Source organism: Pseudomonas sp. FYR_5, from assembly GCF_043106315.1.
Taxonomy (GTDB): Bacteria; Pseudomonadota; Gammaproteobacteria; order Pseudomonadales; family Pseudomonadaceae; genus Aquipseudomonas; species Aquipseudomonas putida_Y.
Genome location: NZ_JBICMK010000072.1, coordinates 1 through 57,671 on the forward strand (window position 1 = coordinate 1; position 57,671 = coordinate 57,671).

General features: G+C 61.7%; 37 protein-coding genes and 1 pseudogene (1 of these 38 running past the window's edge). 27 read left to right on the top strand and 11 right to left on the bottom strand.

Features of this window, described 5'->3' with window-relative positions; all coding sequences use genetic code 11:
- The 4 genes and pseudogenes from ACF8RA_RS12040 to ACF8RA_RS12055 all read left to right on the top strand — a co-directional run.
- A pseudogene (locus ACF8RA_RS12040) lies at positions 1 to 152 on the top strand (phosphopantetheine-binding protein); the annotation flags it as partial.
- 75 nt (positions 153 to 227) lie between these two features.
- Entirely contained in the window at positions 228 to 4,865 is a 4,638-nt protein-coding gene (locus ACF8RA_RS12045; RefSeq protein WP_392519212.1) for an amino acid adenylation domain-containing protein, read from the top strand.
- The gene (locus ACF8RA_RS12050) at positions 4,862 to 17,191 is read left to right on the top strand and encodes a non-ribosomal peptide synthase/polyketide synthase (protein ID WP_392519191.1); all 12,330 of its coding nucleotides are present in this window, start codon (positions 4,862 to 4,864) and stop codon (positions 17,189 to 17,191) included. Before ACF8RA_RS12045 ends, ACF8RA_RS12050 begins: the two co-directional genes overlap by 4 nt.
- A gap of 32 nt (positions 17,192 to 17,223) precedes the next feature.
- Entirely contained in the window at positions 17,224 to 18,177 is a 954-nt protein-coding gene (locus tag ACF8RA_RS12055; protein WP_392519213.1) for an alpha/beta hydrolase fold domain-containing protein, read from the top strand.
- Between the two features lie 85 nt (positions 18,178 to 18,262).
- Here ACF8RA_RS12055 and ACF8RA_RS12060 read toward each other — a convergent pair whose 3' ends face one another.
- From ACF8RA_RS12060 to ACF8RA_RS12080, 5 genes are all read right to left on the bottom strand, one after another.
- Complete coding sequence (locus tag ACF8RA_RS12060) at positions 18,263 to 20,689, bottom strand: TonB-dependent siderophore receptor (protein ID WP_392488188.1); 2,427 nt, start codon at positions 20,687 to 20,689, stop codon at positions 18,263 to 18,265.
- A gap of 118 nt (positions 20,690 to 20,807) precedes the next feature.
- On the bottom strand, positions 20,808 to 22,457 hold the full coding sequence (locus ACF8RA_RS12065; protein WP_392519192.1) for a cyclic peptide export ABC transporter: 1,650 nt from the start codon (positions 22,455 to 22,457) through the stop codon (positions 20,808 to 20,810).
- 113 nt (positions 22,458 to 22,570) lie between these two features.
- The gene (locus ACF8RA_RS12070) at positions 22,571 to 23,665 is read right to left on the bottom strand and encodes an aminotransferase class I/II-fold pyridoxal phosphate-dependent enzyme (protein WP_392488190.1); all 1,095 of its coding nucleotides are present in this window, start codon (positions 23,663 to 23,665) and stop codon (positions 22,571 to 22,573) included.
- A gap of 21 nt (positions 23,666 to 23,686) precedes the next feature.
- Positions 23,687 to 24,562 carry a formylglycine-generating enzyme family protein gene (locus ACF8RA_RS12075; protein WP_392488191.1) on the bottom strand — a complete coding sequence of 292 codons (876 nt, stop codon included), beginning with the start codon at positions 24,560 to 24,562 and terminating at the stop codon, positions 23,687 to 23,689.
- Positions 24,559 to 25,935, bottom strand: coding sequence for a dipeptidase (locus ACF8RA_RS12080; RefSeq protein ID WP_392488192.1), 1,377 nt, complete (start codon positions 25,933 to 25,935; stop codon positions 24,559 to 24,561). The genes ACF8RA_RS12075 and ACF8RA_RS12080 overlap by 4 nt, the downstream gene beginning before the upstream one ends.
- A gap of 146 nt (positions 25,936 to 26,081) precedes the next feature.
- Here ACF8RA_RS12080 and ACF8RA_RS12085 point away from each other — a divergent pair, with 146 nt between their 5' ends.
- Positions 26,082 to 27,692, top strand: a complete 1,611-nt coding sequence (locus ACF8RA_RS12085; protein WP_392519193.1) for a PvdJ/PvdD/PvdP-like protein — start codon at positions 26,082 to 26,084, stop codon at positions 27,690 to 27,692.
- A gap of 56 nt (positions 27,693 to 27,748) precedes the next feature.
- Here the strand turns inward: ACF8RA_RS12085 and ACF8RA_RS12090 are convergent, their stop codons facing one another.
- Genes ACF8RA_RS12090 through ACF8RA_RS12100 form a run of 3 tightly spaced genes read right to left on the bottom strand, consistent with a single transcriptional unit; the run spans position 27,749 to position 32,314 of the window.
- Positions 27,749 to 29,167 carry an efflux transporter outer membrane subunit gene (locus ACF8RA_RS12090; RefSeq protein ID WP_392519194.1) on the bottom strand — a complete coding sequence of 473 codons (1,419 nt, stop codon included), beginning with the start codon at positions 29,165 to 29,167 and terminating at the stop codon, positions 27,749 to 27,751.
- Complete coding sequence (locus ACF8RA_RS12095; RefSeq protein ID WP_392519195.1) at positions 29,164 to 31,131, bottom strand: MacB family efflux pump subunit; 1,968 nt, start codon at positions 31,129 to 31,131, stop codon at positions 29,164 to 29,166. Before ACF8RA_RS12095 ends, ACF8RA_RS12090 begins: the two co-directional genes overlap by 4 nt.
- A gap of 1 nt (position 31,132) precedes the next feature.
- A complete protein-coding gene (locus tag ACF8RA_RS12100; protein WP_392519196.1) occupies positions 31,133 to 32,314 on the bottom strand; it encodes an efflux RND transporter periplasmic adaptor subunit in 1,182 nt (393 codons plus the stop codon).
- Between the two features lie 230 nt (positions 32,315 to 32,544).
- Between ACF8RA_RS12100 and ACF8RA_RS12105 the strand changes: the two genes are divergently transcribed.
- A complete protein-coding gene (locus ACF8RA_RS12105; protein ID WP_209967223.1) occupies positions 32,545 to 33,045 on the top strand; it encodes a sigma-70 family RNA polymerase sigma factor in 501 nt (166 codons plus the stop codon).
- A gap of 37 nt (positions 33,046 to 33,082) precedes the next feature.
- On the opposite strand, the gene azu is transcribed toward ACF8RA_RS12105, so the two are convergent.
- On the bottom strand, positions 33,083 to 33,544 hold the full coding sequence (gene azu / locus ACF8RA_RS12110) for an azurin (protein WP_392488195.1): 462 nt from the start codon (positions 33,542 to 33,544) through the stop codon (positions 33,083 to 33,085).
- Positions 33,545 to 33,843: 299 nt separating this feature from the next.
- Between azu and ACF8RA_RS12115 the strand changes: the two genes are divergently transcribed.
- The 4 genes from ACF8RA_RS12115 to ACF8RA_RS12130 all read left to right on the top strand — a co-directional run bounded on the left by ACF8RA_RS12115 (position 33,844) and on the right by ACF8RA_RS12130 (position 36,516).
- The gene (locus tag ACF8RA_RS12115) at positions 33,844 to 34,323 is read left to right on the top strand and encodes a histidine kinase (RefSeq protein WP_392519198.1); all 480 of its coding nucleotides are present in this window, start codon (positions 33,844 to 33,846) and stop codon (positions 34,321 to 34,323) included.
- 72 nt (positions 34,324 to 34,395) lie between these two features.
- Entirely contained in the window at positions 34,396 to 35,721 is a 1,326-nt protein-coding gene (locus tag ACF8RA_RS12120) for an MFS transporter (protein WP_392460627.1), read from the top strand.
- Positions 35,722 to 35,815: 94 nt separating this feature from the next.
- Positions 35,816 to 36,112: a type II toxin-antitoxin system MqsR family toxin gene (locus ACF8RA_RS12125; RefSeq protein ID WP_010954960.1), complete on the top strand. Its 297-nt coding sequence runs from the start codon at positions 35,816 to 35,818 to the stop codon at positions 36,110 to 36,112.
- Between the two features lie 2 nt (positions 36,113 to 36,114).
- Entirely contained in the window at positions 36,115 to 36,516 is a 402-nt protein-coding gene (locus ACF8RA_RS12130) for a type II TA system antitoxin MqsA family protein (RefSeq protein ID WP_003254235.1), read from the top strand.
- A gap of 71 nt (positions 36,517 to 36,587) precedes the next feature.
- On the opposite strand, the gene ACF8RA_RS12135 is transcribed toward ACF8RA_RS12130, so the two are convergent.
- On the bottom strand, positions 36,588 to 38,270 hold the full coding sequence (locus ACF8RA_RS12135) for an electron transfer flavoprotein-ubiquinone oxidoreductase (RefSeq protein ID WP_209967214.1): 1,683 nt from the start codon (positions 38,268 to 38,270) through the stop codon (positions 36,588 to 36,590).
- Between the two features lie 535 nt (positions 38,271 to 38,805).
- Here ACF8RA_RS12135 and ACF8RA_RS12140 point away from each other — a divergent pair.
- The 9 genes from ACF8RA_RS12140 to ACF8RA_RS12180 all read left to right on the top strand — a co-directional run bounded on the left by ACF8RA_RS12140 (position 38,806) and on the right by ACF8RA_RS12180 (position 45,691).
- Positions 38,806 to 39,555 carry an electron transfer flavoprotein subunit beta/FixA family protein gene (locus ACF8RA_RS12140; protein WP_003254232.1) on the top strand — a complete coding sequence of 250 codons (750 nt, stop codon included), beginning with the start codon at positions 38,806 to 38,808 and terminating at the stop codon, positions 39,553 to 39,555.
- On the top strand, positions 39,556 to 40,485 hold the full coding sequence (locus ACF8RA_RS12145; RefSeq protein WP_021784840.1) for an electron transfer flavoprotein subunit alpha/FixB family protein: 930 nt from the start codon (positions 39,556 to 39,558) through the stop codon (positions 40,483 to 40,485).
- A gap of 75 nt (positions 40,486 to 40,560) precedes the next feature.
- Complete coding sequence (locus tag ACF8RA_RS12150) at positions 40,561 to 41,382, top strand: ABC transporter substrate-binding protein (protein WP_176682166.1); 822 nt, start codon at positions 40,561 to 40,563, stop codon at positions 41,380 to 41,382.
- A gap of 9 nt (positions 41,383 to 41,391) precedes the next feature.
- The gene (locus ACF8RA_RS12155) at positions 41,392 to 41,745 is read left to right on the top strand and encodes a DUF4398 domain-containing protein (protein WP_003254227.1); all 354 of its coding nucleotides are present in this window, start codon (positions 41,392 to 41,394) and stop codon (positions 41,743 to 41,745) included.
- Positions 41,742 to 42,554: an OmpA family protein gene (locus ACF8RA_RS12160; RefSeq protein ID WP_176682168.1), complete on the top strand. Its 813-nt coding sequence runs from the start codon at positions 41,742 to 41,744 to the stop codon at positions 42,552 to 42,554. Before ACF8RA_RS12155 ends, ACF8RA_RS12160 begins: the two co-directional genes overlap by 4 nt.
- Before the next feature lie 172 nt (positions 42,555 to 42,726).
- Positions 42,727 to 44,169, top strand: coding sequence for a PLP-dependent aminotransferase family protein (locus ACF8RA_RS12165; protein WP_176682169.1), 1,443 nt, complete (start codon positions 42,727 to 42,729; stop codon positions 44,167 to 44,169).
- Between the two features lie 64 nt (positions 44,170 to 44,233).
- The gene (locus tag ACF8RA_RS12170; protein WP_209967210.1) at positions 44,234 to 44,668 is read left to right on the top strand and encodes a hypothetical protein; all 435 of its coding nucleotides are present in this window, start codon (positions 44,234 to 44,236) and stop codon (positions 44,666 to 44,668) included.
- A gap of 129 nt (positions 44,669 to 44,797) precedes the next feature.
- A complete protein-coding gene (locus ACF8RA_RS12175; protein WP_176682171.1) occupies positions 44,798 to 45,052 on the top strand; it encodes a YkgJ family cysteine cluster protein in 255 nt (84 codons plus the stop codon).
- 33 nt (positions 45,053 to 45,085) lie between these two features.
- Positions 45,086 to 45,691, top strand: a complete 606-nt coding sequence (locus ACF8RA_RS12180; RefSeq protein WP_043195569.1) for an START domain-containing protein — start codon at positions 45,086 to 45,088, stop codon at positions 45,689 to 45,691.
- 113 nt (positions 45,692 to 45,804) lie between these two features.
- Here ACF8RA_RS12180 and gltA read toward each other — a convergent pair whose 3' ends face one another.
- Positions 45,805 to 47,094 (bottom strand): citrate synthase, encoded by a 1,290-nt coding sequence (gltA, locus tag ACF8RA_RS12185; protein ID WP_021784847.1) that lies wholly within the window; start codon positions 47,092 to 47,094, stop codon positions 45,805 to 45,807.
- A gap of 352 nt (positions 47,095 to 47,446) precedes the next feature.
- Here gltA and sdhC point away from each other — a divergent pair, with 352 nt between their 5' ends.
- The 8 genes from sdhC to sucC all read left to right on the top strand — a co-directional run.
- Positions 47,447 to 47,833, top strand: a complete 387-nt coding sequence (sdhC, locus tag ACF8RA_RS12190; RefSeq protein WP_008091902.1) for a succinate dehydrogenase, cytochrome b556 subunit — start codon at positions 47,447 to 47,449, stop codon at positions 47,831 to 47,833.
- Complete coding sequence (gene sdhD / locus ACF8RA_RS12195; protein ID WP_003254214.1) at positions 47,827 to 48,195, top strand: succinate dehydrogenase, hydrophobic membrane anchor protein; 369 nt, start codon at positions 47,827 to 47,829, stop codon at positions 48,193 to 48,195. Before sdhC ends, sdhD begins: the two co-directional genes overlap by 7 nt.
- Positions 48,196 to 48,198: 3 nt before the next feature.
- Complete coding sequence (sdhA, locus tag ACF8RA_RS12200) at positions 48,199 to 49,971, top strand: succinate dehydrogenase flavoprotein subunit (protein ID WP_003254213.1); 1,773 nt, start codon at positions 48,199 to 48,201, stop codon at positions 49,969 to 49,971.
- An 11-nt stretch (positions 49,972 to 49,982) separates the two neighbouring features.
- On the top strand, positions 49,983 to 50,687 hold the full coding sequence (locus tag ACF8RA_RS12205; RefSeq protein ID WP_003254212.1) for a succinate dehydrogenase iron-sulfur subunit: 705 nt from the start codon (positions 49,983 to 49,985) through the stop codon (positions 50,685 to 50,687).
- 246 nt (positions 50,688 to 50,933) lie between these two features.
- A complete protein-coding gene (locus ACF8RA_RS12210; RefSeq protein ID WP_021784848.1) occupies positions 50,934 to 53,765 on the top strand; it encodes a 2-oxoglutarate dehydrogenase E1 component in 2,832 nt (943 codons plus the stop codon).
- A 42-nt stretch (positions 53,766 to 53,807) separates the two neighbouring features.
- A complete protein-coding gene (odhB, locus tag ACF8RA_RS12215; protein WP_021784849.1) occupies positions 53,808 to 55,031 on the top strand; it encodes a 2-oxoglutarate dehydrogenase complex dihydrolipoyllysine-residue succinyltransferase in 1,224 nt (407 codons plus the stop codon).
- Positions 55,032 to 55,127: 96 nt separating this feature from the next.
- Positions 55,128 to 56,564, top strand: coding sequence for a dihydrolipoyl dehydrogenase (lpdA, locus tag ACF8RA_RS12220; RefSeq protein ID WP_021784850.1), 1,437 nt, complete (start codon positions 55,128 to 55,130; stop codon positions 56,562 to 56,564).
- Between the two features lie 171 nt (positions 56,565 to 56,735).
- Positions 56,736 to 57,671, top strand: the 5' portion of a protein-coding gene (gene sucC / locus ACF8RA_RS12225) for an ADP-forming succinate--CoA ligase subunit beta (protein WP_003254205.1). Its footprint extends 231 nt past the window's final position; the window shows 936 of its 1,167 coding nt (coding positions 1-936); it begins with the start codon at positions 56,736 to 56,738; the stop codon falls past the right edge of the window.

Here is a 57,671-nt window from a genome sequence, read left to right on the forward strand (position 1 = left end):
GCTACGTGGCCCCGCGCAACGCGCTGGAGCAACAGATCGCGACGATCTGGGCCGAGGTGCTGAAGCTCGATCAGGTCGGTGTGACGGACAACTTCTTCGAACTGGGAGGGGACTCGATCATCTCGATCCAGGTCGTCAGCCGGGCAAGGCAGGCCGGTATCCGCTTCACGCCCAAGGCGCTGTTCCAGCATCAGACCGTACAAGACCTGGCCTCGGTGGCCACGCGCATGGAAGGCAACGGCCCGCAGATCGACCAGGCGCCGGTGATCGGCGAGACACGCTTGCTGCCGATCCAGCAGGCGTTCCTCGAACAGTCGATCGCCGAGCCACATCACTGGAACCAGGCGGTCCTGCTGACCTCGACCAAGGTCATCGATAGCGCCGCGCTGGAGAAGGCCTTGCACGCGCTGCTTGAGCATCACGATGCGTTGCGCCTGCGCTTCACGCCACCCCAGGACGCGGGCGCTTGGCACGCCGCTTATTGTGCGCCGGGCGACGTCGAGGCCGGGTTGCTGTGGGCCGAGACCCTGACCGATCCTGACGCGCTACACGACCTGTGCGAGCGCGCGCAGCGCAGCCTGAACCTGCAGCAGGGGCCGCTGTTGCGCGGTGTATTGGCGACCCTGCCCGATGGCAGCCAGCGCCTGCTTCTGGTGATTCATCACCTGGCGGTGGATGGCGTGTCCTGGCGCATTCTCCTGGAAGACCTGCAAAGCGCCTATGACCGTCACGTGGCAGGTCAGCCTGCCGTGTTGCCTGCCAAGACCACCTCGACCAAAGCCTGGGCCGAACGGCTGCAGGCCTACGCGCAAAGCGAAGCGCTGCAGGCAGAGCTCGGCTATTGGCAGTCGCAGTTGCAAGGGGTTGACCCGCAACTGCCTCTGGACAGGGCGGATGGGTCGTTGCATGGCCGCCACGGCGCGACGGTGCATGCACGCCTGGACCGGCAGCAGACCTCACGGCTGTTGCAACAGGCGCCGACGGCATACCGCACCCAGGTCAACGACTTGCTGCTGACCGCACTGGCCCGGGTGGTTGCCCGTTGGACCCAACGCGAAGACGTGCTGGTGCAACTGGAAGGACACGGCCGTGAGGACCTGTTCGATGCGGTCGACCTGACGCGGACGGTCGGCTGGCTGACCAGCCTCTTCCCCGTGAAGCTGACCGCTGCGTCGGACCTCGGCGCCTCCATCAAGCAGATCAAGGAGCAACTTCGCGCCATCCCAGACAAGGGCATCGGCTATGGCGCGCTGCGCTACCTGGGGGATTCGCACGCGCACAATGTGCTGACTGGCCTGCCAGTGCCCCCCATCACCTTCAATTACCTGGGGCAGCTTGACAGTACCTTTGCCGAAGGCGCGGGCCCGGGCACCCAGCGATTCCTGCAGCCAGCCAGCGAAAGCAGCGGCGCCAGCCAGTCTGCCGAGGCCCTGCTGGAAAACCTGCTGTCGATCAACGGGCAGGTCTATGCCGGCGAGTTGAGCCTCGCCTGGACGTTCAGCCAGGCCATGTTCGACCGCACCACGGTCCAGGCCCTGGCCGACGACTACATGACCGAACTCCAGGCGTTGATCGACCATTGCGTCAGCCAGGGCGCGGTCGGCCTGACACCGTCCGATGTGCCGCTGGCAGCGCTGGACCAGGCCCAGCTGGATGCGTTGCCGATCCCGGCGGCTGCCATCGATGACATCTATCCGCTCTCGCCCATGCAGCAGGGCATGCTGTTTCACACGGTCTTCGAGCAGGGCCAGGGTGAGTACGTCAATCAGATGCGAGTCAACGTCTCGGGGCTGGATATCGAGCGTTTCAAGCGTGCCTGGCAGGCAATGCTGGATCGACACGACGTATTGCGCGCCGCATTCGTCGCCCATCTGGAACGCCCGGTGCAGGTGATTCGCAAGCACGTCGAGCTGCCGTTCGACGTGCTGGACTGGGCCGACCAGGATGACCTCGAGGGGCGTCTGGATGCCTGGGCCGAGGCGGATCGTCGGCGTGGCTTCGACTTGCAGGCCGCACCGTTGCTGCGACTGACGGGCATCCGGACAGGCAGCGGCCGGCATCACCTGATTTTTACCAGCCACCATATCCTGATGGATGGCTGGAGCAATGCGCAGCTGCTGGGCGAGGTGTTGCAACACTACGCCGGCGTTGCCCTGGAGCACCCGGCAGGCCGCTACCGCGACTATATCGAGTGGCTGCAGCGCCAGGACGCGGGGCAGAGCGAGACGTTCTGGCGTCAGCAATTGCTGCACCTCACCGAGCCCACGCGGCTGGCTCAGGCGCTGCGTCAGGATCGCAGCCGCGCGGACACTGGCCATGGCGAACATCATCAGACGCTCGACCCGGCGTGCTTCCAGGCGTTGAGCGCGTTTGCCAGGCAACGGCGGGTGACGGTCAATACCTTGCTGCAGGCTGCCTGGCTACTGCTGTTGCACCGCTATACCGGCCAGGAAGGCGTTGCATTTGGTGCCACGGTTGCCGGGCGGCCGACAGACCTGCGCGGTGTCGAGCAGCAGCTGGGCCTGTTCATCAACACCTTGCCGGTGGCTGGCAGGCTGCAGCCTGACCTGCGGGTGGGGGAGTGGGTCGAACGTCTGCAGGCGCAGAACCTGAGCATGCGCGAACATGAGCACACGCCGCTCTATGACATTCAGCGTTGGGCGGGCTCGGCCGGTGAGCAGTTGTTCGACACGCTGCTGGTGTTCGAGAACTACCCGGTTGGTGAAGTCCTGCAGCAGGGTTCCAGCGCAGGCCTGGTGTTTTCGGGCACGCAGAATCGTGAGCGGACCAACTATCCGTTGACGCTGATGATCGAGTCGGGCAATGCGCTGACGATCCATTACCACTACGACCGTAGCCACCTCGGCGACACCGGCGTCGAACAGATCGCCCGGCACTTTGCCAATCTGCTGCACGCGCTGGTGCAACACGCCGATACTCCTGTCGGTGAACTGCAGATGCTCGATGACCAGGAACAACAGCGCATCGTCCACGACTGGAACCGTACCCAGATGCAGTACCCGCAGGCGCACTGCCTGCCCGAGTTGTTCGAAATGCAGGTCGCGCGTACCCCTGAGGCCCCGGCTCTGCGGTTTGCCGAGCAGACCTTGAACTACCGCGAGCTCAACCAGCGTGCCAACCGGCTGGCGAGCAAGCTGCGCACGTTGGGCGTCGGGCCAGATGTGCTGGTCGCGATTGTCGTCGAACGGTCGGTGGAAATGGTCGTGGGCCTGCTGGCGATTCTCAAGGCCGGCGGCGCCTATGTGCCACTGGACCCGGAATACCCCCGCGAGCGCCTGGCGTACATGATGGAGCAGAGTGGGGCGCACTTGTTGCTGACCCTCAGTCATCTGCTGCCGCAACTGCCCACGCACGGCGCGCAGGCCTGGTGCCTGGACAGCGACTGGCATCAGGTCGAAGGCTTCGATGGCGAGAATCTCGGCATCGTGCAGCACCCCGAGCATCTCGCCTATTGCATCTACACCTCCGGTTCCACCGGTCGTCCCAAGGGGGTCGAGGTACGCCACCAGGCACTGGTCAACTTCCTCGCCAGCATGGCTGTCGAGCCTGGGATCGACGCCAGCGACCGGGTCCTGGCGCTGACTTCGCTGTCGTTCGACATCGCCGGCCTGGAGCTTTACCTGCCGCTGTTGGCCGGGGCTTCGGTGGTACTGCTCGGCGAGCGCCAGAACAAAGACCCGTCGGCGCTGCAGGCGGTGATCGAGCGCCACGCCATCACCACCATCCAGGCCACACCGTCGACCTGGCGCATGCTGCTGCAGGCGCTGCCGGCGCAGACCTTGCGTGGCTGTAAGGTCATCAGTGGCGGTGAGGCGCTGCCTGTCGACCTGGCCGAGCAGCTCCTGCCGTTGTGCGGGCGCATCTGGAACCTTTACGGGCCAACCGAAACGACGATCTGGTCGGCGGCGTACTGCCTGGACAACGAACACCCTTTGCCGTTGCTGGGCAATCCGATCGCCAACACCACCTTACAGGTCATGGCGCACGATCTCTCGACAGCCGCGGCCGGCCTGGCCGGGGAACTGATGATCGGTGGCGATGGCCTGGCCCGGGGGTATCAGCGCCGTGCCGCACTGACCGCCGAGCGCTTCGTCCCGGACCCCTACGATCGTAGCGGGCAGGGCGGTGGCAGGCTCTACCGTACGGGTGACCTGGCCAGCTATCGCAACGATGGCCTGCTCGAGTACGTGGGCCGCATCGACCACCAGGTGAAGGTGCGGGGCTATCGCATCGAACTGGGCGAGATCGAGGCAAGGCTGATTGATGATCCTGCGGTGCGCGAGGCGGTGGTCATCGACATCGATGGGCCTGGCGGCAAGCAACTGGCCGGCTACCTGGTCTCGAACGGCGAAGTGGTCGCGACGGAGGAACAGCGCAGCGCCTTGCGTCGGCACCTGCGCGAGCAGCTGCGCGCGTCCTTGCCGGATTACATGGTCCCCGCGTACCTGACCTGGCTCGATGCGCTGCCGCTGACGCCCAACGGCAAGCTGGACCGCAAAGCCTTGCCCCAGCCCGACCTTGGCGTATCGCAGCAAGGCCATGTCGCGCCGCAGAGCGAGGTCGAGCAGCAGGTCGCTGCCGTCTGGGCACAGCTGCTGAATGTCGAGAAGGTCGGTCTCAATGACAACTTCTTCGACCTGGGAGGGCATTCGCTGCTGGCGCTGTCGGTGCTCTCGCGCTTGCAACTTTCCCTGGGATTGACCGTGGAACCGGCCGTGCTGTTCCAGTACCCGGTCCTGGGCGATTTCGCCAGATACATCGAATCCATCGGCGACGCGTCGGCTTTCGACGAAAAACTGCAGCGTCTGGATATGCTTTTTGAAGAGTTCGAGGTGAATGAATGAGTAATGATGCCGCGCTGAATATCGCCAAGCGTTTTGTCACGCTGCCGTTGGCCAAGCGCAAGCTGTATCTGCAGAAGATGCACGCCGAGAACATTTCTCCGGCCAACTTGCCAGTGCCTTGTACCCAGTCGCTGTTCGACCGCGTCCCGGTATCGTTCGCCCAACAGCGTCAATGGTTCCTGTGGCAGATGGACCCGCAGAGCACGGCCTACAACCTGCCTATCGCTCTGAGACTGCAGGGAGACCTGAATATCGATGCCCTGCGTGGGGCCTTCCAGGCCTTGATTGTGCGGCATCAAACCTTGCGCACCACGTTCGCGTTCGACGACGAGCAGCTTGTGCAGGTCATTCACCCGTCGGAGTCGTTCGAACTCGAAGCGCAGCCAGTCGACATCGGGCCTGCTTCTGCAAGCGATCCTCAGCTCAAGGCATGGGTCGAATCCGAGGCACAGACGCCTTTCGATCTGGAGCGGCAGTGGCCGATCAGGGTCAAGTTGCTGCGTCTGCATGAACATGATCATGTGGTGATCGTCACCCTGCACCACATTGCTACCGATGGCTGGTCAATGCAGGTGCTGGTCGACGAGCTCATCGAGCATTACGCCCATGCCAGTACTGGCGATGCTGTGGAACTGGCACCACTACCTATCCAGTATGCCGACTATGCCATCTGGCAGAGGCACTGGATGGAGGCCGGCGAGCAGGAGCGCCAGCTGGCGTACTGGCAGGCGCACCTGGGGGATGAGCATCCAGTGCTGGAGCTGCCCAGCGACCGTCCACGCCCGGCGACTCAGCGCTTTGAAGGCGCTAGCCTGAAGTTCGAGCTCGAAGCAGGGCTTTGCGGCGTGCTCAAGCAGCAGGCGCAGCAGCAGGGCGTGACGCTTTTCACACTGCTGCTGGCCAGCTTCCAGACCTTGCTGCATCGCTACTCGGGTCAGGATGAAGTGCGTGTCGGGGTTCCTGTCGCCAATCGCAATCGGGTTGAAACCGAGCGTCTGATCGGCTTCTTCGTCAACACTCAGGTACTCAAGGCCGAGTTCAATGACTCCCTGACGTTCACGGGCCTGCTTGGCCAGATGCACAAGACCACGTTGGCGGCCCAGGCTCATCAGGACCTTCCCTTCGAACAACTGGTCGAAGCACTGCACCCGGAACGAAGCCTGAGTCACAGCCCATTGTTCCAGGTCATGTACAACCACCAGACGCAGTCCAGGGGTGATGCTCGGCGTCTCCAGGGGCTGCATGTAGAAGGCATCGCCTGGGAGCGACAGACCGCGCAATTCGACCTGACGCTGAATACTGTCGAGCATGAGCATGGGATTGCGGTAGAGCTCAACTACGCTACCGCGCTGTTCGAAGGTTCGTCGATCGCCCGCATGGCTTCGCATTGGACCCACTTGTTGGAGGCGATCGCCGAGCGGCCTTGGCAACGTGTCGCCGAGTTGCCGATGCTGGGGGCGCAGGAACATCGCGAGATCGTGGAGCAGTGGAACAGCACTCAAGCATCCTACCCTGCCGACCAGGGCATGCATCAGTTGATCGAAGCGCAAGCCCGCGCGACGCCGCAGGCCCCTGCGGTCGTGTTCGGCGAGGATGTCTTGACCTACCGTCAACTGAACCAACGCGCCAACCGGCTCGCCCACGCATTGCGCGACCAAGGGGTAGGCCCGGACGTGCTGGTAGGTATCGCGGTGGAGCGTTCGCTCGAGATGGTGGTCGGGCTGCTCGCCGTTCTCAAGGCCGGGGGCGCGTATGTACCGTTCGATCCGGAGTACCCAGCTGAACGCCTGACTTACATGATGGAAGACAGTGGCATCCGTCTGCTGCTGACTCAAACTGCTCTGCTCCACCAATTGCCGATCGGGCCTGGCGTGGCCTGCATCGTGCTCGATGGCGCAGATGACTGGCTGGCTGCTTACAGCGATGCAGACCCTGTCAACCTCAACTTGCCGGCCGACCTGGCCTACGTGATCTATACCTCCGGCTCCACCGGCAAGCCAAAGGGCGCGGGTAACTCCCATCAGGCACTGGTCAACCGGCTCTGGTGGATGCAGAAGGCCTACGGTCTGGATTACGGCGACACCGTGCTGCAGAAGACCCCCTTCAGTTTCGACGTATCAGTGTGGGAATTCTTCTGGCCACTGTTCACCGGAGCGCGGCTGGCGGTGGCTCGACCTGGCGATCATCGGGATCCCGAACGTCTGGTCGAGGCGATCAGGCAGCACAAGGTCACGACCTTGCATTTCGTTCCGTCGATGCTCCAGGCCTTCATGACCAGCGAGCATGTGGAGCTGTGCGAAACCCTGAAGCGGGTGGTGTGCAGCGGCGAGGCATTGCCTGCTGATCTTTCGGAGCAGGTCCTGGCCAGGCTCCCGCAAGCGGGGCTCTTCAACCTTTATGGCCCGACGGAAGCGGCGATCGACGTTACCCACTGGACCTGTCAGACCCAAGCCAATGGCAGCGTGCCGATCGGCACACCGATCGACAACCTTAAGACCCATATCCTCAGCAGCGCCTTGCTGCCGGTACCTCAAGGTACGGCAGGCGAGCTCTACCTGGGGGGAGTGGGGCTGGCGCGAGGGTATCATCGTCGACCGGGGCTTACGGCCGAGCGGTTCGTGCCCGACCCATATGATCGGAGCGAGCAGGGCGGTGCACGGCTGTATCGCACCGGGGACCTGGCGCGGTACCGTTCGGGTGGAGTGATCGAATACGCAGGCCGCCTCGACCATCAGGTGAAGATACGCGGTCTGCGCATCGAGCTTGGCGAGATCGAGTCCAGGCTCCTGGAGCACGAGAGCGTGCGCGAGGCCGTGGTGATCGACATCGATGGGCCAGGTGGCAAGCAGCTGGCCGCCTACCTGGTTGTCGATGTGCATGCTCGAGAACTGGAAGAACATCTGCGTCGGCACCTCAAGGCCACACTGCCGGACTACATGGTTCCCAGCCATCTGCTGCTTGTTGATGCCCTCCCGCTGACCCCGAACGGTAAGCTGGATCGCAAGGCACTGCCACGGCCTGATGCGCGTCAGCGGCAGAAAAACCATGTGGCGCCGCGTAACGATATCGAGCAGCGAATCGCCGCGATCTGGGCCGACGTGCTCAAACTTGAGCGGGTAGGGGCTACCGACAACTTCTTCGAACTGGGCGGCGATTCGATCATCTCGATCCAGGTGGTCAGCAGAGCCCGGCGCGAGGGCATGACGTTCACCCCCAAGCAGCTGTTCCAGCTCCAGACCGTCGAAGGGCTGGCGGCAGTGGTCGGCAACGGTCAGACCCAGGCCATGCAGATCGATCAGGGCGCTGTGCAGGGAGAGATGCAGCTCCTGCCGATCCACCAGGCATTCTTCGATGATGCCATCGCCGACCGTCACCACTGGAACCAGGCCCTTCTGCTCAAGCCCGGGCAGACCATGGATCTCGACGTGCTCGACCGTGCATTGCAAGCACTTTTGGTCCATCACGATGCGTTGCGTTTGAGCTTTTTGCAGCAGGACAGCGGCGGTTGGTCCGCCTGGTATCGCGAGATTGGCGAACCAGCCCAGGCGGCCAGTCTGTGGCAAGCACAACTTCAGCACCCGTCCGAACTGCCTGGCTTGTGCGAAGAGGCGCAGCGCAGCCTCGATCTGGGGCAAGGGCCACTGCTGCGGGCCGTCCTGGCCGACCTGCCCGACGGTACCCAGCGGTTGTTGCTGGTGATCCACCATCTGGTCGTGGATGGTGTTTCATGGCGAATTCTGCTCGAAGATCTGCAGACTGCCTACCGTCAGACGGAGCGCGGTCAAACCATTGTTCTGCCGGCCAAGACCAGTTCCGTCAAGGCATGGGCCGAGGCGCTGCAGACGTATGCCAACACCGAGGTATTGCGTAATGAACTGCCGTATTGGCAGGCGCTGTCGGCGGGTGTCGATACCACGCTCCCTTGCGACAATGCTGACGGCTCGCTGCAGGCCAGGCATGCAGCCGTCGCCCGGACACGGCTCGATCAGCGCTACACCCGCCAGCTCCTGCAGCACGCCCCCGGGGCTTATCGCACCCAGGTCAACGACTTGTTACTGACGGCGTTGGCCAGGGTGATCGCCCGCTGGACGAAGCAGGATGATGTGCTCGTGCAACTGGAAGGGCACGGTCGTGAAGAGCTGTGCGATACTGTCGACCTCAGCCGTACCGTGGGTTGGTTCACTAGCATGTTCCCGGTCAACCTCACCACCGCCGAATCGATGGAGACCTCAATCAAGACCATCAAGGAGCAACTGCGTGCGGTCCCCAACAAGGGGCTTGGGTTTGGTGCGCTGCGCTATCTGGGCGATCGGGAGACCCGCCAGGCCTTGGCGGAGCTGGCACCGCCCAGGATCACCTTCAACTACCTTGGACAGTTCGATGCCAGCTTCGACGAGCCTGCCGACGAACTCCGCGCCGCAGCCTTCCTGGTGCCAGCTGCCGAGCACAGTGGCGCAAGCCGTGCCGAGACAGCGCCACTGGGCAACTGGTTATCGATCGATGGGCAGATATTCAAAGGCGAGCTGAGCCTGAACTGGACCTTCAGCCAAGCCATGTTCGAGATCACGACGGTTGAACGACTGGCAGCCGAATACGCTCGGGAATTGCAGAGCCTGATCGACCACTGCGTGTCCGAAGGTGCATTTGGCAGGACGCCTTCGGATTTCCCGCTGTGCAACTTGAGCCAGTCGCAACTTGACGCGCTGCCTGTCGCCGTCTCCGGAATCGAAGACATCTACCCCCTGTCGCCGATGCAGCAGGGGATGCTGTTCCACAGCGCCTATGAGCAGACCGGAGATTACATCAACCAGATGCGCGTCGACGTCCAGGGCCTGGACGTGGCGCGGTTCGATCAGGCCTGGCAAGCGATGGCGGCGCAGCATGATGTCCTGCGGGCCAGTTTCATCACGCTGTACGAGCAGCCATTTCAGATCATTCGCCAGCAGGTGCAGATACCCTGCATCGAGCTGGACTGGTCGGCGCACGAAGACCTGCAGCAGGAGCTTTCCGTCTGGGCCGAAAATGATCGGCGCAGGGGGTTCGACCTGCTGAGTGATCCACTGCTCAGGATCACCGCGATCCGTACTGGCCCCGACAGCCATCACCTGATCTATACCAGCCACCATATCCTCATGGATGGCTGGAGCAACTCGCAGTTGTTTGGCGAGGTCCTGCAGCACTACGCGGGGCAGCCGGCCGAGCGTAAGCCAGGACGTTACCGTGACTACATCCAGTGGCTGCAGGCCCAGAGCAGGGATCGCAGCGAGGTCTTCTGGCGGGAGCAATTGCAGGATCTGCAGGAGCCGACACATCTGGCGCTAGTATTCCGACAAGGCAAGTCGAACCAGGACAGCGGTTATGCCGATCATTATCAGGTGCTGGACTGGCAGCCCTCCCTGAGTGAGTTCGCCCGTGAGCGACGGGTCACCGTCAATACGCTGGTGCAAGCAGCCTGGTTGTTGCTTCTGCAACGCCATACTGGCCAGGAATGCGTCGCCGTGGGCGCCACGGTCGCTGGCCGGCCGGCGGAAGTGGCTGGCGCTGAACATCAGCTGGGCCTGTTCATCAATACCTTGCCGGTGATCAACCGGCTACAGCCGACGATGACCGTGGCGCAATGGGTCACCGAGTTGCAGGGCCGGAACCTGGCATTGCGTGAGCACGAACACACAGCGCTGTATGACGTCCAGCGTCTGGCGGGCGTGGCTGCGGATGGGCTGTTCGATACCTTGCTGGTGTTCGAGAACTACCCTGTTTCCGAGGCGTTGCGCGAAGGTGCTCCCGCAGGCTTGACGTTCACTGATACGCACATTCACGAGCAGACCAACTACCCGTTGACCTTGGCCATAGGCTTGGGTGCGCAACTGTCCGTTCACTACAGCTATGACCGTTCCAGCTTCAGCGACCGTGACATCGAGCAGATCGCCGGGCACTTTGCCAATTTGCTGCATGCCATCATCCAGAAACCGCAACGCCTCATCGCCGAGCTGCCGATGTTGGGTGTGGATGAATACCGTCGCATCGTGGAGGAGTGGAACCACACGACGGTCAGCTATCCGGGTTCGCACTGCGTGCATCAGCTATTCGAGACACAGGCTCTGCAAAGGCCCGATGCCATTGCACTGGTTTTTGCGGGGCAGCAGCTCACTTACCGACAGCTCAATGCCCGCGCCAATGCCCTGGCGCACAGCTTGCGGGATCGCGGGGTGGGCCCGGACGTATTGGTCGGCATTGCCCTGGAACGTTCGGTGGACATGGTTGTGGGGTTGCTGGCGATCCTGAAAGCAGGAGGGGCCTATGTGCCCCTCGACCCTGAGTATCCACAGGACCGTCTGGCGTACATGATCGAAGACAGCCGTATCCAACTGCTGTTGACCCATCGAGATGTTCAGTTGCCGGCTTGTCCGCATATCCAGGCCATTATGCTAGACGGGCCGGACGACGATCTGCCGCGCGAAGCTGACAACCTGACGTTTGCGGGGCACCCCGGGAACCTGGCCTATGTGATCTATACCTCGGGCTCGACGGGTAAGCCAAAAGGTGCGGCCAATACCCATGAAGCGCTTCTGAACAGGCTCTTCTGGATGCAGGAAGCCTACGCATTGGGCGCCGATGACAAGGTGCTGCAGAAAACCCCTTTCAGCTTCGATGTTTCGGTGTGGGAGTTCTTCTGGCCTTTGATGACGGGAGCCCGGCTGGTGCTTGCCCAGCCGGGCGAGCATCGCGATCCGGCGATGCTGATGCGTCTGATCGAGTCCGAAGCGATCACCACCTTGCACTTCGTGCCATCAATGCTGCACGCCTTCATCAGCGGCGACAGCCCGCAGGCGGCTTGCACGTCGCTACGGCGGGTGATGTGTTCTGGCGAGGCGCTGCCTCTGGAGTTGCAGCGCAGCGCGATGGCATTGTTGCCGGGTGCCCAGTTCTACAACCTGTACGGGCCTACCGAAGCGGCCATCGATGTCACCCATTGGCATTGTGTGGACGAACAGAGCCACAGCGTTCCGATCGGCAAGCCTATTGCCAACCTGCGTACCTACATTCTTGACGATGAGCTCAATCCGGTGCCGCCGCCCGTCACGGGCGAGCTGTATCTGGGCGGTATTGGCCTGGCGCGCGGCTACCATGAACGAGCGATGCTGACGGCCGAGCGTTTCTGTGTCAGCCCTTTCGGTGACGGGGAGCGTCTGTACCGTACGGGCGACCTGGCACGACAGCGTGAAGACGGGGTGATCGAGTACGCTGGGCGGATCGACCACCAGGTGAAGATCCGCGGCCTGCGTATCGAGCTTGGCGAAATCGAGGCGAGCCTGCTGGAGCACCCGGCCGTGCAGGAGGCTGCAGTTCTGGCAATTGATCTCGCGACCGGCAAGCAGCTCGTGGCCTTTGTCGTTATCGACCAGGAAGACCACCTGAGCGATGTGAAGGCTGTGCTGACCCGACGACTGCCGGATTACATGGTGCCTTACCATTATGTCCTGCTCGACAGCATGCCGCTGTCTCCCAACGGCAAGCTGGACCGCAAGCGTCTGCCGATGCCCGAGCTCAAAGCTACCGTGCAGCAATACACCGCCCCAGGTAACGAAGTCGAAGGCGCCCTGGCGCAGATCTGGCAAGAAGTCCTGCAGCGGGAAAAGGTAGGTATCCACGACAATTTCTTCGAACTCGGTGGCGACTCGATCGTGTCGATCCGGATCGCCAGCAAGGCGCGACTCGCTGGTTACGAGGTCTCTCCGAAACGGGTATTCGAGCACCAGACCATCGCTCAACTGGCCGCGACGCTGGAGCACCAGGCGCCAGCTTCCGAAGCGCCGGTCATTGCACGTGTCGTCGTCAGTGAAGCACAACGAGCGCTGTTGCCGCTGCCCGCCGACGTCATCGAAGATGTCTACCCGCTCTCGCCGATGCAACAAGGCATGCTGTTCCATTCCATCGAGGAGAAGGGGGAAGGGCTGTACATCCATCAGGTCAGCTTGCCGGTGACCGGCCTGAAGACGGAGCGCTTCATTCGGGCATGGGCTGCGGTGACAGCCCGTCACGAAGTACTGCGCACCAGTTTCCACTGGGCCGGGCTGTCTGAGCCGCTGCAGGTTGTCCATGCACATGCACAGATGCCCGTGCGGGAAGTCGATCTGCAGGGCAGCGAGGCGCCTGAGGCCATTTTGCAGGCGCTTGCCCATGAAGAGTGGCTGAACGGTTTCGACCTGACGCAGGCGCCTCTGCATCGGCTGTTGCTGGTGAAGCTGGACTCGAACACCTATCACATGATCTGGACCAGCCACCACATCCTGATGGATGGCTGGAGCACTTCCCGGCTGTTTGCCGAGGTCATGCAGCACTACGCCGACAAACCGGTGTCCGGTACTGTCGGCCGCTATGGTGATTTTATCGCGTGGCTGAAGTCTCAGGACAAGGGGCGGCAGGAGGCGTTCTGGCGTGAAAGTCTGACCGGTGTCGAGCCCACCTTGCTGGCCCAGACGATTCACCCGCGGCACAGCTCTACCGAAACCGGGCACAACGCACTTTATTCGCGCTGGGACAACGCGTGGACGACGCGTCTGCAGGATTACTGCCGAAGCCTGAGGATCACGCCCAACACCGTGATCCAGGGCGCCTGGTTGCTGTTGCTGCAACGTTACACGGGCAAATCTGCAGTTACCTTCGGGGCGACCGTCGCCGGTCGGCCGGAGTCGCTGCCGGACGCCGACAGCACCTTGGGTCTGTTCATTAATACGTTGCCGGTATCGCAGGAACTTGATCCGACCGCGTGCCTGGAAGACTGGCTCCGTGACCTGCAGGCATACAACCTGGAGCTGCGCAACTGGTCGCATACCCCACTAAACGATGTCCAGAGGTGGTCAGGTACCCCAGGACAGACGCTGTTCGACAGCATCATCGTGTTCGAGAATTACCCGATCGACGAGAGCATGCGTGAGTCATCCGATACCGAAGTAGGCTTTGGCGAATCCAGTGGCGTGGGTGTCACAAACGTCCCCATGGACTTGGCTGTACACCTCAACGACACGTTGTCGATCGAATACTTGTACCTGCGCAACAGTTTCAGTGAGGCGTCGGTACACGGCATCCGCCAGACCATGGAAGCCACGCTCGACGCCATGCTGGGCCAGCCTCGGGCTCGAATCGGCAATCTCCAGTGCCTGCCGCCTGCACAACTGGAGCAGGCAGCGCGATGGGGCGCTGAACCTGCGACGGTTTACGGTGGGCAGACATTGGCTCAGTCGATCGCAGCGCAAGCGCTGCGCCAACCTGATGCCATCGCGCTGGTGTGTGCCGAGCGCAGCCTCTCTTATGCGGAGCTGGAGCAGCAGGCCGAGCGCCTTTGCACCGTGCTGCGGCTCAAGGGGGCAGCGCCCGAAGTGATCGTCGGCGTCGCCCTGGAACGGTCGCTGGAGTTGGTCGTGACATTGCTGGCGATCATGAAGACGGGTGCCGCCTACGTACCTCTGGATCTTGAGTATCCTGCCGATCGTCTGGCCTGGATGATCGAAGATTCTGGCATGGAGCTGCTGGTGACACGCCGCTCGCTGCTCCAGTGCCTTCCGTCACTGGAACGCGTGCAAGTGGTCGAGCCTGACGACGATTATCCTGTCCAGCAGCCCGCGCTGCCTCCGGCGACCATCGAAGATAGCAACCTGGCCTACCTGATCTACACATCAGGTTCGACCGGCAAGCCCAAGGGCGTGGCCGTTGCTCAGGGACCACTGAGTCGGCATTGCCAGGCTATCGTGGAACGATATGAAATGGGGCCGTCGACGCGAGAGCTGCATTTCATGTCGTTCGCTTTCGATGGTGCTCAGGAGCGCTGGCTGAGTACCTTGCTCAGCGGTGGCACGCTGGTGATTCGCGACGGTGACTTGTGGACCGTGGAGCAGACCCTGGAGGCCTTGTGGCGCCAGCGCATCACCATCGCCTGCTTCCCTCCGGCCTACCTGAAACAGTTGGCAGAGGCGGTGCAGGCCAGTGGCGATCAGCCGCCACCGGTGCTGATCTACTGCTTCGGTGGTGATGCGGTACCCGAACAGACATTCGAGCAGGTCAGGATTGCGCTCAAGCCTTCCTGGCTGACCAATGGCTATGGCCCGACCGAAACGGTTGTGACGCCGCTTCTGTGGAAGGTGCCAGCTGACGGTCATTGTGCGGCTGCCTATGCGCCTATTGGACATGCTGTAGGTCTGCGCTCCCTTCGCGTACTCGATGACGAGCTCAATTCTCTGCCTCCAGGATTCGCGGGCGAATTGATGATTGGCGGTGACGGGGTGGCTCGCGGCTATCACGGCCGTGCAGCCCTGACGGCGGAGCGCTTCGTGCCCGACCCTCTGGGTAAGGACGGAGCGCGTATCTACCGCAGTGGTGACCTGGTACGTCGACGGGATGATGGCGTGGTCGACTACGTGGGCCGTATCGACAATCAGGTCAAAATCAGGGGGTTCCGGATCGAGCTCGGTGAAGTCGAAGCGGTGCTGCGCACCCGGGACGGTGTGCGGGACGCCGTAGTGGTGGTGCACGAAACGCCGGTGGGCAAGCAACTGATCGGGTATGTGGTAGGCGAAGACACGCGCATGGCGAAGGCATTGAAAGCTGCATTGGCCGCTGAATTGCCGGAGTACATGGTGCCGTCGCAGATCATCGTGTTGTCCGCGTTCCCGGTTACGCCAAACGGCAAACTCGATCGCAAGCGCCTCCCGGCGCCGATCTTCGAATCGACAGGGTATGTCGCGCCTCGTAACGAACAGGAGCGGTTGCTGGCACAGATCTGGGAAGAGGTGTTGCAGGTCGATTCCGTCGGCATAACGGACAACTTTTTCGAAATGGGCGGCGACTCCATCCTCAGTCTGCAGGTTGTGTCTCGAGTGAGAAACCACCCGACCTTGGACATGGATCTTAAACTGCGTGATGTGCTTCGTTATCAGACCATCGAGGCGATTATCGGCAAGCAGGATCTGGCCGATCGCGTGCCCGAGCAGGTCGCCGAGACCGGAGCGGTCGACGGCCTGTTCAATCTGCTGCCCATCCAGGAATGGATGTTCGCCGAGGATCTTCCGGACCCGTCGCACTTCAACCAGGCCCTGATGCTCAAGCCGCGCATCGCTCTAGACTTGGAGGCGCTCGAGCAAGCGCTTGCATGCATCGAAGAGCACCATGACGCCTTGCGGCTGCGCTTCGTCCAGGAGAACGGTCGTTGGATGCAACGCTACCTGACGCCCGGTGAGGTCAGGCAACCGCTGCTGCAACGTGAACAGGCTGGTGATGAGCAGGCGCTGATGACGCTGGCCAATCAGGCGCAACGCAGTCTGGGGCTTGTCGATGGACCTGTCTGGCGAGCACTGCACGTTCAGCTTGCCGACGGGCAGGCGCGACTGTTGTTGGTTATTCATCACCTGGTCATGGACGGTGTTTCATGGCGGGTATTGCTCGAAGACCTGCAGCAGGCCTACCAAGCCTGTACCCAAGGTGACAGGCCAGTATTGCCTGCTCGCACCACGAGCTACAGGGCTTGGGCAGAGCGGCTGCGAACAGAGGCGGAAACGATTGCCGCGCAACAGGGTGAGTGGTGGCTCGCTCAACTCGAGCCGCTGTCGAACGAGTTTCCTTGCGACAACCCGCGGGGGCGCAACGAGGTGAGCGAGCAGGCGGCCGCCCATCTGTACCTGACACGGGAAAAGACCGCGCAGTTGCTCAAACAGGCGCCTGCAGCCTATCGCACCCAGGTGAACGACATTCTGCTGGCGGCTCTGGCACGTGTGTTGTGCCGTTGGAGCCGCGAAGATGCCGCATTGATTCAACTCGAAGGGCATGGTCGCGAAGACCTTTACGAAGGCGTGGATCTGTCCCGGACCGTGGGCTGGTTCACCAGCATGTTCCCGGTACGTCTTGCGCCTGGGGATGCGGCGGCGGTCGGTGAGTCGATCCAGGCGACGCAACGACAACTGGCGGCGGTACCTGACAAAGGTGTCGGCTATGGCGTGTTGCGTTATCTGGGCGAGCCAAGGATGCGTGAGCGCCTTGCCGCTGCCGCTCAACCACGTGTGACGTTCAACTATTTCGGTCAGTTCGACCAAAGCTTCGACAAACACGCCTTGCTTGAGCCCGCGCCGGAAGGTTCGGGCGACTGCTACAGCCCGAGGGCGCGCCTGGCCAACTGGTTGGAAATCGTCGGTCAAGTCTACGATGGCTCACTTTCATTGCGGTGCGTGTACAGCAAGCGCCGCTATCGGGCGCAGACCATCGACGCCTTGATGGACAGCTACCGCGAAGAACTTGAACTGCTGATCGACCACTGTCTCTCCGTGACTGGCGCTGCTTGAATGCAAGCGCCAGGCGGTTTTTTTCAAGGAATATCAAGTTGAACAACGATCTGGAAGCGTTTCTCGATCTGGTTGCCATGAACCCACAGGACCAGGCCTTGCATCAGCTTGGCCCGGTTCAGGCTCGCACGAGTTTCGAACTGGCCACGCAGCGTCTGCGCTGGCAGGCGCCGGAGGACCTGGAGATCGGTACGCTGACCTGTACCGCGCGCGATGGTGTGGCCTTGCCGCTGCGTGTGTACAAACCTGCGCAGGCCGATGGCCGGCCGCTGCCGGCGCTGGTATATTTTCACGGCGGCGGCTTTGTCGTCGGCAGTCTGGATTCCCATGATGGCGTATGTCGTGAGCTGTGCGCACGATCGGGCTGCGCGGTGGTTTCGGTGGGCTATCGTCTGGCCCCCGAACATCGTTTCCCAACGGCTTTCGAGGACGGTTGGGATGTGCTCAAGGCGTTGCCCTCGTTGGCCCAGGCACAGGGCCTGGACCTGCGACGCGTCGTCCTTGCGGGCGACAGCGTAGGCGCCACTCTGGCCACCGCCCTGGCCCTGTATTGCGCCATGCAAGGCCAGGCTGCTGCGGTCCGGCCAATCGGGCAAGTGCTGTGTTACCCAGTCACGGACGCGGGAGGCGAATACGCCTCTCGTACCCTGTTCGGGGAGGGGTATCTGCTGGAGGACGAAACGCTCGAGTGGTTCTACGACCTCTATGCACGCGAACCGCTGGATCGTCACGACTGGCGCTTTTCGCCGTTGCGCGCCGAGAGCCTGAGCGGTGTCGCTCCTGCCGTTGTCTTGCTGGCCGGCCTGGACCCATTGCTGGATGAAGGGCAAGCGTACGCCGAGCGCTTGCAAGCATCCGGGGTGAAAGTGGAAATCATCCTGGCACCGGACATGCCCCATGACCTGCTGCGCATGATGTCAGTGACTGAAGAAGTTTCGACAGTTTACGATCGATTGGTCGGCAGCCTCCTTGCCCTGATCGCTTAACCTGCCTGGTATAGCTGCTCATGTAAAACGCCCCAGGTGTTGGACTTTCATCCAGCACCTGGGGCGCAGTTCACATCGAGGCGAATCAGTTTTCGTAGCGCAGGGTAATAGCAAAGTTGCGCGGGGCGCCGTAGTAGTTGCCGGTGTCTTCGCTGAAGATGGCAGTGTAGTACTTCTCGTCAAACACGTTGTTGAGGTTCAACTGAACACTGACATTGTGGTTGACGCGAAAATTGGCGTTGAGATCGACCAGGTTGTAAGCGCTTTGGGTGATGTTGTTCAGGTACAGCTTGCTTTGGTGATAAATGCTGGTACCCACTCGCCACTGGTCCAGTTCACCCGGCAGCTGATAGGTGGTAGCCGCCTTGAACAGTCGCTGAGGTGAGTTTTCCGTACCGTAGGTATCGCCCTTGTTGGCACCGGCAACGTACTTGGGATGGCTGTAGGTGTAACCCATCGAGGCATTCCACCCTGGCATCAGCTCGCCAGACACTTCAGCATCAAAACCTTGGTTGCGCACCTTGGCACCTTCGGTATAGCAGCGTGCATCGCGGTTCGGTCCGCAGACACGGCCGGCCTCGGGCACGACCTGGGGCAGCCCTGTCAGATCGACCTGGAAAAGCGCCAGAGAAGTGTTGAGCCTGCCGTCGAACAGCTCGTTCTTCAGGCCGATCTCGTAGTTGCTACCCGTCGTGGGGGCGAGCAGCTTGTTGTCGACACTGTAGTTGCTTTGCAGTTTGTAGATTTCAGTGTAACTGGCGTAAACCGATGTCTGATCGGTGATGTCATAAACGATGCCGCCGTATGGAATGACCTTGCGGTCTTCCTTGAAACGGTCGGTTTCCCATGGCCCCTGGGTATCGTAATCGACCCAGCTCAAGCGGCTGCCGAGGATCACATGGAGGTCGTCGGTTGGATTGAGACGGGTAGCCGCGTAGATCCCTTTGTCCTTGCGCACATGGTGGCTCGGTGTGAGGTTCCCGACTATTTCCGGTTTGGGGAATTGCGAAGAATCGAAGTCGAGGACATCCACTTCAGGGAAGATAGCTGGCGAGCCGGTCACATACTGCAGGCGATCGCGGCGCACACTTGTGCCGATAACGACTTCATGCTTTTGGCCCATCAAGTGGAACGCACCGTTCAGTGCAGCGTCCAGGTTGATCTGCTCGTCATCGTACCGGGCGCTATTAGGGTAGTACTTCATCGTCGAGTCGGTCTCGCCGGTGTGGTAGCCGACCTGCGCGAGAAAATCTGCATTGGACCAAATGAGATTGGTCGCGACTGTCAGGTTCCAGTCTTCGTTGAACGAGTGCTTGATATCGGCGAAGACGTTGCGGTTCAGCTTGTCCAGATAGGCCCATTTACCGGCCAGCGAGGTCGAGCGGGAGAAATCGTAGAAACTGCCGTCCTGATGTGTTGGCAGCCCACCCCAGTCGTAGCCGTTGTTGTTATCCTGCTGCAACGAGCCGCCAACTGTCAGGGTGGTCGAATCACTCAGGTCCGCTTCGCCGATGGCGTAGAACAGCTGGTTTTCCTTGCCAGCGTAGTCCTGGTAGCTATTGCGGTTGTTATACATCAGTACCGTTCGACCGCGCAGGGTTCCTTCGGCGTTCAACGGGCCGCCGACATCCAGCTGGGTTCGGTAGTTATCCCATGAACCCGCACCGACCTCGGCCTTGAGCTGATATTCCCGGGTAGGCCGTTTGCGCACCATGTTGATGGCCGCCGACGGGTTGCCCGCACCTTGCAGCAGGCCATTGGCGCCACGCACGATCTCGACCCGATCATACATGGCCATGTTGTTCACGGACATGACGTCCATCGAGAAGCTCTCGGTGACGCTGGTCGGCAGGCCGTCGACCTGCAGGTCGTCTACCTGAAAACCGCGCGAGTAATACAGTGGACGCTCGGTGCCGAAACCCTTGACGGTATTGATCCCGGTCGCGGCCATGGCCACGTCTTCCAGGGACTGCATGTTCTGGTCGTCCATCTGTTGGCGGGTGACGACGCTGACCGACTGGGGTGTCTCGCGTGGCGACAGCCCCAGCCGGGTGGCTGTGCTGGTCACGCCCGTGGTGTACGAACCTGTGTTCTCGGTCGTTGCACCCAAGGCAGCGGACTGGATGCTCGTGGCATCGAGCAACATTGCGCTGCCACCTTCGTAGGCCGCCTGCAAGGTCAAGGTGTTGTCGCGCAACTGATAGCGCAGGCCACTCTCCCTGAGCAGGATACGGACCGATTCATCCAGACTGTAACGACCGCTCAATGCACCCGAGCGCAGGTTCTGTATGGCATCAGGTTCATACAACACCTGCACGTCGGTCTGCTCTGCAAATGCCTTCAGCGCCGAGCTCAAGGGCTGTGCCGGGATATTCAAGGTCAGTTGCTGATCTTGCGCCTGGACGGCCAAGGGCAGGGCCAGGGTCAGGGCCAGTGCTGGCAGTTGGGCGTTGAATGCGCGTCGAAGGCCAAGCGCCCGGGTCAAGTGATTCAATCGAAGGTGGGTGGGCATTTCGGTGCTCGTTGTAGATGTTGAGTGGATAGGCTGGGCAGATCTTTTTTTAGGGTGACTAGGGGTATGACGCACGGCTGATGACAAACCGGAATGCAAATGTTTCGCTTTCACTGCATCAGGCGACGCACGCCTCGACGACCACCTTGCCGGCCGCCATGCGCACCAGCTGGTCGGCGACATCGAAATAGCGGTCATCGTGGCTGATGACGATGATTGTCTTGCCCAGGCGCTTCAGTTCGGGCAGCAGCTCGGTGTAGAAGATGCGCCGGAAGGTCGGGTCCTGGTCTGCAGCCCACTCATCGAACACCAGCACCGGGCGCTCTTCGAGCCAGGCATTGATCAGCGCCAGCCGCTTGCGTTGCCCGGTCGAGAGGTCGGTGGTGGTGAAGCTGCCGTCGCGGATGCTGACCTTGTGTGCGATTTCCAGCCTCTTGAGATAGACCTCAGCGCTCTCTGGCACCTGCTTGGCGCCCAGGAAGGGGTCGTCGAACAGGTAGTAATCGGAAAAGATGGTGGTGAAGAGCTGGCGATAATCGTCGCGATCCCGCGCGGTGATGGGCTGGTCGTTGATGCGAATCTCGCCTTGTTGCGGCGGGTACAGCCCTAGCAGCAGCTTGATCAGGGTGGTCTTGCCACAGCCGTTCTCGCCGACGATGAAGACGATATCGCCCTGGCGGATCTGCAGGTTTACCGGCCCCAGGGTAAACGGTGCGTTGCCGTCGACCGGGGGGAAGGCAAAGCGCACGTCACGCAGCTCAAGGCTGTGCAAGGCGGGCAGCTGGCTGGCCTTGTCTTCGAGCAGCAGGTGCGGCTCCGGGGAGGAAAACTGCTCGGACAACTCGGCAATCCGGCGGAAGGCGATCTGGGCCCGGCTAACGATGGGTAGCGTTCCTACGAGGTATTCGAGCGGGCCTTTCATGTACAGCAGCACCAGCACGAATCCGCTCATTACTTCTTTGTCGGCGTTAGGCCACAGGGATTGCAGGGCAAGCGCCAGGCCTATGACTACGAAGAACAGCATGGAGCCGAAGGTCTTGGCAATGACGAAGGTATTGATGGAGCGGATCTGAATATCGCGTATCTGGTCGGCCGTCCCTTGGATGTTGCGGCTGAACATGCGCTGACGGCGTGCACGGTGGATGCGCAGCTCCTTGGCGCCTCCGGCGATCGCATTGTAGTGCCGTTGCAGTTCATCTTCGGCATCCCGCGCCGCGACGAACCCTCGAATGCCCCTGGACCGGGCGATGTACTGGACAATGGTCCCGAGCGCGATGGCCGCCAGCATCAGCAGGAACATGGGCAAGGACAGCATGGCCAGGTAGCCCAGGCAGCCGAGGGTGACGGTCAGGGCGATTGCCAAGGGCGCGAAGGCGAAGGCGAAATCGCTGATGGTGTCCACGTCGTGCGTCAACACCGGGATCAGCCGATGGCTGCGATAGCGCTCGATCTGTTCGATGGGGGCCGACAGGACTTTCTCGCCCAGCGCCTTGCGCAAGGCGGCAATGATGTTCTGGCCCACTCGGTTGCTACCGATGTCGGAAAACACCGAGCTGGTGAGGGCGACCAGGCAAAGCCCGGCGAAGCCCCAGACCACGCCTTGGGTCAAGCCGGTGTCGTCGTGCAGGGCCCGGTTGATGGTGGCCAGCAGGACGGTGATGCTGAGGCCGCCGACCATGCCCAGGATGACGGAAAGCGCGACGGTGTATTTAAACGGCTTGAGCAGGGCGAAGAGGTCCTGCATGGCGCCGCGGGTGGACTGGGACATGATGTACTCCTGAGTAGATCAGCCGACGCTGGCGGGGGGAGCAGCGCCTTGCGTGCGCTGCTGTTGGGTAGGTGTTAAACGAAGCCGCGGAGGGTGGATTTAGGCGGCTGCCTTCAGCCGTGCATGACGTCAAGAAACGCCTTCAGGAAGGCCTGCATCTGCGCCGGCGTGCCGACACTGACACGCATCCATTGCGGCCACGTCTCGAATACCCGCCCGACCCGGATGTTGCGTTGCGCGAGTGCCTCGATCACAGGTTTGGCGGGGCGGCCGAGGGCCACCATGAAGCAGTTGGCTTGGGCGTCGGTGCAGCGGTAGCCGGCCTTTTGCAAGGCGTCGATCGTGTTCCACAGAATGCCTCGATTGATCTGTTTTCGTTCACTGACCAGGTCTTCTTGTTGCAGGCTGGCGATGCCGCCCATAGCAGCGGCAAGTGGTACGAAGTTGTAGCCGTTCAGGCGTTGCAGGTCGGCGAGCAATGCTGGTTTGCCGACCACCAGCCCCAGGCGGGCACCGGCCATGCCATAGAGCTTGGAGAACGTTCTCAGGACCATGACGTTGTCATGGCTGACCGCCAGGTCCAGGCAGGAGGGCGCGTCGGTAAAGTGGATATAGGCCTCATCGATGATCGCCAGGCTGCCTGCCGGCTTGTGGGTGACCAGGTGCTCGATGTCGGCGCGTGGCGTCAGCGTGCCCGTGGGATTGTTCGGGTTGCACAGGTACAGCACCCCGGGTTGCCGGGTGGCGGCAAGCATGCCGCGTACGTCATGGGCGTGACGGGCATCGAGCGGCACCTCATGCACGGTTGCGCCGACAGCCCTGGCGCCATTGGCCACCGAGTCATAGGTCGGCGCGGCGGTGACCACGGTGCGGTTGTCGGCGTGGCGAGCCAAGGCGTATTGCAACGGCGAGCGGGAGCCGCAGAAGACGGCTACATGGTCTTCGGGTACCTGGTTTTGCCGGGCGAACAGCTCAGCCAGGCGGTATTCGTGTTCCGGAAAATAGTGCCCGCTCTGGCGAGCGCCCTGGTGCATTGCTTCGAGTGCCGAAGGGCAGGGGCCATACGGGCTCTCGTTGTAATCCAGGCGGATAATGGCGTCGTCCGCCGGTGGGTCGCTCGCTGCGCCCGCCGCCCAGGCGGGCATGGCGGGGGCGAGGCCGGTCAAGGTAGCGGCGGCGACGAAACGGCGTCTGCTCAAGGTGGGCATGGTCACTCTCCCTGTGGATTGTCAGTTGGGTTCACCGTCCTGAAGGGCGCGGGCTACCCGAAAGCCCAGCCAGTCGCCGCGCACGTCGGGTTCGCGCTCGTTGCGGTTGCCCGAGCGGGAGAAGATGGGCGGTTCCAGGTAGTCGTTGCCGCGAATCTGCCGGTGTGTGCAGGTACCACCGGTGGTCCAGGCGCTGCCGTCGGTGGGCGCGCCGACATAATCGATATGCCAGCAGTCCTCGACCCACTCGTAGACGTTGCCATGCATGTCGTACATGCCGAATGCATTGGCAGGGAAGCTGCCGACCGGTGCCGTGTAGGTGAAGCCATCACGCGGCCCGTAGGTGTTGGCATGCTTGCTGATCTGATATTCCCCTTCCTGGTCGAAGGGGAACGGGAAGGGGCCGGTGGAGCCGGCGCGGCCGGCGTACTCGCGTTCGGCCTCGCTGACCATGCGGTAGGGCTTGCCGGTCTTCTTGGCGAGCCAGGCGATGTAGCCGCGCGCCTCATCCCAGGTCATGCAGACCGCAGGCTGCGTCGGGCTTTGCGGGTAGCTGGGCTTGCCGTTCTTGCACAGCCGCCCCGGGCGGTCGTCGCCGTCGGGCAGCACCGTGTGGGTTTCCTTGGCATAGGCCTGCCATTGCCCGGCAGTCACATGGAAGCGACTCATGGCGAAAGCCTTGGCGAATGTCACGGTGTGCAACGGACCTTCATCGTCCTGTTTGCCCAGTTCGTCATCGGGGGTGCCCATCACGTAGCTGCCGGCAGGCAGCACGACCATTTCCGGGCAATCCTTGCAGTCTTTGAAAACCTTGCCCGGTGCAGCCGGGTCGGCAGCGAGGGCTTCGAGCGACAGCGAGAGACAACCGAGGGCAATCAGTGAGGTCAGCCGTTTCATGGGTTTCCTTGCGGGTAGTGGGCAACGGGAGGAGGGGCCGGCCTGGCGGCCTTCTGGGCGGCTTCCCACACACGCAGGAAGTTGGCGCCCCAGAGCTTGGCGATGTCTTCGTCGGAATAGCCGCGCTGCATCAGTTCGGCAGTGACGTTGCGGCTCTGGCTGACATTTTCCCAGCCAACCACACCGCCGCCGTCGTTGAAGTCGGAACTGATGCCGACATGGTCGATACCGATCTTCTTCACCGCGTAGTCGATCGAGTCGACGTAGTCGGCCAGGGTCGCTTCGGGCTCGGCGCCGAGGATGTCGTAGAACGGCGTGAGGTATTCACCGAACTTTTTCTCCGACCAGATCGAGAACACCGGGTCGGTGGTGGTGCCCATCTGGGTCTGGTTCTGTACGTCTGGCAGGCCATACTTGGCGCGTAACGCGTTCATCTTTTCGATGGTCGGGCGCGAGAACGGCTTGAGGTAGTGTGAGTAGGCCACGATGTTGACCAGCCCGTCGGTGGCCTTGATGTGTGCCAAGTCCGCGTCGCTGAGGTTGCGGCGAATGTCCATCATGCCTTGCACCCCCGTGTGCGAGGCCATGACCGGTGCGCGGCTCAGCTGGGTGACCTGGGTCAGGGCCTGGCTGGACATCTGCGAGACGTCGATGACCACGCCAAGGTCGTTGAGCCGGGTGATGGCGCGACGACCGATGTCGGAAAGACCGCCCAGCGGGTCGACCGAATCGCCCAGGAAGGGCAGTGGGCGCGCCGAGTCGACCCAGCTGTTGTTACCGACGTAGCCTGGCCCGAACACCCGCATGCCGCGTGCGGCCCAGTGGTCCAGCTTGTCGATGTCGTCGCCAAGGGGGGCGGCGTTGAGCAGGCTGATAATGATGGCGAACTTGCCTTCACTGACCAGTCGGCGGAAGTCGGCAGGGGTGTAAGCGATGCCGGCCTGCGCAGGGTAGTCCTTGGCGATGCTGGTGATGATCCGATAGCGAACTTCCAGTTCGTTGGCCATCGCCGCCTCGAACCCGGGTGTGGGGCGGTGCGGCCAATTGGGCCCACTCCAGAACTCCGGCCATGACCAGATTGCGATCGAGGCGCCGCTCAGGCGGCCTTTGGCGGCTTTCACCAGGTCGAACTGGGTCGGGCCGTCATGGTTTGCTTCCTCGCCATCGGTGCCATAGCTCAGCGGCACGTCAAGGTGCGCATCCAGGGCCGGGATGCGCGCCTGCAGGGCGTTGGCCCGCTGTTCGATTTCCCGGCCGTAGGGGTGTTTGGCAAGGTAGACCCAATACCACCAGGCGCCTGCGGCCGCCAGGAGCAAGAGCAGAAATGCCAAAGCCCATGGCCATCTGCGCGAAAAAAAAGCCTGTTTCTTCATTGCGTACTCGACCACCTGCACGACGGCCCCATGCCGTTCGAACTTGCTGGGTGAAACGAGCCGAGCCCAAGAGAATTTAGCAACCCTCTAAATCGCTCCCTCAACCATTCGTTTTCGCAGCAGGAGTCACGTCATGAGTACAGTGGATGAAAGTGTCACGTCGTAAGATCCTGGCGGGCCTGGTGGCCGCCGGTGTAGCACTGCCTGCCGGCTATTACGCACGGCAGGCGTGGCAGCGGGCCGAGGAAGCGGAGCTGAGCAGTGACGAGCCTGCGGTGCCGGTCGACGACCTGCCCAATGCGCTGTTAGGTGAACGCCTGGTCGGGATCTGGGACTGGCGCATGACGAGCGATCACCCGGCGCTGGCCGAGCTGGCCAGACCGCAGCAGCTGCTGCTCGACGTAGGGCAGGGTGCCCGTGCCGTGCGCGGCTACCTGGGTACTGCGCCCTATGGCGGTCAGGGTTTGCAGGTATACGGCCCGTTGGCTGCCGACCGGCTGCCGAAGGTGCAACTGAAGATGATGGCGGGTTCTGGCGAGGCCTATGACTGCGATGCCGTGCTGGATGAGATATGGGGCGACTGGAGCGAGGGTGGAGGCAGCGCGACCCTGAGTGGGCACGTACGCCTGGCAGGGACGCAGGCGGGGCATTCCGGGGCGCAAGCGAGCTTTGTCGCCGTCCGCCGACCGTTCGTGCTGGCGCGTGAGCGGCTGCCGTACGTGGCGGCGCTGCACGAGGACCTGATTTCACCGCAGCGTCGCTACTATCACCAGCTCTGGCACGCCAGTCGCGATCGCTGGCACCGCATCGATGAATCCCGGCGGCAGATGGTGCGTGCGCTGGGTTGGCAGGTCGGCCCGTTGGGCAAGGAGCGCAACGCACGCGGGCATGATCGCCATCGCAACGGCTCCGGCGAGGATTTTCTGTTCATGCATCGGCACATGCTGCATGGCGTGCGCGAGGTCCAGGACCTGCGTTCCTGGGCAAGCCTGCCTGCGGCACGCCCATCGATCGGGCAGGGCGTTCAGGCGTTTTTCGATTACCTCGACAACCGCGACGGCTACAGCGTCCCGCCCAACTGGCAGGCGGCCGGCGATGAAGCCTTCAGCCAGTGGCTGTACTACGTCAAGAGCAGCCAGGGGCTGCACGCCAACTTCCAGCTGTGGGAAGCCGAGTTGCATGATCCGCAATACCTCAGCACCCTGTGTCTGGGAGAGTTGGGTTCACGCATCGAATTGGGAATCCATGATTGGCTGCACATGCGTTGGGCATCCCTGGGGCGTGACCCGAACTCGGATTACCCGATGCCTTACGGGCGTCGCAACTACGATTTTTCCGAACGCTGGTTCCGCGCCGAGAACGACTTCCTCGGCGATCCGTTTTCCTCCCATGTCAACCCGGTGTTCTGGGCCTTTCATGGCTGGATCGACGACCGCCTGAACGATTGGTACCTGGCCCACCAGCAGGCGCACCCGGGGGAAGTGAAGCCGCAGATGATCGATGGCATTCCGTGGTTTGCGCCAGGGCGCTGGGTGCGTGTGGCCGAGCCTTGGCTGGGGCCTACGCGTGAAGGTTGCGGTGCCTGGGGGCTGGGCAATGGCGGCGGCACCGGGAAACTGGACATTGAGACCATGAAGCTGGCCTTGCAAGTCATTTTCAGCCCTGAAGAAGACGGCGATCGCTTGGCCGGCAGGGTGCCTCAGCGGCCTTGGTATGCCCGCCATCTGGCACCCGGCCCGCGACGTGACGGTTTGTAGCGTTGACGATTTTTGGCCGGTGTTGCAGCGGGTAGGGCTCCCGTCAGGGGGCTTGCCTACCTCGCTGTCATCAGTGTGTCCGACGCCGTCCAGCCGCCGCCCAATGCCTTGTAAAGCGCAACACTGGCCTGCAAACGCGCTTTGCGCAGCCGTACCCGTTCGGCCTGTGCTGTAAACAGGCTGCGTTGCGCTTCCAGCACGCTGAGCAGGTCTTCGGCCCCGGCCCGGTAGCGGTTCTCGGCCAGATCGAAGGCGCGTTGCGCCTGGGTGAGCGCTTCATGCTGCCAGTGTGTCTGGCGGTCCAGGCCGTCGACGCTGTTCAAGGCCTTCTCGACTTCGCCGAAACTGGTGATCAGCACGCTGCGATAGGCCTCGAGCAGCTCGTCCTGGCGAGCGATGGCGCGATCACGCTCGGCGCGCAAGGCGCCATTATTGAAAATGGGCGCCGTCAGACCGGCACCGAGGTTGAGCGCCGGATTGCGCAGCAGGTCGATGGCTTTTCTGTCGCCTGTGGCCAGGCTGGCCGTCAAGCTCACCGTGGGGAACAGTGCTGCCCGCGCAACGCTGACATCCGCCTGAGCCGCAGCCAGGCGCGCCTCTGCGCCAGCGATATCCGGGCGGCGCGTCAGCAGTTGGCTGGGAATGCCGGCGGCAATGCTCGGGCCACTCAGTTGATCGAAAGGCTGATCGGCCAGTTCTAGCGCCTGGACCGGCACGCCAAGCAGGGTTGCCAGGGTGATCTGCGCATCGCGGGCCTCCTGTTGGTAGAGCGGCAACTGTTGTCGCTGGTTGGCCACAAGGCTCTCTTGCTGGGCCAGTTCCAGGGCAGTCGACGACCCGGCCTGGAATCGCGTGCGCACAAGGCTCAGGACCTTGTCGGCGTTTTCCAGGTTAAGCGCGGCGATGCGTGCCTGCTCGCGAGCGGCGAGGGCACTCAGGTAGGTATCGGCAACGCTGCTCGTCAGGCTCAGTTCGAGCGTGTCACGGTCACGTGCAGTGGCTTGCAGGCCAAGGCGGGCACTGTCACGCGCAGCGGCATTTTTACCCCAGAAGTCCAGCTCGTAGCTGGTCGTCAGGGCCGTGTTGAAGTAGCGGTAGGTCCGCTCGCGGTTCGACGTGTCCTGCTCGCTGTACCCTTGGCCTCGTAGCAAGCGCTGGTGATAGGCGTCGGCGCTGGCGTCGAGGCGCGGTAGCAGGGGGCCGCCGGCAATACGCAGGTCGGCCTGTGCCTGCCTGACCCTGGCCATGGCGGCGCGCAGGTCATGGCTGCCCTGGCGCGCCTGCTCGATCAGTTGGCTCAGTTGAGCGCTATTGAAAGTCGTCCACCATTGCGCGGAGGCCGCCGTGCCGCCAGCCGGACTTTGCCAGCTGGCAGGTGCAGCGATACCGCTGTCCAGTGGCGCAGGGGTGTGGCTGCAAGCACCCAGCAGGGTCAGCAGCGGTAGCAGTAAAGACGGGGTTCTGGTCATGGTCATTCACTGGTCAGGGCGGCGACAGGGTCGAGGGCGGCGGCTTTGCGCGCGGGCATGAAGCCGAAGATGACGCCCGTGGCTACCGAGCAGGCGAAGGCACCCGCTATCGCCAGGGCAGAGAACGCGACGTCCACCTTAGCCAGGCTGAGTACCACGCCGATCAGCAACGCCAGGCAGACGCCGATCAGGCCGCCGGTCAGCGAAAGCACCACGGCTTCAGTCAGGAACTGGCGCAGGATGTCGCGCTGTCGGGCGCCGGTAGCAATGCGGATGCCGATTTCGCGGGTGCGTTCGCGGACGGTCATGAGCATCACGTTCATGACGCCGATCCCGCCGACCAGCAGCGAAATGGCGGCAATGGCGCCAAGCATCAGGGACAACCCGTTGCGTGTCGCCGCCTCGGCCTGGATCATCGCCGCGCTGTTGTCGATCTCGAAGTCTTCGATGCCACCGTGCAGGCTCAGCATCAGTTGGCGTATTGCGCGTTCGGTGTCATGCACCTGGGTGCTGTCGGCGGCACCGATGATCACGTATTCCGGGTGTTGCGTGCCGGAAAGACGTATGGAAACCGCTGAGTACGGCACGGCGATGCGCAGGTCGTTTCGCTGGTTGGCGCCACTGGAGCCTTTGCTGGCGAGCACGCCGATCACCTGGAAGGGCACGTTCTCGATGAGGATGTACTGGCCGATCGGGTCCTGGCCGTCAACGAACAGCTTCTTGCGCACCTCCGAGCCGATCACCGCCACGGTCGCAGCCGTGGCCAGGTCGTTGTCGGTAAAGAAGCTGCCTTCGCTGACGGGCCAGCTCATCAGCGTCGGGAACACAGGCGAATAGCCACCGATGGTCGACTCCAGGTCGCGATTGCCGAAGCGCACCTGCGCTTCCACTGTCATGGCCGGCATGATGGACTTCACTTGAGGTAGCTCGGCCAGCGCCTGCACGTCGCTGAGGCGAACGTTGCCGGGCGGAGCGCGCGGTGTTGGAGGGGCACCGTTCATGAAGATGATGTTCGAGCCGAACGCGCCCATCTGGGCCATGACCTGGCGCTTGCTGCCTTCACCCACCGCCAGCATGACGACCACCGACGCGACGCCGATGATGATCCCCAGCAGGGTCAGAGCGGTGCGTGTGCGGTTGCTCCACATGACCTGCCAGGCGGCTTGCAGGGCGTCCCGGGTTTCGCCCAGCCAGGGGCTGCCCTGGCTGTCGGCACGCACCAGGCGCCCGGCCAGATCGACGGCTTGCAGCGCACCTGGGCGACGCGGTGGCGGCGCCTGGTCGGCGCCGCTGTCACTGATCACTTCGCCGTCGCGGATCTCGATGATGCGCTGCGCCCGGGCGGCCACATCGCGGTCGTGGGTGATCAGGATCACCACATGGCCTTGCTCGGCCAGTTCATCCAGCAGGCGCATGACCTCGGTGCCACTGTGGCTGTCTAGCGCACCGGTGGGCTCGTCCGCCAGGATGATGTGGCCGCCGTTCATCAATGCCCGGGCGATGGACACCCGTTGTTGCTGGCCGCCTGAGAGCTGGCGCGGGCGATTGCCGGTGCGCTCGCCCAGGCCCAGGCGTTGCAGCAGGGCCTTGGCCCTTTCGGCGCGCGGGGCCGCCGTGGTTCCGGCGTAGATCGCCGGCATCTCCACGTTCTCCTGCGCCGAGGCGGAGGGGATCAGGTGATAACCCTGAAACACGAACCCGAACGCTTCGCGGCGCAACCAGGCCAGTTCGTCATTGTTCAGGCCGGCAACATCCTGGCCGGCAAAGCGATACTGCCCAGCGCTTGGGCGGTCGAGGCAACCCAGGATGTTCATCAGGGTCGACTTGCCAGAGCCCGAGGTGCCGACGATGGCGATGAACTCTCCGGCATGGACTTTCAGGTCGATGCCGCGCAACACATCGACCTGGGGGCTGTCGCCGCCCCCGTAGGATTTGCGGATGCCGACCAGCTCTATCAGCGGAGTGCTCATGTCAACCCTCACCGCCGACAGGGCCGATCAGCAGTTTGTCACCTTCCGCAAGCCCGTCGAGTATCTGCACGCGCAGGCGGTCGCTGAGCCCGGTACGTACCTGGCGCGTCTGTACGTCGCCTTTGTCGGTCAGAACATGGGCAGTCTGCAGCCCCTCGCCCTGGCCGCGTCCCTGAAGCGCCGCGATGGGCACGGTCAATACATCCTTGGCAGATCCGGCGACGAAGAACACTTGGGCAGTCATGTCGGCCATCAGCGCGTTGTCATCGTTGTCGACATCCAGCAGCACGGTGTAGAGCACCACGCGGCCGGTCCCGCTGCCGCTTGCCATACCGGCGGCAACCGGGCTGCCGCCGCCCTGGCTGAGCTGATCCAGCGGTTTGGGCGGGATCGGCAGAATCTGCCTGACAGTGCTGGTCCAGCGCCTGCCGCCGCTGCCCAGGGTGGTGAAGTAGGCTTGCATGCCGGTCTTGACCTGGCCGATGTCGGCTTCAGAGACCTCGGCCCATACCGTCATCGGCGACAGCTTGGCGATCCGCAGGATCAGCGGGGTGCGCTGTTGCGCGTTCAGGGTTTGCCCTTCTCGTGCATCGACAGCTACCACGGTACCGCCGATCGGGGCGTAGATGCGGGTGTAGCCGAGCTGAGCTTGCGCGCTGCGCAACGTGGCCTGCGCCTGGAGAATCTGCGCCTCATACATGTCGATGCGCGCCTGGGTTGTCAGCACCTTGGCCTGGGCCGTCTGCACATCCTCTTCACGCGTGGCGCCGTCGCTGGCCATCCGCTGCTGGCGACGCAACTGCTGTTCGGCCAGGAGATGCTCGGCACGCTGCTCCTTGACCTGCGCTTTCAGGGTCTGGATGGCATAGCGCTCGGCATCCAGCTGGGCCTGTTGCGTGGCAGGGTCGATTTCCACCAGCAGTTGCCCCTGCTTGACGGTGTCACCGACTTCTACGTGCAACGTGCGGATCTGCCCGGAGGCCTGCGCGCCCACGTCGACGTACTGACGGGGCTGCAGGGTGCCCAGCGCGGTGACACTGGATTCGATGTTGCCACGGCTGACGCTGACGAACGGCCGCTGCTCGGCCTCGCCGGGCAACAGTTGCCAGGTGGCGAATGCGGCCACCGGAATAAGGCACAGCGCGAGCGTTACGGCACGACGGGTAAGGCGTTGAGGGATCATGCAGGATTTCCGACCATGAGAGGGCCGCTGTCACCAAGGATCAGCTAGGGAGGCTGCCGATTAAACGAAAGCGATCAAGGCGGATTTAGCGGGGAACGCGCGTTGCGGGCGTGGAAATGTAACAACGTCTTTAAGCTTGATGATAATTATTATATTTTATGCGCCAGCGGTGCCATTACTTGGCCTGCAGCGGTCTTCTACCATCTTCGGACAACAGGGAAAGCGCTTCGATGCCGTCTTCGGGTGTACTGCTCGAGCATTACTACCGTGAACTGGTCGGGTTCCTTCGTTCGCGTCTGGGTAGCCACCATGCTGCTGAAGATATCGCGCAGGAGGCGTATCTGCGGGTGCTCGAGCGGTGTGACGACACGCAGATCTCCCATCCCCGCGCTTTCCTTTACCGCACCGCCCTTAACCTGGTGACCGATGGACATCGGCGCAACCAGCTTCGTCGCGCCGAGCCTCTGGAGATTCTGGAAACCGATGAGCGATTCTTCGTCGCCCCCGTGCACGGCGCCTGCCGCCAGGAAGAGCGCTTGGAGTTGCTGCAGCGTGCAGTGGCGGAGCTGAGCGAAACCTGCCGGGCGTGCTTCTTGCTGCGCAAGCTCGAAGGCCTGTCACATGGGGAGATCGCCACGCGTCTGGGCCTGTCCAAGGCCATGGTGGAGAAGCACATCGTCAACGCCATGAAGCATTGCCGGCTGCGTATGCGTGAGTGGGCCGAGGCCTGAGCGCACGTTCGGCTTGTCGGCCCACTTTTCGATAGCGTCAGCTGCCTGACGAGGTACCGAATGTGAGGGTGCCCTTCATCATGGTGGAGTGGAAAGGGTAGGAGCAGAAGAACGCGTACGCCTGGCCTGCCTGCAGCATGCCGGTGTCGAAAGTGACCGAATCTTTTTCGCCACCCCCGATCAGTCGGGTATGGGCGAGCACGCGCTTGTCGCCCGGCTGGAGGTAGTTATCGGCCTCACCTGCCGCAGCGCCATCGGTGGTCACGCCTTTGATGTCGTCCTTTTTGGCCAGCACCCAGTTGTGGCCCATGATATTCCTGGGCAGTATGCCGGTGTGCAGCAAGTTAACGGTAAAGCGTTGGCAGGTCTGCGGTACGGTGATCGTTTTCAGGTCGTAGGTCATCTGGTCGGTACTGTGAATGTCTACCGAACAGGGCTCGGCGGACCATGCGACGCTGGACAGGGTCAGGGCGAAAAAGGCTAGGGCCGGGCGAAACATCTGGGGTCTCCGCGAATGTAAGAGGCGATGCCTTGGGGCATGAGCCTCCTTTAAACGAAGTGCGAGCGTCTGGGTTTAGGCGCGCGGTTACCTGCACGGCTTGACGGGGTGAGCGCAAGTGGCAAACCGGAGTACCGGGCTAAAGGCAAATGCAAATTCCGTCAGTCAATCACTTGATTTATGCGGCGTTCCCGACTTCTATCAAAGTAGACCGCTGCCAGGCATGGCCTTGGCAGTAGCCTTAACGGGCGCAGTAAGGTCATGGAATGTACCCATTACCCAGCTGCCCAGGCCCGACCATGGCAAACAAGACCCTGCGCATTCTCATTGCCGATACCCACCCCTGCCAGCGGTTGCAGCTGGAGCGGCTGCTCAATGGCCTGGGCTACTACCGGATCGCCCCCGTTGACAGCTTCGAGGAGCTGCAGCGTTTGGTGCAGTGCGCCTTGCAGCCTTTTCACTTGCTGCTGGGCAATATCGAACTGGCCAGCCATGCCGGGGTAGACCTGGAGCGTTTTTGTCGCGTCAGTACCCAAATCCAGCATGCCCTGCTTTACCATTCCAGCCAGTTGAAAGTGCCTGCAGTGCCGCAGACCGAGCGCCAGGCGGTCAGCCTGAGCCTGCCACAGGTGCCCGATAACGAGGCGCTGGAGACGTTCATGGCAATCATCGACGCACCGATGCTGGTCGGCAAGCTACCGCTGCCGGGCACCCTGTCGGCCAGTACAGCGCGGCCATGGCCGCGAGCCAACTTCGCGCATACGGTGTTCAACCGCTAGCGGTGCTGCCGGCGGGGCAACGGGGCAGCTATTTGCTATCCTCTTGCCCTTTGCCGATTTGCGGACCCTGCCATGACTGCCATCGATACCGCTCGCCCGCCCCGGTTCAGCCGCGGCGACCATCGGACCCTGGGCCTGGCGGCGCTGGGCGGCGCGCTGGAAATCTACGACTTCATCATTTTCGTGTTCTTCGCGCTGACCCTCAGCCAGCTGTTCTTCCCGCCGGAGATGCCCGAATGGCTGCGCCTGCTGCAAAGCTTCGGGATCTTCGTCACCGGCTACCTGGCGCGGCCGCTGGGCGGCATCCTGATGGCGCACTTCGCCGACCATCTGGGGCGCAAGCGGGTCTTCAGCCTGAGCATCCTGATGATGGCCCTGCCGTGCCTGCTGATCGGGGTGATGCCGACCTATGCTGACATCGGCTATGCCGCCCCGCTGATCCTGTTGGCCTTGCGCATCCTCCAGGGTGCTGCCGTAGGCGGTGAAGTCCCAAGCGCCTGGACGTTCGTTGCCGAGCACGCGCCAAACGGGCGGCGCGGCTATGCCCTGGGCTTTCTGCAGGCCGGGCTGACCTTCGGCTACCTGCTGGGGGCGCTGACCGCAACCTTGCTGGCGCAATTGTTCACCCCGCAGGAAATCCTTGATTACGCCTGGCGCTACCCGTTCCTGTTGGGTGGGGTGTTCGGTGTGATTGGTGTGTGGCTGCGCCGCTGGCTCAGTGAAACACCGGTGTTCCTCGCCTTGCGCGCGCGCCAGGAGCAACCTGTGACGTTTCCGCTGCGGCGAGTGCTGGGCGAGCACCGCCGGGCGTTGATCCCTGCCGCGTTGCTGACCTGTGTGCTGACCTCGGCGGTGGTGGTGCTGGTGGTGATCACCCCGACGGTGATGCAGCAGCGTTTCGGCATGAGTGCCGGCCAAACCTTCGCCCTGAGCAGCGTGGGCATCGTCTTCCTCAACATTGGCTGCGTGCTGGCCGGGCTGCTGGTCGACCGTGTGGGTGCCTGGCGCGCGCTGATGCTGTATAGCCTGTTGCTACCGCTGGGTATCGGCGCGTTGTACGCCAGCCTGGTGGGGCAGTGGGGCATGACCTGGCTGGCCTATGCGCTGGCGGGATTGAGCTGCGGCGTGGTGGGTGTGGTGCCCTCGGTGATGGTGGGGCTGTTCCCGGCGCAGATCCGAGTATCGGGCATTTCCTTCACCTACAACGTGGCCTACGCAGTGTGGGCCAGTACCACGCCGCTGGCACTGATTGCGCTGATGCCGTGGAGCCCATGGGTGTGTGTCGGTTTTTGTCTGGTCATGGGCGCGGTAGGGCTGCTGACGGCCTTGTATTTCGGGCGTCGTGAGCCATTGGTGTTTGCTGCGGAGCCGATGCCGGTCATGTGCGGCGACAAATGAGCCGGTAACGGCTGCGGGGCATTGGGGCAGACTTCCAGGTGGGGGCTATTGGAATAACCTATTAGCCAAATTTAACCTGGAAGGTTAATTTCTCATGGAAAAGAGAATGCCTCATTGCCCGCTGGAGCGGGTAAAAGCCCTGGCTGCGGCAAGGCGAATCCGTCCTACGGGTGCTGCATTGAAAGGCGCCAAGGCGCTGGGAATGGATTTTCCGGGCATGCTTGAGGTGATCACCAGCTTGAAGCGCACTGATTTCTACAAGAGCATGACCAGCCATATTGACCACCGGGTTTGGCAGGATGTGTATCGCCCGCTTACAGCAATTGGGTACGTTTATTTGAAATTGTCCGTGGTAGACGACGTGCTCATCGTGTCTTTCAAGGAGTTGTAACCATGAGATGTCCAATATGCGGCGGCTCGGAGCTTGCACCTGACATTCAGGGCATGCCCTATAGCTACAAAGGCGAGATGACAGTGATCCCGGAGGTAAGTGGCGATTACTGCTCCGCATGTGGTGAATGCGTACTGAGTCATGATGAAGCCATGCGCGTCAGTCACTTGATGACGGCATTCGAGCGCCAGGTCAACGCAAATGTTGTGGATCCTTCCTTTATTGCCTCCATACGCAGAAAGTTCGACCTCGACCAGCGTGAAGCGGGGGAAATCTTCGGTGGTGGGGTCAATGCGTTCTCCCGGTATGAAAACGGCAAGACCACCCCGCCAGTGGCGTTGGTGAAACTGCTCAAGCTGCTGGATCGCCATCCAGAACTCTTTGAGGAAGTGCGTACTGCCTGATAATGGCAGCCAACAAAAAGCCCCCGGCCCATGAGAACCGGGGGCTTTTTGTTGCCGCAAGGGCAGGGGCCTTACATGTTCGGGTAGTTCGGCCCGCCAGCGCCTTCAGGGGTGACCCAGGTGATGTTCTGGGCCGGGTCCTTGATGTCGCAGGTCTTGCAGTGCACGCAGTTCTGCGCGTTGATCTGGAAACGCTTGTTGCCGTCTTCCTGGGTGACCACTTCGTACACACCTGCCGGGCAGTAGCGCTGGGCAGGCTCGTCGTACAGCGGCAGGTTGCTGGCGATCGGTACGCTCGGATCGGTCAGCTTCAGGTGGCAGGGTTGTTCCTCTTCGTGGTTGGTACTGGAGAGGAATACCGAGCTGAGCTTGTCGAAGCTGAGCTTGCCGTCCGGTTTCGGGTAGTCGATCTTTTTCGAGTCGGCGGCCAGCTTGAGGCAGGCATAGTCCGGCTTGGTGTCATGCAGGGTGAACGGCAGCTTGCCACCGAACCAGTTCTGGTCGACATAGTTGAACGCCGCGCCCAGCAGCGGGCCGAACTTGTGCATGGCCGGGCCGAAGTTGCGGCTGGCGAACAGTTCTTCGTGCAGCCAACTGGCCTTGAAGGCGCTGACATAGCTGTTCAACTGATCGCCGCCTTCGCTACCGGCGATCAAAGCGTCGGCCACTGCTTCGGCGGCGAGCATGCCGGACTTCATCGCGGTATGGCTGCCCTTGATCTTGGCCACGTTCATGGTGCCCAGGTCGCAACCGATCAGCGCGCCACCATTGAAGACCATTTTCGGCAGCGAGTTGATGCCGCCCTTGGCCAAGGCGCGGGCGCCGTAGCTGATGCGCTTGCCGCCTTCGAGGTACTGGCTGATCACCGGGTGGTGCTTGAGGCGCTGGAATTCGTCGAACGGCGACAGGTAGGGGTTGGCATAGGACAGGTCAACGATCAGGCCGACCACCACCTGGTTGTTTTCCAGGTGATAAAGGAACGAGCCACCGGTGTTTTCCTTGGCCACCACGTCCAGCGGCCAGCCGGCGGTGTGCACCACCAGGCCCTGTTCGTGCTTGGCCGGGTCGATTTCCCAGATTTCCTTCAGGCCGATGCCGTAGTGCTGGACGTCGGACTCGCTGTCGAGGTTGAAGCGCTTGATCAGCTGTTTGCCGATATGGCCACGGCAGCCTTCGGCGAACAGGGTGTACTTGGCACGCAGTTCCATGCCTGGGGTGTACAGGCCATCCTTGGGGTTGCCTTCACGGTCGACACCGAGGTCGCCGGTGACGATGCCGCGGACCACGCCGTTGTCGTCGAACAGCGCTTCCTGGGCGGCGAAGCCTGGGTAGATCTCCACGCCGAGGTTCTCGGCCTGCTGGGCCAGCCAGCGGCACAGGTTGCCCAGCGAGATGATGTAGTTGCCATGGTTGTGCATGGTCTTGGGCACGAACAGGTCAGGCACCTTGGTCGCGCTGCCGGCGTCCTTGAGCACGTAGATGTCATCGCGCTTCACTTCGGTGTTCAGCGGTGCGCCGAGCGCTTTCCAGTCGGGGAACAGCTCGTTCAGGGCGCGGGGTTCGAACACCGCGCCAGAGAGGATGTGGGCGCCGACTTCAGAGCCTTTCTCCACCACGCAGACGCTGATTTCGCTACCGGCTTCGGCGGCCTTCTGCTTCAGGCGGCAGGCGGCGGACAGGCCCGCCGGGCCGGCGCCGACGATGACCACGTCGAATTCCATGTATTCGCGTTCCACTGGTTCTCTCCTACTCATCAAGGCTCGTGCTGTTGCTTTGTCTTATGGGTGCGGGGCATTCGCGGCGGTTCTACGCAACGGCGGAACTGTAGCTGGGCAAATGACGGACTACACCGTTTTGTCTTGGCCGCGCATTATATCTACACCACTTGGCGGGTCCAATACAAACGTTTGTTTGAATTTGCCGCAGGCCAGTAAAATCACAGGAACGCGGCTGGAGGGTGACCGATTTGCCGTATTGACCGGAATGGGTGTTACGGTCAAGATACGAGCGGTTTTACGTTCGCCGTAGGCTTGCAGCCGGGCGCAGGTACACCTCTAAAGACCAGGTGTGGAGCAGGGTTTTGCGGGCTTGGGCCGGTTTGTAGTGGAGTTTACACGCCACGACAGGAAATGACCCGTGAGGATTTGTCGCAAGAGTCCGAACGAGACTGTTTGGTCACTGTGAAGTTGCTGCCACCCGATACGTTTTTAGAGGTGCCCTTGTACCCACGCGCATCGCCGGGCATGGCCCCAGGCGACTATCTATTCACCGGAGAGTAACGAGGAATCCATGAAGGTTCTTGTAGCTGTCAAACGAGTGGTCGACTACAACGTCAAGGTTCGCGTCAAAGCGGACAACTCCGGCGTCGACCTTGCTAACGTCAAGATGTCCATGAACCCCTTCTGCGAAATCGCCGTGGAAGAAGCCGTACGCCTCAAGGAAAAAGGCGTTGCGACCGAGATCGTCGTCGTTTCCGTCGGCCCGACCACTGCCCAGGAGCAACTGCGTACTGCCCTGGCCCTGGGTGCCGACCGTGCCATCCTGGTAGAAGCCGCTGACGAACTGAACTCCCTGGCCGTGGCCAAGGCGCTGAAGGCCGTTGTCGACAAGGAGCAGCCGCAGCTGGTCATCCTCGGCAAGCAGGCTATCGACAGTGACAACAACCAGACCGGCCAGATGCTGGCCGCGCTGACTGGCTTCGCCCAGGGCACTTTCGCGTCCAAGGTCGAAGTCGCTGGCGACAAGCTGAATGTCACCCGTGAAATCGATGGCGGCCTGCAGACCGTTGCACTGAACCTGCCAGCGATCGTCACCACCGACCTGCGCCTGAACGAGCCACGCTACGCGTCGCTGCCGAACATCATGAAGGCCAAGAAGAAGCCGCTGGAGACTGTTACTCCAGACGCACTGGGCGTTTCCCTCGCCTCCACCAACAAGACCGTGAAGGTTGAAGCCCCGGCTGCCCGCAGTGCTGGCATCAAGGTCAAATCGGTGGCCGAACTGGTCGAGAAGCTGAAGAACGAAGCGAAGGTAATCTAAATGACTATCCTGGTTGTCGCTGAATACGAGAACGGTGCCGTAGCCCCGGCCACCCTGAACACTGTCGCCGCAGCCGCCAAGATCGGTGGTGATGTGCACGTGCTGGTCGCCGGCCAGAACGTCGGTGGCGTTGCCGAATCTGCTGCCAAGATCGCTGGCGTGGCCAAGGTGCTGGTTGCCGACAACGCGGCCTATGCCCACGTGCTGCCGGAAAACGTCGCGCCGCTGATCGTCGAGCTGGCCAAGGGATACAGCCATGTGCTGGCCCCGGCTACCACCAATGGCAAGAACATCCTGCCGCGCGTTGCCGCGCTGCTGGACGTGGACCAGATCTCCGAGATCATCTCGGTCGAGTCCGCCGACACCTTCAAGCGCCCGATCTACGCGGGTAACGCCATTGCCACCGTGCAATCGAGCGCGGCCATCAAGGTGATCACCGTACGTACCACCGGTTTCGACGCCGTGGCCGCCGAAGGTGGTTCGGCTGCTGTCGAAGCTGTTGGCGCTGCGCACAACGCCGGTATTTCGGCTTTCGTTGGCGAAGAGCTGGCCAAGTCCGACCGCCCAGAGCTGACCGCTGCCAAGATCGTCGTTTCCGGCGGCCGTGGCATGGGCAACGGTGACAACTTCAAACACCTGTACAGCCTGGCCGACAAGCTCGGTGCCGCTGTCGGTGCTTCGCGCGCCGCAGTCGACGCAGGCTTTGTGCCGAACGATATGCAGGTCGGCCAGACCGGCAAGATCGTTGCGCCACAGCTGTACATCGCCGTCGGTATCTCTGGCGCGATCCAGCACCTGGCCGGCATGAAAGACTCCAAAGTGATCGTGGCGATCAACAAGGACGAAGAAGCGCCGATCTTCCAGGTGGCCGACTACGGCCTGGTCGCTGACCTGTTCGAAGCGGTTCCAGAGCTGGAAAAGCTGGTCTGATCCGCCTGCTTCACTTATAAAGAACCCGGCCCTCATTTTGAGGGTCGGGTTTTTTTATGGGTTGAGGAGTAAGGCATGACGTTGCGCGGAACGGGCAGGGTGCTGGCATGCGTGGCGCTGTTGCTGCCGCCACTGGCGATGGCAGCAGGCAAGTGCGAACGCCTGGTGGCGACTGGCAGTCCTGATGCGCCGCCCTATTCCTGGCAAGATCCGAAAGATCCCAGGCACCTGATAGGCGCCAACGTTGACCTGTTGCGCCAGGTGGCTGGCGAACTGGGTGTGAAGGTCGAGGTGCTGAGTGCTGGTCGCCGTGATCAGGCGCTGGAAGAGGTACGCAGTGGGCGCATGGACCTGCTGCTCGACACCCCTATGCAGGTGGAGCAACTGACCGCGCTGGACTACATCCATCCGCCGTTGCAGCTCAATGAGTACCTGGTGTGGACCCGCCATGATGCAGTGGTGATCTTTGATGGCCCGGCCGATCTGGCCAGGTACCAGGGCAGTTTGTCTGACCGTGCGCGCCTGACCCCGGCCTTTACGGCGTTCGCCAAGGCCCAACTCAAGCTGGTGCCGGCGCAGAACCTGACCCAGGCGTTCCAGAAGCTGGTACTCGGCCAGGTGGACTATGTGCTGGCTGGCCGTTACTCCGGTATGGCCATGGCCCAGAGCCTGGGCATGAGCAATGACCTGATAGCCCGCGGCTTGCCGGTGGACAGGCCGGGCCTGTACCTGGCGCTGTCGCACAACTCGGCGTGCAATGACAGCTGGTTGCGTGGGCAATTGGCAAAAAAACTGACAGAATTGCCGATCTCTGGTGCATCCGAAGCTGTACTGCAACGTAATCTCGAGCGCTGGAAAGCGCAGTTGCAGGTGCCGGCGGAAGCCCCCAAACACTAGGAAGATTGCGTGAGAACCCAACCACTAATCCTTGCCCTGGCCGTGCTCGGCCTGGCTGGCTGCGCCAATGATCCGGCCCCTGACGAGCAGATGCGCATTTCCGAACAGGCACTGGACCAGGCCAAGGCCGTCGGCGCCACTGAGCAGGTCGAAACGCTGAAACTGGCTGAAGACAAGCTGGCCCGCGCCAAGGCCAACATGCTTACCCAAGACTACCGCGATGCGCGCATGCGCGCCGAGCAAGCCGAGCTGGATGCACGCCTGGCCGAGGCCCAGGTGCTGAACCAGAAGAGCGAAGAGCAGTTGCAGGTACTGCAGTCGCGGGTCAAGCGCTTGCGCAAGCAGTTGGAGGTGCAGCCATGATCCGGCGTACGCCTTTGGCTGCACTGGTATTGTTGGCGCTGACGGCAGGCTTGCAAGGTTGCGCCAGCCAGCGCAGCAGTGCCGCGCTGGATGAGGCCGCTGTCGCCTTCCAGGGGGTCAAGGATGATTCCGATGTGCTGCGCAGCGCGCCGCGCGACGTGATTCGCGCGGGTGAATCGCTGGCCCGCGCCGAGCGCTTGTCCAGCTACATCGGCACCGGTTCTGATGTGCGGCATTATGCGTACCTCAGTCAGCGCTACAGCGAGATTGCCAGCGAGCATGCCAAGCTGGCGCTGAACCAGGAACGCCAGGCCAAGCTTGACCTGGAGCGTCAGCGCCTGCAGCTGGCTTTGCGTGAGGCCAAGCTGGCCAGCGTGCAGCAGCAGGGCCAGTGGGTCGAATCGCAGATTGCCGCATTGGCTTCGGAACAGGCCGACCGTGGCTTGGTGATGACGTTGGGCGATGTGCTGTTCGATACCGGCAGTGCCGACCTGAAGAACTCGGCCAGCCGGACTGTGCTCAAGCTGGTGCAGTTCCTGCAGCTCAACCCGCGCCGGGTAGTGCGCATCGAGGGCTATACCGACAGCACTGGCGCGGGCGAGGACAACCTTAAGCTGTCGCGCGATCGGGCGCAGTCCGTGGCCGACATGCTTGTAGACCTGGGTATCGACGAAAAGCGCCTGCAGGTTGAAGGTTATGGCGATCAGTATCCGATTGAGGCCAATGCCTCGGAGCGGGGCAGGGCGCAGAACCGACGGGTTGAGATCGTATTCTCCGATGACAAGGGGCGGCTCGCGCCAGCGCGCTGAGTCTTTCGGAAAAGGGGCCGCTTTGCGGCCCGTTTTATGTCGGTTTAATCGTTTCGATAGCTGCCACGCTGTTGTATTGTCGACTATGTTGCAATCTGTCCCAGTACACTTTGCAACTGTTACGGTATCCTTTACCGTCAGTGACCCGTACAAGAACAACGAGCATGTCGACATGACCAACCTGCTGCTGTACCAGCGTATCGCCCAGCAACTGGCCGATGATATCCGTCGCGGTGTCTACCAGCCAGGCGAGCGGGTACCCTCCGTGCGCAAGATGAGCGCCCAGCTCAATGTCAGTCATGCCACGGTGTTGCAGGCCTATGCCAATCTCGAGGACCAAGGGCTTATCCGGGCGCGGCCGCAGTCTGGCTACTACGTGCACCAGACACCTGCCTTGACCGCGCAAACGCCGGACATCGCCCGGGTGGAGCGCCCCGGCCTGGTCACGCGCGCCAGCATCATTCAGCAGGTGCTGACTGAGGCGCGTCGCGATGGTGTGTTCCCGTTTGGCGCTGCAGTGCCGCATGTCGACTACCTGCCCGTGCGCGCCCTGCATCAGCAAATCGCCAAGGTGACGCGCTTCCATAGCCCGCGTGCCTTCAGCTACATGTTCAGCCCTGGTTTCGAGCCGCTGCGCCGACAGATCGCCATACGCATGCGCGATGCCGGCGTGTTGGTCGACCCGCGTGAAGTGATCGTCACCCATGGGTGTGTAGACGCCCTGCAGATGTCGCTGCGTGTGCTGACCCGTCCAGGTGACCTGATCGCCGCCGAGTCGCCGACCTATTACGGCTTGCTGCAACTGGCTGACCTGCTGGGTTTGAAAGTGATCGAAATTCCCAGCGATCCGTCCACCGGTATCAGCCTCGAAGCCTTGCAATTGGCGGCTAACCAGTGGTCGATAAAGGCTTTGGTGCTGACTGCGCGCTTGAGCAACCCGCTGGGCGGCACCGTCCCGGAAGAGCGGCAAAAGCAATTGCTGCGTCTGGCCTCGGACTTCGATATCCAGATCATCGAGGATGACATCTACGGTGAGCTGATGTTCGAGCAGGGCAAGACCAAGGCGCTGAAGGCGTTCGACCGGCTGGACCGGGTCATCTACTGTTCGAGCTTCTCCAAGACGTTGTCCCCCGGCGTGCGCGTTGGCTGGATGATCGCGGGGCGTTACCAGGACGAGATTCAGCGCTTGCAGACTTTTACCACCCACTCGGCCTGCAGTGTGACGCAGATGGGGGTGGCAGCCTACCTGGAAAATGGCGGCTACGACCGGCATCTTCGCTTCATGCGCCAGGAGTATCGCAAGAACCTCAGCGCCTATCAGCTGGCAGTGCAGCAACACTTCCCCGAGGGCACCCAGATGACTCGGCCGACAGGTGGCTTCATCCTCTGGGTAAGCCTGCCAGGTCGGGTCAATACCCAGGAGCTGCATGTGCGCGCGCTGGAGCAGGGTATCAGCATTGCACCAGGACTAATATTCAGTAACACAGAGCAGTTCAACCACTGTGTACGACTCAATTGCGGCATTCCATGGAATAAAGAGGCCGAACGGGCTGTGATTACGCTCGGTTTGCTGGCGCAGCAGTTGTGCAGGGAGACTGCGGTCACGCTTTTGTAAGGCTTGCAAGCCGTCTGTGGAACAGGGAGCATACGCACTTTTCCTGCCAGTCTGTCCATTTGCCATGAACGCTTCGCGCTGCTTCGTTCTGATCGTGTGCCTTTTGCCGTTCTGCTGCCCGGTCGCCCCCGCTTTGGCTGCGCAACCGGCAAGCCAGGCTCAGGCCGCTCAGGGTAAGCAGGTGCCAAAAAAGGCGACAGCCAAGCCCGCGCACAAGCCGCTCAGCAAAGCGGTTGCCAAACCATTACCCAAGACGGAGCTGGACCTCAGCCTGCCAGTTGATATGGTCAACAACCTTGAGCCGAATGTGGGCACGCCTTCGCCAATCCAGCGGCGCAAACCATTGTTGCCGCCCATGTTCACAGAAAGACCAGAGACCAATGACAGCCCGTTCCAGCTCAATGGTCGGCTGATCAACAACGAAATGCAGCTGCAACTGCGCAATGACAGCCGTCATGACGTGGAAGGAGCAGCCATCGATTTCGAGTATCGCCAATAGGCGCGAACTGACTGCCGGGTCACAGCAGATTTCATCGTGCCAGCAATTTCAAACGTCTGTTTGAGCCGTTACTATCCAGGGACGTTCGTCCCGTTTTGTTCCAGGGAGTCCTGATTTTGGTGAACAGTCATGAAATGCCGTGAGGGCTGTGGTGCCTGCTGCATCGCCCCGTCCATCACTTCCGCGATGCCGCGAATGCCCAATGGCAAGCCGGCAGGAGAGCGCTGCCTGCACCTGACTGCGGCCAACCTTTGCGACCTGTTCGGCAAGCCTGAGCGGCCCGCGGTGTGTGGTGGTTTCAAGGCAGATGTCGAGGTGTGTGGCAGTGATCGTGACGACGCTATCAGGATTCTTGGCTGGTGGGAGCAGATGACGGCGGCGTGACAGGCTGGATCTTCGACAACAAGGATAAACATGATGAGATCGTTCAAGCGTATTGCACTGCTGTGTGGCGTGGGTGTTCTGCTGTCGCCTGTGGCTTGGGCTGAAAACTGGCAAGTGGCCAAGGACGAGGAGGGCATCAAGGTGTCCCTCAGTGAGGTGGCCGGGTCCAAGTACAAGGCCTATCGCGGTGTGACCGTGATCAAGGCGCCGCTGGCCAAGGTCGAGGCGCTGCAGGAGGACGTGTCCGGGGCCTGTGCCTGGATTCACGAATGCAAGTCGCAGAAGCTGCTCAAGCACGAAGGTGACCAGAGCTGGACCTATACCCAGTTCAATACGCCATGGCCGGTGACGCCGCGTGATTCCGTGCTGCACATTACGACCGTCAAGGAGGCGGATGGCAGCCTGACCCGTAACCTGAAAGAAGAGCCGACTTACCTGCCGGAAGAGAAGGGTTTTGTTCGGGTGGCAAAAGTCGACGGCTTCTGGAAGCTGGTGCCCAAGGGTGACAGCACTGAAGTGACCTACCAGGTGCACACCGAGCCAGGTGGTAGCGTGCCGGCGATGGTGGCCAACAAGTTCGTGGTGGATGCGCCGTTCAATACCCTGAAAGGGCTGCGCGAGCGGGCGGAGAAAAACTGAGGTTTTGTGGTGTCTGTGCCGGCCTCTTCGCGGGCAAGCCCGCGAAGAGGCCGGTACAGGACAAATAAAAAAGGCTGCCCGAGGGCAGCCTTCTTGCGTTCGGCTACTGCAGCTTACTTGCGGTCCTTCAGGGCAACGAGGTCGCGCTTTTGCTCGCCGGTGTACAGCTGGCGCGGACGGCCGATCTTGTACGGGCTGGAGAGCATTTCTTTCCAGTGCGAGATCCAGCCCACGGTACGTGCCAGGGCGAAGATCACGGTGAACATGCTGGTCGGAATGCCGATTGCCTTGAGGATGATCCCCGAGTAGAAGTCGACGTTCGGGTACAGCGAGCGCTCGATGAAATACGGATCGGTGAGGGCGATCTCTTCCAGGCGCATGGCCAGTTCCAGCTGTGGGTCGTTCTTGATGCCCAGCTCGCGCAGGACTTCGTCGCAGGTCTGCTTCATCACGGTGGCGCGCGGGTCGCGGTTCTTGTACACGCGATGACCGAAGCCCATCAGCTTGAACGGGTCGTTCTTGTCCTTGGCCTTGGCGATGAATTTGTCGATGTTCGAAACATCACCGATTTCATCGAGCATGGTCAGTACGGCTTCGTTCGCACCGCCGTGGGCCGGGCCCCACAGTGCAGCGATACCGGCGGCGATACAGGCGAACGGGTTGGCACCCGACGAGCCGGCCAGGCGCACGGTGGAGGTAGAGGCGTTCTGCTCGTGGTCGGCGTGGAGGATGAAGATCCGGTCCATTGCCTTGGCCAGCACCGGGCTGATCGGTTTGATCTCGCACGGGGTGTTGAACATCATGTGCAGGAAGTTTTCCGCGTACGACAGGTCGTTGCGCGGGTACATCATCGGCTGGCCCATGGAGTACTTGTAAACCATCGCGGCCAGGGTCGGCATCTTGGCGACCAGGCGCACCGCGGAAATTTCGCGGTGTTGCGGGTTATTGATGTCCAGGGAGTCGTGATAGAACGCCGACAGGGCGCCGACTACGCCGCACATCACTGCCATGGGGTGAGCGTCGCGGCGGAAGCCGTTGAAGAAGGTCTTCAACTGCTCGTGAACCATGGTGTGGTTCTTGACGGTGCTGACGAACTGGGCCTTTTGCTCGGCATTCGGCAATTCGCCATTGAGCAGCAGGTAGCAGGTTTCGAGGTAGTCGGACTGTTCGGCGAGTTGCTCGATCGGGTAGCCGCGGTGCAGCAGGATACCTTTGTCGCCGTCAATATAGGTGATCTTCGACTCGCACGAGGCAGTCGCCATGAAACCTGGGTCGAAGGTGAAGTGACCAGTGGCCCCTAACCCGCGGACGTCGATTACATCAGGACCAACGGTGCCGGTTAAAATGGGCAGCTCGACGGGGGCAGCGCCCTCGATGACCAACTGCGCTTTTTTGTCAGCCATGTGGCCTCCTATTAATGCTTGAAATCATCAGACAGACCCCCCACGCAGGGCCCGCACCACTATAGAGGGATAAATTCAGATGTCAATTTGCCTAAAGGCTTGTTGAATCAAGCATTCAAGCCTGATTTTTCCCGAAATTCTCGCCCATTTACGCCTTTTGTTCATTAAAGGCAATGCGCTATTTGGGCTACCCCGTCACGTTGTCATAAGCAGCCTAACTGTCTATACTCGGCACCCGACCGCCAGGGGCTTGCAAGCCCGAACTGCTGGGGGTCGCCGTTCCCTGGGTGGTGGGTACCTGACCAGTACACTTACCAACAACTTTGCCCTGATTCGCTAGGGGCTCTTCAGTGTGAAAAAAGCCGTGAAAAGCCAACGACCTGTAAACCTAGACCTAAGGACCATCAAGCTCCCCGTCACTGCGTACACGTCCATTCTGCACCGTATCTCCGGCGTCATCCTGTTCATCGGCCTTGCCATCATGCTTTATGCACTGGGCAAGTCGCTGGGTTCCGAGGAAGGCTTCGGTGAGGTGAAGGCGTGTCTGACCAGCCCGCTGGCCAAGTTCGTGACCTGGGGTCTGCTGTCCGCCCTGCTTTATCACCTCGTGGCAGGTGTTCGACACCTGATCATGGACATGGGTATCGGTGAGACGCTGGAAGGCGGCAAGCTGGGCTCGAAAATCGTGATCGTCATCTCCGTGGTGCTGATCGTTCTGGTGGGAGTTTGGGTATGGTAACCAATGTCACGAACCTGTCGCGTTCGGGCCTCTATGACTGGATGGCGCAGCGCGTTTCTGCGGTCGTTCTCGCGGCTTACTTCCTCTTCCTGATCGGCTACGTGGTCGCCCACCCAGGCATCGACTACACCCAGTGGCATGGTCTGTTCTCCAACAACGCGATGCGGATCTTCAGTCTGCTGGCCCTCGTTGCCCTGGGCGCTCACGCCTGGGTCGGCATGTGGACCATTGCAACCGACTACCTGACGCCTATGTCGTTCGGCAAGTCGGCAACTGCGATTCGTTTCCTGTTCCAGGCGGTATGCGGCGTTGCGATGTTCGCTTACTTCGTCTGGGGTGTGCAGATTCTCTGGGGTATCTGATCCATGGCTAGCATTCCAACCATTTCCTTCGACGCCATCATCATCGGTGGCGGCGGCGCCGGCATGCGCGCAGCGCTGCAACTGGCTCAAGGCGGCCACAAGACTGCCGTAGTCACCAAGGTCTTCCCGACCCGTTCGCACACCGTATCCGCCCAGGGCGGCATCACCTGCGCCATCGCTTCGGCCGACCCGAACGACGACTGGCGCTGGCACATGTACGATACCGTCAAGGGTTCCGACTACATCGGTGACCAGGACGCTATCGAATACATGTGTCAGGAAGGCCCGGCTGCGGTCTTCGAGCTGGATCACATGGGTCTGCCGTTCTCGCGCACCGAAACCGGCCGCATCTACCAGCGCCCGTTCGGCGGTCAGTCCAAGGACTTCGGTAAAGGTGGTCAGGCCGCCCGTACCTGTGCCGCTTCGGACCGTACCGGTCACGCGCTGCTGCACACCCTGTACCAGGGCAACCTGAAAGCTGGCACCACGTTCCTCAACGAGTACTACGCAGTTGACCTGGTGAAAAACCAGGACGGCGCATTCGTTGGTGTGATCGCCATCTGCATCGAAACCGGCGAAACCCTGTACATCAAGTCCAAGGCCACCGTGCTGGCCACTGGCGGTGCGGGCCGTATCTACGCTTCCACCACCAACGCCCTGATCAACACCGGTGACGGTATCGGCATGGCCCTGCGTGCAGGCGTGCCGGTGCAGGACATCGAAATGTGGCAGTTCCACCCGACCGGTATCGCCGGCGCTGGTGTACTGGTCACCGAGGGTTGCCGCGGTGAAGGTGGCTACCTGATCAACGCCCACGGCGAGCGCTTCATGGAGCGTTACGCGCCGAACGCCAAAGACCTGGCCGGCCGCGACGTGGTTGCCCGTTCCATGGTCAAGGAAATCATCGCCGGCAACGGCGTGGGCCCGAACAAGGACCACGTACTGCTGAAGCTGGACCACCTGGGCGAGGAAGTGCTGCACAGCCGCCTGCCAGGTATCTGCGAGCTGTCCAAGACCTTCGCCCACGTCGACCCTGTGGTCGCGCCGGTGCCGGTCGTGCCGACCTGCCACTACATGATGGGCGGCGTTGCCACCAACATTCATGGCCAGGCCATCACCATGGACGCCGACGGCCAGGATCACATCATCCCGGGCCTGTTCGCCGTAGGTGAAGTGGCGTGCGTATCGGTTCACGGTGCCAACCGCCTGGGCGGCAACTCGCTGCTCGACCTGGTGGTGTTCGGCCGTGCTGCCGGCCTGCACCTGGAGAAGGCGCTGAGCGAAGGCGTGGAATACCGCGACGCCAGCGACACCGACGTCGATGTTGCCCTGAACCGCCTGAACAAGCTCAACGAGCGTACCAGCGGTGAAGACGTTGCCAGCCTGAAGCGCGAGCTGCAGAGCTGCATGCAGAACTACTTCGGTGTATTCCGTACTGGCGAATACATGCAGAAGGGTATCGAGCAGCTGGCCGGTCTGCGTGACCGTATCGCCAACGTCAAGATCAACGACAAGTCCCAGGCCTTCAACACCGCGCGTATCGAAGCGCTGGAGCTGCAGAACCTGCTGGAAGTCGCCGAAGCTACCGCCATCGCGGCCGAAGCCCGTAAAGAGTCCCGCGGTGCTCACGCCCGTGAAGACTTCGAAGACCGTGACGACGAAAACTGGCTGTGCCACACCCTGTACTACCCGGGTGAGAAGCGCGTTGCCAAGCGCGGCGTCAACTTTGCGCCGAAGACTGTTCCAGCCTTCGAACCAAAAGTCCGGACTTACTAAGGGTGGCTGCTATGTTGAAAGTCGAAGTTTATCGTTACAACCCGGACACCGACTCGGCGCCGAAAATGGAGTCGTTCGACGTCGATACCGGCGGCAAGGACCTGATGGTGCTGGATGTATTGGCACTGATCAAGGAAAAGGACGAGGGTTTCTCGTATCGTCGCTCCTGCCGTGAAGGCGTCTGCGGTTCCGATGGCATGAACATGAACGGCAAGAACGGCCTGGCCTGCATCACCCCGCTGTCGGCGGTGGTGAAGGGCGGCAAGCTGGTTCTGCGTCCGCTGCCAGGCCTGCCAGTCATTCGTGACCTGGTGGTCGATATGAGCATCTTCTACAAGCAGTACGAGAAGGTGAAGCCGTTCCTGCAGAACGACACCCCGGCACCGGCCATCGAGCGCCTGCAGTCGCCGGAAGACCGTGACAAGCTGGACGGCCTGTACGAGTGCATCCTGTGCGCTTGCTGCTCGACTTCCTGCCCGTCGTTCTGGTGGAACCCGGACAAGTTCCTGGGCCCGGCAGCACTGCTGCAAGCTTACCGCTTCCTTGCCGACAGCCGCGATACCAAGACTCAGGAGCGCCTGGCGTCCCTGGATGACCCGTTCAGCGTATTCCGCTGCCGCGGGATCATGAACTGCGTAAACGTTTGCCCGAAAGGTCTCAACCCGACCAAGGCAATCGGTCACGTACGTAACATGCTGCTGCAAAGCGGCACCTGATACAAAGTGTTGTACCTGCAATAAGCCGAGGTGCGGGTGGTGAGCCCGCACTGAGGTAAAACCCGAACAAGGGCCCACAAAGCCCGCGTTCATTACCTATGAAGATATGAGACCAGCAGGGGCTTTCCGGGCTGGTACCCGGAAAATCAGCAGGATCCAGGTGGCGTGGTTCAGTCGCTGTTTTCGGACTTTTCCAGGTTTGCTGTGGCTCTCGCCGATCAGTCCCCTAATCGAGGGTGACCAAGCATGCAAGAAAGCGTGATGCAGCGCATGTGGGATAGCGCCCACCTTTCAGGTGGTAACGCTGCATATGTGGAAGAGCTCTACGAGCTCTACCTGCACGACCCTAACGCTGTGCCAGAAGAGTGGCGCACTTACTTCCAGAAGTTGCCAGCCGACGGCAGCACCGCTACTGATGTATCGCACTCGACAATCCGCGACCATTTCGTACTGCTGGCAAAGAACCAGCGCCGCGCCCAACCGGTTTCCGCCGGGAGCGTGAGCAGTGAACACGAGAAGAAGCAGGTTGAAGTTCTGCGACTGATCCAGGCCTATCGTATGCGCGGCCATCAGGCTGCCAAGCTCGACCCGTTGGGGTTGTGGCAGCGCCCTGCGCCAGTAGACCTGTCGATCAATCACTACGGCTTGACCAATGCCGATCTTGATACGACCTTCCGTGCCGGCGACCTGTTCATCGGCAAAGAGGAGGCGAGCCTACGCGACATCTTCGATGCACTCCAGAAGACATATTGTCGCACCATTGGCGCCGAATTCACCCACATCGTCGATTCCGAGCAGCGCAGCTGGTTCCAGCAGCGCCTTGAAAGCGTGCGCGGCCGTCCGGAGTTTTCCGCTGACGTGCAGGCCCACCTGCTTGAGCGCGTGACCGCCGGTGAGGGCCTGGAAAAGTACCTGGGCACCAAGTACCCGGGCACCAAGCGTTTCGGCCTTGAAGGCGGCGAGAGCCTGATTCCGATGCTGGATGAAATGATCCAGCGTTCCGGCTCTTACGGCGCCAAGGAGGTCGTGATCGGCATGGCCCACCGTGGCCGCCTGAACGTGCTGGTGAACACCTTCGGCAAGAACCCGCGCGAGCTGTTCGACGAGTTCGAAGGCAAGAAGATGAACGAGCTGGGCTCCGGTGACGTGAAGTATCACCAGGGCTTCTCCTCGAACGTGATGACCCCGGGTGGCGAAGTGCACCTGGCCATGGCGTTCAACCCGTCCCACCTGGAAATCGTTTCGCCGGTGGTCGAGGGTTCGGTGCGCGCCCGTCAGGACCGCCGCAACGACACCGTTGGCGACAAGGTGCTGCCGATCTCGATCCACGGCGACGCTGCGTTCGCTGGCCAGGGCGTGGTCATGGAAACCTTCCAGATGTCGCAGACCCGCGGTTTCAAGACCGGCGGAACCGTGCACATCGTGATCAACAACCAGGTTGGTTTCACCATCAGCAACCCGCTGGATGCGCGCTCCACCGAGTACGCGACCGACGTTGCCAAGATGATCCAGGCACCGATCCTGCACGTGAACGGCGATGACCCGGAAGCCGTGCTGTTCGTCACCCAGCTGGCCATCGACTATCGCATGCAGTTCAAGCGTGACGTGGTCATCGACCTGGTCTGCTACCGTCGCCGTGGCCACAACGAGGCTGACGAGCCTAACGGCACCCAGCCGCTGATGTACCAGCAAATCAGCAAGCAGCGCACTACCCGTGAGCTGTATGCCGAGCAACTGATCCAGGCCGGTCGCATCGACGCCGAGCGCGCTCAGGCCAAAATCGACGAGTACCGCAACGCGCTGGACAATGGCCTGCACGTGGTGAAGAGCCTGGTCAAGGAGCCGAACCGCGAGCTGTTCGTCGACTGGCGTCCGTACCTGGGCCATGCCTGGACCGCGCGTCACGACACCCGTTTCGACCTCAAGACCCTGCAGGATCTGTCGGCCAAGCTGCTCGAGCTGCCGGAAGGTTTCGTGGTCCAGCGTCAGGTGTCGAAGATCTACGAAGACCGTCAGAAGATGCAGGCCGGTGGCTTGCCGATCAACTGGGGTTATGCAGAGACCATGGCTTACGCCACCCTGCAGTTCGAAGGTCACCCGATCCGCATGACCGGCCAGGACATCGGCCGTGGCACCTTCTCGCACCGTCACGCGGTGCTGCACAACCAGAAGGACGCCAGCACCTACATTCCGTTGCAGAACCTGTTCCCGGGCCAGCCACGTTTCGACCTGTACGATTCGTTCCTGTCCGAGGAGGCGGTACTGGCCTTCGAATACGGCTACTCCACCACCATGCCGAACGCGCTGGTGATCTGGGAAGCCCAGTTCGGCGACTTCGCCAACGGTGCGCAAGTGGTGATCGACCAGTTCATCACCAGCGGTGAGCACAAGTGGGGTCGCCTGTGCGGTCTGACCATGCTGCTGCCACACGGCTATGAAGGGCAGGGGCCGGAGCACTCCTCCGCGCGTCTGGAGCGTTACCTTCAGCTGTGCGCCGAGCACAACATCCAGGTCTGCGTACCGACTACGCCAGCACAGATTTACCACCTGCTGCGTCGCCAGGTGATCCGCCCGCTGCGCAAGCCGCTGGTAGTCCTGACGCCGAAGTCGCTGCTGCGCCACAAACTGGCCATCTCGACTCTGGAAGACCTGGCAGAAGGCTCGTTCCAGACTGTGATCCCGGAAATCGACGCAATCGATCCGGCCAAGGTCGAGCGTCTGGTGCTGTGCAGCGGCAAGGTCTACTACGACCTGCTGGAAAAGCGCCGTGCCGAAGGCCGCGAAGACATTGCCATCCTGCGTATCGAGCAGCTGTATCCGTTCCCTGAGGACGATCTGGTCGAAATCCTCGCGCCTTACACCAACCTCAAGCATGCGGTCTGGTGTCAGGAAGAGCCGATGAACCAGGGCGCCTGGTACAGCAGCCAGCACCACATGCGCCGTATCCTGGGCCGCCACAACAAGGCACTGACCCTGGAATACGCCGGTCGCGACGCTTCTGCCGCGCCAGCCTGTGGTTACGCTTCGAAGCACGTCGAACAGCAGGAAAAACTGCTGCAAGACGCCTTCACTGTCTAACGCCTTCGCGCACCTGAAACCGAATTTAAGGAAACACAGATAATGGCTATCGAGATCAAAGCCCCAACCTTCCCGGAATCGGTTGCCGACGGCACCGTTGCCACCTGGCACAAGAAGCCGGGCGAAGCCGTCAAGCGTGACGAGCTGATCGTCGACATCGAGACTGACAAGGTTGTCCTGGAAGTACTGGCTACTGCCGATGGCGTGCTGGGTGACATCGTCAAGGGCGAGGGCGACACCGTCCTGTCCGACGAACTGCTGGGTTCGATCGTTGAAGGCGGTGCTGCCGCAGCACCAGCCGCGGCAGCCGCTCCTGCTGCTGCTCCGGCCGCTGCTGCCGCTGACGCCGGCGAAGATGACCCGATCGCTGCCCCGGCCGCGCGCAAGCTGGCTGAAGAAAACGGCATCGACCTGGCTACCGTGGCAGGTACCGGTAAAGGCGGTCGCGTCACCAAGGAAGACGTGGTTGCTGCTGTTGCCAACAAGAAGTCGGCACCTGCCGCTGCACCGGCTGCCAAGCCTGCCGCTGCTGCCGCTGCCCCGGTTGTCGTCGCCGCTGGCGACCGTACCGAGAAGCGCGTGCCGATGACCCGCCTGCGTGCCAAGATCGCCGAGCGTCTGGTCGAAGCCCAGTCCAACATGGCGATGCTGACCACCTTCAACGAAGTGGACATGACCGAAGTCATGGCCCTGCGCTCGAAGTACAAGGACCTGTTCGAGAAGACCCACAATGGCGTGCGCCTGGGCTTCATGTCGTTCTTCGTCAAGGCTGCTACCGAAGCGCTGAAGCGCTTCCCGGCCGTGAACGCTTCGATCGACGGCAACGACATCGTCTACCACGGCTTCGCCGACGTCGGTGTTGCCGTGTCCAGCGACCGTGGCCTGGTGGTGCCGGTGCTGCGTAACGCCGAGTCGATGAGCCTGGCTGAAATCGAGAACGGCATCGCTACCTTCGGCAAGAAGGCCCGTGACGGCAAACTGGCCATCGAAGAAATGACCGGTGGCACCTTCACCATCACCAACGGTGGTACCTTCGGTTCGATGATGTCGACCCCGATCGTCAACCCGCCGCAGGCCGCCATTCTCGGCATGCACAACATCATCCAGCGCCCGATGGCCATCAACGGCCAGGTCGTGATTCGCCCGATGATGTACCTGGCGCTGTCGTACGATCACCGCCTGATCGACGGCAAGGAAGCGGTAACCTTCCTGGTCACTATCAAGAACCTGCTGGAAGATCCGTCCCGCCTGCTGCTGGACATCTAATCGCGCAGCTGTAAGCTGCAAGCCGCAAGCTTCAAGCTGAAGCCTGCTGGTCTTGCGGCTTGCAGCTTGCCGCTTGAAGCTAAAAAGGAATCTTTTATGACCCAGAAATTCGACGTAGTGGTGATTGGTGCAGGTCCTGGCGGCTATGTAGCTGCCATCAAGGCTGCCCAACTTGGTCTGAAGACTGCCTGTATCGAGAAGTACACCGACGCCGAGGGCAAGCTGGCCCTGGGCGGCACCTGCCTGAACGTAGGTTGCATTCCTTCCAAGGCGCTGCTGGACAGCTCCTGGAAGTACAAGGAAGCCAAAGAGAGCTTCAACGTCCACGGTATCTCCACTGGCGAAGTGAAGATGGACGTCGCCGCGATGGTTGGCCGCAAGGCTGGCATCGTCAAGAACCTGACCGGTGGCGTTGCCACCCTGTTCAAGGCCAACGGCGTTACTTCGATCCAGGGCCACGGCAAGCTGCTGGCTGGCAAGAAGGTCGAAGTCACCAAGGCTGACGGCACCACCGAAATCATCGAAGCCGAGAACGTGATCCTGGCTTCCGGCTCGCGCCCGATCGACATTCCGCCGGCTCCGGTCGACCAGAACGTCATCGTCGACTCCACCGGCGCCCTGGAATTCCAGGCCGTACCGAAGCGCCTGGGCGTTATCGGTGCAGGCGTGATCGGCCTGGAGCTGGGCTCGGTATGGGCTCGCCTGGGTGCTGAAGTCACCGTGCTGGAAGCCCTGGACACCTTCCTGATGGCTGCCGACACCGCCGTGTCGAAAGAAGCCCAGAAGACCCTGACCAAGCAAGGCCTGGACATCAAGCTGGGCGCTCGCGTCACCGGCTCGAAAGTCAACGGCAATGAAGTCGAAGTGACCTACACCAACGCCGAAGGCGAGCAGAAGATCACCTTCGACAAGCTGATTGTCGCAGTCGGCCGTCGCCCGGTGACCACCGATCTGCTGGCTTCCGACAGCGGCGTGACCATCGACGAGCGTGGTTACATCTTCGTCGACGATTACTGCGCCACCAGCGTTCCGGGCGTGTACGCCATCGGTGACGTGGTACGCGGCATGATGCTGGCCCACAAGGCTTCGGAAGAGGGCATCATGGTCGTCGAGCGCATCAAGGGCCACAAGGCCCAGATGAACTACGACCTGATCCCGTCGGTCATCTACACCCACCCGGAAATCGCGTGGGTCGGCAAGACCGAACAGGCCTTGAAGGCCGAGGGCGTTGAGGTTAACGTGGGCACCTTCCCGTTCGCGGCCAGCGGCCGTGCGATGGCTGCCAACGACACCGGTGGTTTCGTCAAGGTCATCGCCGATGCCAAGACCGACCGCGTTCTGGGTGTTCACGTGATTGGCCCATCGGCTGCCGAACTGGTGCAGCAGGGCGCAATCGCAATGGAATTCGGCACCAGTGCCGAGGATCTGGGCATGATGGTCTTCAGCCATCCAACCCTGTCCGAAGCGTTGCATGAAGCAGCGCTGGCGGTGAATGGCGGCGCCATTCACGTGGCCAACCGTAAGAAGCGTTAATTATAAGAAACCACGGCGGGCTGCCCGTCGTGAGTCTTGCGTGCATGACTCACCGCGGAAAGTCCGCCGGACCGGATCACACGGGAAACCCGGGGTCAACGGTCACAGGTGGTGCGGCGCCACTGATGGCGCAGCGCCGAAGCGCAGTACCTAACGAAGACGGTAAAAAGCATGAATCTTCACGAGTATCAGGGTAAGCAGCTGTTCGCTGAATACGGCCTGCCAGTTTCCAAGGGTTTCGCAGTCGATACCCCTGAGCAAGCTGCAGAAGCCTGCGACAAGATCGGCGGGAACGAGTGGGTTGTAAAGGCCCAGGTTCACGCGGGTGGTCGCGGTAAAGCGGGCGGCGTAAAGCTGGTTCGCAGCAAGGAAGACGCCAAGGCGTTCGCTGCACAGTGGTTGGGCAAGAATCTGGTTACCTACCAGACCGATGCCAACGGTCAACCCGTCTCCAAGATTCTGGTCGAATCCTGCACTGACATCGCCAAAGAGCTGTACCTGGGCGCTGTAGTCGATCGTTCGAGCCGCCGTATCGTGTTCATGGCTTCCACCGAAGGTGGCGTGGACATCGAGAAAGTCGCTCACGAAACGCCTGAGAAAATCCTCAAGGCCACCATCGACCCACTGGTCGGCGCTCAGCCGTTCCAGGGTCGCGAGCTGGCATTCCAGCTGGGCCTGGAAGGCAAGCAAGTTCAACAGTTCGCCAAGATCTTCGTTGGCCTGGCCAAGCTGTTCAAGGATCACGACCTGGCGCTGCTGGAAGTGAACCCGCTGGTGATCAAGGCCGATGGCGACCTGCACTGCCTCGATGCCAAGATCAACATCGACGCCAACGCCATGTACCGTCAGCCGAAGCTGAAAACCTTCCACGACCCGTCGCAGGACGATGCCCGTGAAGCCCACGCTGCCAAGTTCGAACTGAACTACGTTGCCCTTGAAGGCAACATCGGCTGCATGGTCAACGGTGCCGGCCTGGCCATGGGTACCATGGACATCGTCAACCTGCACGGCGGCAAGCCGGCCAACTTCCTTGACGTTGGCGGTGGTGCTACCAAAGAGCGCGTAACCGAAGCGTTCAAGATCATTCTGTCCGACAGCAATGTCGCG

Coding starts and splice junctions, on each gene's coding strand:
- ACF8RA_RS12045 (WP_392519212.1), top strand. CDS start 228: ATGGAAGGCAACGGCCCGCAGATCGACCAGGCGCCGGTGATCGGCGAG.
- ACF8RA_RS12050 (WP_392519191.1), top strand. CDS start 4,862: ATGAGTAATGATGCCGCGCTGAATATCGCCAAGCGTTTTGTCACGCTG.
- ACF8RA_RS12060 (WP_392488188.1), bottom strand. CDS start 20,689: ATGCCCACCCACCTTCGATTGAATCACTTGACCCGGGCGCTTGGCCTT.
- ACF8RA_RS12065 (WP_392519192.1), bottom strand. CDS start 22,457: ATGTCCCAGTCCACCCGCGGCGCCATGCAGGACCTCTTCGCCCTGCTC.
- ACF8RA_RS12070 (WP_392488190.1), bottom strand. CDS start 23,665: ATGCCCACCTTGAGCAGACGCCGTTTCGTCGCCGCCGCTACCTTGACC.
- ACF8RA_RS12075 (WP_392488191.1), bottom strand. CDS start 24,562: ATGAAACGGCTGACCTCACTGATTGCCCTCGGTTGTCTCTCGCTGTCG.
- ACF8RA_RS12080 (WP_392488192.1), bottom strand. CDS start 25,935: ATGAAGAAACAGGCTTTTTTTTCGCGCAGATGGCCATGGGCTTTGGCA.
- ACF8RA_RS12085 (WP_392519193.1), top strand. CDS start 26,082: ATGAAAGTGTCACGTCGTAAGATCCTGGCGGGCCTGGTGGCCGCCGGT.
- ACF8RA_RS12090 (WP_392519194.1), bottom strand. CDS start 29,167: ATGACCATGACCAGAACCCCGTCTTTACTGCTACCGCTGCTGACCCTG.
- ACF8RA_RS12095 (WP_392519195.1), bottom strand. CDS start 31,131: ATGAGCACTCCGCTGATAGAGCTGGTCGGCATCCGCAAATCCTACGGG.
- ACF8RA_RS12100 (WP_392519196.1), bottom strand. CDS start 32,314: ATGATCCCTCAACGCCTTACCCGTCGTGCCGTAACGCTCGCGCTGTGC.
- ACF8RA_RS12105 (WP_209967223.1), top strand. CDS start 32,545: ATGCCGTCTTCGGGTGTACTGCTCGAGCATTACTACCGTGAACTGGTC.
- azu (WP_392488195.1), bottom strand. CDS start 33,544: ATGTTTCGCCCGGCCCTAGCCTTTTTCGCCCTGACCCTGTCCAGCGTC.
- ACF8RA_RS12115 (WP_392519198.1), top strand. CDS start 33,844: ATGGCAAACAAGACCCTGCGCATTCTCATTGCCGATACCCACCCCTGC.
- ACF8RA_RS12120 (WP_392460627.1), top strand. CDS start 34,396: ATGACTGCCATCGATACCGCTCGCCCGCCCCGGTTCAGCCGCGGCGAC.
- ACF8RA_RS12125 (WP_010954960.1), top strand. CDS start 35,816: ATGGAAAAGAGAATGCCTCATTGCCCGCTGGAGCGGGTAAAAGCCCTG.
- ACF8RA_RS12130 (WP_003254235.1), top strand. CDS start 36,115: ATGAGATGTCCAATATGCGGCGGCTCGGAGCTTGCACCTGACATTCAG.
- ACF8RA_RS12135 (WP_209967214.1), bottom strand. CDS start 38,270: ATGAGTAGGAGAGAACCAGTGGAACGCGAATACATGGAATTCGACGTG.
- ACF8RA_RS12140 (WP_003254232.1), top strand. CDS start 38,806: ATGAAGGTTCTTGTAGCTGTCAAACGAGTGGTCGACTACAACGTCAAG.
- ACF8RA_RS12145 (WP_021784840.1), top strand. CDS start 39,556: ATGACTATCCTGGTTGTCGCTGAATACGAGAACGGTGCCGTAGCCCCG.
- ACF8RA_RS12150 (WP_176682166.1), top strand. CDS start 40,561: ATGACGTTGCGCGGAACGGGCAGGGTGCTGGCATGCGTGGCGCTGTTG.
- ACF8RA_RS12160 (WP_176682168.1), top strand. CDS start 41,742: ATGATCCGGCGTACGCCTTTGGCTGCACTGGTATTGTTGGCGCTGACG.
- ACF8RA_RS12165 (WP_176682169.1), top strand. CDS start 42,727: ATGACCAACCTGCTGCTGTACCAGCGTATCGCCCAGCAACTGGCCGAT.
- ACF8RA_RS12170 (WP_209967210.1), top strand. CDS start 44,234: ATGAACGCTTCGCGCTGCTTCGTTCTGATCGTGTGCCTTTTGCCGTTC.
- ACF8RA_RS12175 (WP_176682171.1), top strand. CDS start 44,798: ATGAAATGCCGTGAGGGCTGTGGTGCCTGCTGCATCGCCCCGTCCATC.
- ACF8RA_RS12180 (WP_043195569.1), top strand. CDS start 45,086: ATGAGATCGTTCAAGCGTATTGCACTGCTGTGTGGCGTGGGTGTTCTG.
- gltA (WP_021784847.1), bottom strand. CDS start 47,094: ATGGCTGACAAAAAAGCGCAGTTGGTCATCGAGGGCGCTGCCCCCGTC.
- sdhD (WP_003254214.1), top strand. CDS start 47,827: ATGGTAACCAATGTCACGAACCTGTCGCGTTCGGGCCTCTATGACTGG.
- sdhA (WP_003254213.1), top strand. CDS start 48,199: ATGGCTAGCATTCCAACCATTTCCTTCGACGCCATCATCATCGGTGGC.
- ACF8RA_RS12205 (WP_003254212.1), top strand. CDS start 49,983: ATGTTGAAAGTCGAAGTTTATCGTTACAACCCGGACACCGACTCGGCG.
- ACF8RA_RS12210 (WP_021784848.1), top strand. CDS start 50,934: ATGCAAGAAAGCGTGATGCAGCGCATGTGGGATAGCGCCCACCTTTCA.
- odhB (WP_021784849.1), top strand. CDS start 53,808: ATGGCTATCGAGATCAAAGCCCCAACCTTCCCGGAATCGGTTGCCGAC.
- lpdA (WP_021784850.1), top strand. CDS start 55,128: ATGACCCAGAAATTCGACGTAGTGGTGATTGGTGCAGGTCCTGGCGGC.